The 57010-nt window shown below is 66.3% G+C and carries 55 protein-coding genes (2 of these 55 running past the window's edge); 21 read left to right on the plus strand and 34 right to left on the minus strand.

Annotation, left to right across the window (positions count from 1 at the left end):
* From D8676_RS01090 to sppA, 10 genes are all read right to left on the minus strand, one after another.
* Nucleotides 1-420 carry the 5' portion of an ATP-binding protein gene (locus D8676_RS01090; RefSeq protein WP_121578991.1) on the minus strand. Its footprint begins 1869 nt before the window's first position, so 420 of the gene's 2289 nt are visible here — the first part of the coding sequence; its start codon is at nt 418-420; its stop codon lies off the left edge, out of view.
* A gap of 102 nt (nt 421-522) precedes the next feature.
* Nucleotides 523-1512, minus strand: a complete 990-nt coding sequence (locus tag D8676_RS01095) for an MDR family oxidoreductase (protein WP_121578992.1) — start codon at nt 1510-1512, stop codon at nt 523-525.
* 34 nt (nt 1513-1546) lie between these two features.
* Nucleotides 1547-2035, minus strand: coding sequence for a signal peptidase II (lspA, locus tag D8676_RS01100; protein WP_121578993.1), 489 nt, complete (start codon nt 2033-2035; stop codon nt 1547-1549).
* Entirely contained in the window at nt 2032-2889 is an 858-nt protein-coding gene (locus D8676_RS01105) for an RNA methyltransferase (RefSeq protein WP_121579695.1), read from the minus strand. The genes lspA and D8676_RS01105 overlap by 4 nt, the downstream gene beginning before the upstream one ends.
* Nucleotides 2886-3911: a class I SAM-dependent rRNA methyltransferase gene (locus D8676_RS01110; protein WP_183096916.1), complete on the minus strand. Its 1026-nt coding sequence runs from the start codon at nt 3909-3911 to the stop codon at nt 2886-2888. The genes D8676_RS01105 and D8676_RS01110 overlap by 4 nt, the downstream gene beginning before the upstream one ends.
* A 67-nt stretch (nt 3912-3978) precedes the next feature.
* Nucleotides 3979-4494 carry a DUF1772 domain-containing protein gene (locus tag D8676_RS01115; RefSeq protein ID WP_348628988.1) on the minus strand — a complete coding sequence of 172 codons (516 nt, stop codon included), beginning with the start codon at nt 4492-4494 and terminating at the stop codon, nt 3979-3981.
* 20 nt (nt 4495-4514) lie between these two features.
* Nucleotides 4515-5480: an ornithine cyclodeaminase family protein gene (locus D8676_RS01120; RefSeq protein ID WP_121578995.1), complete on the minus strand. Its 966-nt coding sequence runs from the start codon at nt 5478-5480 to the stop codon at nt 4515-4517.
* Between the two features lie 28 nt (nt 5481-5508).
* Nucleotides 5509-5832 (minus strand): LapA family protein, encoded by a 324-nt coding sequence (locus D8676_RS01125; RefSeq protein WP_121578996.1) that lies wholly within the window; start codon nt 5830-5832, stop codon nt 5509-5511.
* A gap of 22 nt (nt 5833-5854) precedes the next feature.
* Nucleotides 5855-6139 (minus strand): integration host factor subunit beta, encoded by a 285-nt coding sequence (locus D8676_RS01130; RefSeq protein ID WP_121578997.1) that lies wholly within the window; start codon nt 6137-6139, stop codon nt 5855-5857.
* Nucleotides 6140-6198: 59 nt separating this feature from the next.
* Nucleotides 6199-7173, minus strand: a complete 975-nt coding sequence (gene sppA / locus D8676_RS01135) for a signal peptide peptidase SppA (RefSeq protein WP_121578998.1) — start codon at nt 7171-7173, stop codon at nt 6199-6201.
* Nucleotides 7174-7500: 327 nt separating this feature from the next.
* On the opposite strand from sppA, the gene lptC reads away from it, so the two are divergent.
* The 6 genes from lptC (at nt 7501) to ptsN (ending at nt 12674) form a co-directional block, all read left to right on the plus strand.
* A complete protein-coding gene (lptC, locus tag D8676_RS01140) occupies nt 7501-8220 on the plus strand; it encodes an LPS export ABC transporter periplasmic protein LptC (protein ID WP_121578999.1) in 720 nt (239 codons plus the stop codon).
* A complete protein-coding gene (locus tag D8676_RS01145) occupies nt 8207-8755 on the plus strand; it encodes an LptA/OstA family protein (protein WP_121579000.1) in 549 nt (182 codons plus the stop codon). The genes lptC and D8676_RS01145 overlap by 14 nt, the downstream gene beginning before the upstream one ends.
* Nucleotides 8755-9567 (plus strand): LPS export ABC transporter ATP-binding protein, encoded by an 813-nt coding sequence (gene lptB, locus D8676_RS01150; RefSeq protein WP_121579001.1) that lies wholly within the window; start codon nt 8755-8757, stop codon nt 9565-9567. The genes D8676_RS01145 and lptB overlap by 1 nt, the downstream gene beginning before the upstream one ends.
* A 221-nt stretch (nt 9568-9788) precedes the next feature.
* A complete protein-coding gene (rpoN, locus tag D8676_RS01155; RefSeq protein WP_121579002.1) occupies nt 9789-11315 on the plus strand; it encodes an RNA polymerase factor sigma-54 in 1527 nt (508 codons plus the stop codon).
* A 242-nt stretch (nt 11316-11557) separates the two neighbouring features.
* Nucleotides 11558-12133: a ribosome-associated translation inhibitor RaiA gene (gene raiA / locus D8676_RS01160; RefSeq protein WP_121579003.1), complete on the plus strand. Its 576-nt coding sequence runs from the start codon at nt 11558-11560 to the stop codon at nt 12131-12133.
* Between the two features lie 76 nt (nt 12134-12209).
* Nucleotides 12210-12674: a PTS IIA-like nitrogen regulatory protein PtsN gene (ptsN, locus tag D8676_RS01165; RefSeq protein WP_121579004.1), complete on the plus strand. Its 465-nt coding sequence runs from the start codon at nt 12210-12212 to the stop codon at nt 12672-12674.
* A gap of 58 nt (nt 12675-12732) precedes the next feature.
* Here ptsN and D8676_RS01170 read toward each other — a convergent pair whose 3' ends face one another.
* Nucleotides 12733-12987 (minus strand): DUF1150 family protein, encoded by a 255-nt coding sequence (locus tag D8676_RS01170; RefSeq protein ID WP_121579005.1) that lies wholly within the window; start codon nt 12985-12987, stop codon nt 12733-12735.
* Nucleotides 12988-13085: 98 nt separating this feature from the next.
* Nucleotides 13086-13511, minus strand: coding sequence for an Hsp20 family protein (locus D8676_RS01175; RefSeq protein WP_121579006.1), 426 nt, complete (start codon nt 13509-13511; stop codon nt 13086-13088).
* 129 nt (nt 13512-13640) lie between these two features.
* On the opposite strand from D8676_RS01175, the gene D8676_RS01180 reads away from it, so the two are divergent.
* From D8676_RS01180 to D8676_RS01195, 4 genes are all read left to right on the plus strand, one after another.
* A complete protein-coding gene (locus D8676_RS01180) occupies nt 13641-14582 on the plus strand; it encodes a nucleoside hydrolase (RefSeq protein ID WP_121579697.1) in 942 nt (313 codons plus the stop codon).
* Between the two features lie 55 nt (nt 14583-14637).
* On the plus strand, nt 14638-15669 hold the full coding sequence (locus tag D8676_RS01185) for a proline racemase family protein (protein ID WP_121579007.1): 1032 nt from the start codon (nt 14638-14640) through the stop codon (nt 15667-15669).
* 324 nt (nt 15670-15993) lie between these two features.
* Nucleotides 15994-17985 (plus strand): hypothetical protein, encoded by a 1992-nt coding sequence (locus D8676_RS01190; RefSeq protein ID WP_121579008.1) that lies wholly within the window; start codon nt 15994-15996, stop codon nt 17983-17985.
* 11 nt (nt 17986-17996) lie between these two features.
* Nucleotides 17997-21569, plus strand: a complete 3573-nt coding sequence (locus D8676_RS01195) for an EB domain-containing protein (RefSeq protein ID WP_121579009.1) — start codon at nt 17997-17999, stop codon at nt 21567-21569.
* A 103-nt stretch (nt 21570-21672) separates the two neighbouring features.
* Here D8676_RS01195 and nagA read toward each other — a convergent pair whose 3' ends face one another.
* The 4 genes from nagA to D8676_RS01215 are packed head-to-tail and all read right to left on the minus strand — an operon-like array spanning nt 21673 to nt 25511.
* Nucleotides 21673-22830, minus strand: a complete 1158-nt coding sequence (gene nagA, locus D8676_RS01200) for an N-acetylglucosamine-6-phosphate deacetylase (RefSeq protein WP_121579010.1) — start codon at nt 22828-22830, stop codon at nt 21673-21675.
* A complete protein-coding gene (locus D8676_RS01205) occupies nt 22827-23837 on the minus strand; it encodes an SIS domain-containing protein (protein WP_121579011.1) in 1011 nt (336 codons plus the stop codon). The genes nagA and D8676_RS01205 overlap by 4 nt, the downstream gene beginning before the upstream one ends.
* A gap of 11 nt (nt 23838-23848) precedes the next feature.
* Nucleotides 23849-24637, minus strand: a complete 789-nt coding sequence (locus D8676_RS01210) for a GntR family transcriptional regulator (protein ID WP_121579012.1) — start codon at nt 24635-24637, stop codon at nt 23849-23851.
* The gene (locus D8676_RS01215; RefSeq protein ID WP_121579013.1) at nt 24630-25511 is read right to left on the minus strand and encodes an N-acetylglucosamine kinase; all 882 of its coding nucleotides are present in this window, start codon (nt 25509-25511) and stop codon (nt 24630-24632) included. The genes D8676_RS01210 and D8676_RS01215 overlap by 8 nt, the downstream gene beginning before the upstream one ends.
* Before the next feature lie 194 nt (nt 25512-25705).
* On the opposite strand from D8676_RS01215, the gene D8676_RS01220 reads away from it, so the two are divergent.
* From D8676_RS01220 to D8676_RS01250, 7 genes are all read left to right on the plus strand, one after another.
* Nucleotides 25706-26620, plus strand: a complete 915-nt coding sequence (locus tag D8676_RS01220) for an N-acetylmuramic acid 6-phosphate etherase (RefSeq protein WP_121579014.1) — start codon at nt 25706-25708, stop codon at nt 26618-26620.
* 64 nt (nt 26621-26684) lie between these two features.
* A complete protein-coding gene (locus D8676_RS01225) occupies nt 26685-27944 on the plus strand; it encodes an ABC transporter substrate-binding protein (RefSeq protein WP_121579015.1) in 1260 nt (419 codons plus the stop codon).
* A gap of 100 nt (nt 27945-28044) precedes the next feature.
* Nucleotides 28045-28977: a sugar ABC transporter permease gene (locus D8676_RS01230; protein WP_121579016.1), complete on the plus strand. Its 933-nt coding sequence runs from the start codon at nt 28045-28047 to the stop codon at nt 28975-28977.
* Between the two features lie 10 nt (nt 28978-28987).
* On the plus strand, nt 28988-29827 hold the full coding sequence (locus tag D8676_RS01235; RefSeq protein ID WP_121579017.1) for a carbohydrate ABC transporter permease: 840 nt from the start codon (nt 28988-28990) through the stop codon (nt 29825-29827).
* Nucleotides 29828-29858: 31 nt separating this feature from the next.
* Entirely contained in the window at nt 29859-30860 is a 1002-nt protein-coding gene (locus tag D8676_RS01240) for an ATP-binding cassette domain-containing protein (RefSeq protein ID WP_121579018.1), read from the plus strand.
* A gap of 51 nt (nt 30861-30911) precedes the next feature.
* A complete protein-coding gene (locus D8676_RS01245) occupies nt 30912-32135 on the plus strand; it encodes an adenylate/guanylate cyclase domain-containing protein (protein ID WP_121579019.1) in 1224 nt (407 codons plus the stop codon).
* 155 nt (nt 32136-32290) lie between these two features.
* Nucleotides 32291-32545, plus strand: a complete 255-nt coding sequence (locus D8676_RS01250; RefSeq protein ID WP_121579020.1) for a hypothetical protein — start codon at nt 32291-32293, stop codon at nt 32543-32545.
* A 126-nt stretch (nt 32546-32671) separates the two neighbouring features.
* Here the strand turns inward: D8676_RS01250 and D8676_RS01255 are convergent, their stop codons facing one another.
* Nucleotides 32672-33517 carry a fumarylacetoacetate hydrolase family protein gene (locus tag D8676_RS01255; protein WP_121579021.1) on the minus strand — a complete coding sequence of 282 codons (846 nt, stop codon included), beginning with the start codon at nt 33515-33517 and terminating at the stop codon, nt 32672-32674.
* A 241-nt stretch (nt 33518-33758) separates the two neighbouring features.
* The gene (locus D8676_RS01260) at nt 33759-34589 is read right to left on the minus strand and encodes a ferredoxin--NADP reductase (protein WP_121579698.1); all 831 of its coding nucleotides are present in this window, start codon (nt 34587-34589) and stop codon (nt 33759-33761) included.
* A 197-nt stretch (nt 34590-34786) separates the two neighbouring features.
* Here D8676_RS01260 and D8676_RS01265 point away from each other — a divergent pair, with 197 nt between their 5' ends.
* The 3 genes from D8676_RS01265 to D8676_RS01275 all read left to right on the plus strand — a co-directional run bounded on the left by D8676_RS01265 (nt 34787) and on the right by D8676_RS01275 (nt 39645).
* The gene (locus D8676_RS01265) at nt 34787-36871 is read left to right on the plus strand and encodes a hydantoinase/oxoprolinase family protein (protein WP_121579022.1); all 2085 of its coding nucleotides are present in this window, start codon (nt 34787-34789) and stop codon (nt 36869-36871) included.
* The gene (locus D8676_RS01270) at nt 36868-38553 is read left to right on the plus strand and encodes a hydantoinase B/oxoprolinase family protein (protein WP_121579023.1); all 1686 of its coding nucleotides are present in this window, start codon (nt 36868-36870) and stop codon (nt 38551-38553) included. The genes D8676_RS01265 and D8676_RS01270 overlap by 4 nt, the downstream gene beginning before the upstream one ends.
* 111 nt (nt 38554-38664) lie before the next feature.
* A complete protein-coding gene (locus tag D8676_RS01275; protein ID WP_183096917.1) occupies nt 38665-39645 on the plus strand; it encodes a phosphatase PAP2 family protein in 981 nt (326 codons plus the stop codon).
* Here the strand turns inward: D8676_RS01275 and D8676_RS01280 are convergent.
* From D8676_RS01280 to D8676_RS01310, 7 genes are read right to left on the minus strand one after another with little or no spacing between them, the layout of a single operon-like run.
* On the minus strand, nt 39609-40166 hold the full coding sequence (locus D8676_RS01280) for a putative glycolipid-binding domain-containing protein (RefSeq protein ID WP_121579025.1): 558 nt from the start codon (nt 40164-40166) through the stop codon (nt 39609-39611). The two genes, D8676_RS01275 and D8676_RS01280, sit on opposite strands and share 37 nt — an antisense overlap.
* 56 nt (nt 40167-40222) lie before the next feature.
* Complete coding sequence (locus D8676_RS01285) at nt 40223-40678, minus strand: MarR family transcriptional regulator (protein WP_121579026.1); 456 nt, start codon at nt 40676-40678, stop codon at nt 40223-40225.
* A gap of 13 nt (nt 40679-40691) precedes the next feature.
* Nucleotides 40692-41276, minus strand: coding sequence for an amino acid synthesis family protein (locus D8676_RS01290; RefSeq protein WP_121579027.1), 585 nt, complete (start codon nt 41274-41276; stop codon nt 40692-40694).
* Nucleotides 41269-42228, minus strand: coding sequence for a UPF0280 family protein (locus tag D8676_RS01295; RefSeq protein WP_121579028.1), 960 nt, complete (start codon nt 42226-42228; stop codon nt 41269-41271). Before D8676_RS01295 ends, D8676_RS01290 begins: the two co-directional genes overlap by 8 nt.
* Nucleotides 42225-43763: a 6-hydroxynicotinate reductase gene (locus D8676_RS01300; protein WP_121579029.1), complete on the minus strand. Its 1539-nt coding sequence runs from the start codon at nt 43761-43763 to the stop codon at nt 42225-42227. Before D8676_RS01300 ends, D8676_RS01295 begins: the two co-directional genes overlap by 4 nt.
* On the minus strand, nt 43760-46516 hold the full coding sequence (locus tag D8676_RS01305; protein WP_121579030.1) for a molybdopterin-dependent oxidoreductase: 2757 nt from the start codon (nt 46514-46516) through the stop codon (nt 43760-43762). Before D8676_RS01305 ends, D8676_RS01300 begins: the two co-directional genes overlap by 4 nt.
* Nucleotides 46513-47373, minus strand: coding sequence for a xanthine dehydrogenase family protein subunit M (locus D8676_RS01310; RefSeq protein WP_121579031.1), 861 nt, complete (start codon nt 47371-47373; stop codon nt 46513-46515). The genes D8676_RS01305 and D8676_RS01310 overlap by 4 nt, the downstream gene beginning before the upstream one ends.
* A gap of 164 nt (nt 47374-47537) precedes the next feature.
* On the opposite strand from D8676_RS01310, the gene pncA reads away from it, so the two are divergent.
* Nucleotides 47538-48143, plus strand: coding sequence for a bifunctional nicotinamidase/pyrazinamidase (gene pncA / locus D8676_RS01315; protein ID WP_121579032.1), 606 nt, complete (start codon nt 47538-47540; stop codon nt 48141-48143).
* 451 nt (nt 48144-48594) lie between these two features.
* Here pncA and D8676_RS01320 read toward each other — a convergent pair whose 3' ends face one another.
* The 9 genes from D8676_RS01320 to D8676_RS01360 form a co-directional block, all read right to left on the minus strand.
* Entirely contained in the window at nt 48595-49302 is a 708-nt protein-coding gene (locus tag D8676_RS01320; RefSeq protein WP_183096918.1) for an ABC transporter ATP-binding protein, read from the minus strand.
* A complete protein-coding gene (locus tag D8676_RS01325) occupies nt 49295-50038 on the minus strand; it encodes an ABC transporter ATP-binding protein (RefSeq protein ID WP_121579034.1) in 744 nt (247 codons plus the stop codon). The genes D8676_RS01320 and D8676_RS01325 overlap by 8 nt, the downstream gene beginning before the upstream one ends.
* Nucleotides 50035-51024, minus strand: coding sequence for a branched-chain amino acid ABC transporter permease (locus tag D8676_RS01330; protein ID WP_121579035.1), 990 nt, complete (start codon nt 51022-51024; stop codon nt 50035-50037). Before D8676_RS01330 ends, D8676_RS01325 begins: the two co-directional genes overlap by 4 nt.
* Nucleotides 51021-51902, minus strand: coding sequence for a branched-chain amino acid ABC transporter permease (locus D8676_RS01335; protein ID WP_121579036.1), 882 nt, complete (start codon nt 51900-51902; stop codon nt 51021-51023). The genes D8676_RS01330 and D8676_RS01335 overlap by 4 nt, the downstream gene beginning before the upstream one ends.
* Before the next feature lie 57 nt (nt 51903-51959).
* Nucleotides 51960-53282 carry an ABC transporter substrate-binding protein gene (locus D8676_RS01340; RefSeq protein WP_121579037.1) on the minus strand — a complete coding sequence of 441 codons (1323 nt, stop codon included), beginning with the start codon at nt 53280-53282 and terminating at the stop codon, nt 51960-51962.
* A 140-nt stretch (nt 53283-53422) separates the two neighbouring features.
* Nucleotides 53423-54805 (minus strand): hypothetical protein, encoded by a 1383-nt coding sequence (locus D8676_RS01345; protein WP_245426511.1) that lies wholly within the window; start codon nt 54803-54805, stop codon nt 53423-53425.
* A gap of 111 nt (nt 54806-54916) precedes the next feature.
* Nucleotides 54917-56224: a nicotinate phosphoribosyltransferase gene (gene pncB, locus D8676_RS01350; protein ID WP_121579038.1), complete on the minus strand. Its 1308-nt coding sequence runs from the start codon at nt 56222-56224 to the stop codon at nt 54917-54919.
* Between the two features lie 159 nt (nt 56225-56383).
* Nucleotides 56384-56860 (minus strand): hypothetical protein, encoded by a 477-nt coding sequence (locus D8676_RS01355; RefSeq protein WP_121579039.1) that lies wholly within the window; start codon nt 56858-56860, stop codon nt 56384-56386.
* 107 nt (nt 56861-56967) lie between these two features.
* Nucleotides 56968-57010: the 3' end of an MATE family efflux transporter gene (locus D8676_RS01360; protein WP_121579040.1), read on the minus strand. 1355 nt of this gene lie beyond the right edge of the window; only the last 43 of its 1398 coding nucleotides appear in the window; its start codon lies off the right edge, out of view — the gene reads right to left on this strand; it ends in the stop codon at nt 56968-56970.

A 57010-nucleotide genomic window follows, 5' to 3' on the forward strand; every position in this document is an offset into this window, starting at 1 on the left:
GCGATGGACGACGAGATCGCCGAGCGCGTCGATCAGGCCGCGAAAGCGCTCCTCGCTTTCCTGCAGCTCCCACATGCGGTCGGCGAGCGTCTCGATCTCCGCCCGGTTGCGCGCCGTGCTCGCCGACATGATGGACCTGGCGCGGTTTTCGCCGCGGATCGCCCGCGCCAGGACGACGAGGCAGATGACGCCGATCGTCGCCAGTGCGATGACGAGGAAGTTCGGCGCGCCGGTCAGCCGCGCCACGCCGGCGAGCACGATGATGGCGACGGCGGTCGCATAGGACAGCGGGCGCGAGGTGCGCTTCGGCATGTCCGGCGCCAGCGGCGGCGCTGCCACGAGGCGGCGCGTCTCCGCCTCGGCGCTGGCGGCGGCCGTTTCCGCCGACAGTTTGTAGTCCTGCCCCAAACCTGTGGTCATGCCGCATTCTTGGCAGAGACAGATTAGGGAAGTTTTTGGCCGATCGTTCGAATTTTAGCGGTCGCCGGAATCGCCGCAAACCGGGCTTTCCGGGCGCGATTCTTACATTTCGACGACGATCCGGCCCCTGATCTTGCCTTCGACGATGTCCTTCGCCGCCTCGATGATGTCGTCGAAGCCGATCGCCCGGGTCAGCGCCTCGAGCTTGCCGCGGTCGAGATCGGTGGCGACGCGCCGCCAGGCCTCGAGCCGGAGCTCCTTCGGCGCCATCACCGAATCGATGCCGACGAGCGACACGCCGCGCAGGATGAAGGGCGCCACTGTCGTCGGCAGGTCCATGCCGCCGGCGAGGCCGCAGGCGGCGACCGCTCCGCCATAGGAGGTCATCGACAGCACATTGGCGAGCGTATGACTGCCGACCGTGTCGACGCCGCCCGCCCAGCGCTCCTTGCCGAGCGGCTTGCCCGGCGCGGCAAGCTCCTCGCGCGCGACGATTTCGGTAACGCCGAGGTCCTTGAGGTAGTCCGCCTCGGCCGGTCGGCCGGTCGAGGCGATGACCGTGTAGCCGAGCCTGGAAAGGATCGCGATCGCGACCGAGCCGACGCCGCCGGCCGCACCGGTCACGATTACCGGGCCGCGCGCCGGCGAGATGCCGTGCCGCTCGAGGGCCATGACGCAGAGCATCGCCGTATAGCCGGCCGTGCCGACGGCCATCGCATCCCTGGCGCTCAGCCCGGCAGGCAGCGGCACCAGCCAGTCGCCCTTGACCCGGGCCTTCCCGGCATAGGCGCCGTAATGCACCTCGCCGACGCCCCAGCCGTTGAGGATGACCTTGTCGCCGGCCTTCCAGTCGGGATGGCTGGAGACGGTGACCGTGCCGGCGAAATCGACGCCCGGCACCATCGGGAAGCGGCGGACGACCGGCGCCTTGCCGGTGATCGCCAGCCCGTCCTTGTAGTTCACCGTCGTCGCCTCGACCCGGACGGTGACGTCGCCCTCCATCAGCTCCGTCTCGGCGAGTTCGGCTATGGCGACCGACTGCCTCTTCTCTTCATCGCGGGTGATCAGGATCGCCTTGAATTTTTCCGACATGTTTTCTCCCGCAGGTTTGACGGTCGCGGCGGCTTCAGTCGGCCGGCCCGGCGTTCCCTTGCTGGCGGCGCCAGCCCAGGAACTCGTCCAGCAGAACGGTCACGGCGCCGACCGTGATGAAGACGTCGGCGAGGTTGAAGACGGCGAAGGACCAGACCGGCGTGTGGAACAGGATGTAGTCGATGACATGCCCGTAGACCGCGCGGTCGATGAGATTGCCGATGGCGCCGCCGATGATGAGGGCGAAGCCGAGTCGGGCGATCCACTGGTCGTCGGTGGAGCGGCTGGCAAGGTAGAGCACGAAGGCGACGACGGCGAGCGAGACGACGATCAGCCCGGTGTCGCCGAAGGAGGACAGCATCGAGAAGGCTATGCCGGTGTTGTAGGTGCGGTAGAGAGCCAGGAACGGCACGACCTCGACCATCTGATGCATGACGAGGCGCGTCTCGACCAGATATTTGATCCATTGGTCGAGCGCGACCGCCACGGCCGCCAGTCCGGCATAGGCTGCAAGCCGTTTCACGAAAGCACGTCTCCGTCGAGCTTCAGCGCCGAGCGCCGGATTTCAAAAAGCATGACACCGGTGGCGACCGCCAGGTTGAGCGAATCGGCGCGGCCGGCCTGAGGAATCCTGAGCAGCCGGTCGCAGCTCTGGGCGAGATCGTCGGTCAGGCCCTGCTGCTCGTTGCCCATGACGAGCAGCACCGGGCGGCCGCCGAAGTCGACCGAACGGTAGTCGACCGCGCCCTTGAGATGGGTGCCGGCGACCAGACCGGAAAAACCCTTCCGCCATGCCAGGAACGCGTCCTGCGAAGCCTTCGCCACCGGCACGGCGAAGATCGAGCCCATGGTGGCGCGCACGGTCTCCAGCGAGAAGGGATCGGTGGCATCGCCGATCAGGATGACGCCCTTGGCGCCGACGGCGTCGACCGTGCGGATGACCGTGCCGAGATTGCCGGGGTCGCGGACCCGGTCCAGCGCCACCCAGACGTCGCCCGCAGCCGGGCGGATATCTTTCAGCGGCAGCAACCGCTGCGAGAAGACGCCGACGACCGCCTGCGGATTGTCGCGCCGGGTGATGGCGGTGAGCACCTTCTCCGACACTTCGAGCACGGTGCCGCCGGCAGCGACGGTGCGGGCGGCCGCCTTCTCCGCCGCCTGGTTGCCGCGCGCCGACTTGGCGAAGACCAGCGTCCTGATCGACCAGCCGAGGTCGAGCGCGTCGATGATGAGCTTCAGCCCCTCGGCCATGAAGGCGTGCTGCTCGTCGCGGAATTTCTTCAGCGCCAGCGCCTTGATTTCCTTGACCAGGGGATTGGCGAGGCTGGTGACCTCCTTGACTTGGCCCGGGGCGCCGCCGGCGCGATGCGTATTCATGCCGCGACCCACCGCGAGAACAGCGAGGTCGACAGAGCGCGGCCCGCCGACTTCTCCCGGATGATCAGTTCGCCGGATTCCACCGTCCCGCCCATTCCGGCGAAGGTATCGCGCATCAGCGCATGGATGGCGAAGAAGGAGGCGCGGATGGAATACGCCGTCAGCACCACGGCGAGCGGCTTCGGCGTCAGGATCTGCCGGCAGAGGTCGGTGAGCATCGGCAGGTCCTCGAAGAGCTGCCAGACCTCGCCCTTCGGTCCGCGGCCATAGGCGGGCGGGTCGAACAGCACGATGTCGTAGAGGTTGCCGCGGCGCGCCTCGCGCTCGGCGAATTTCATGGCGTCCTCGCAGATCCAGCGGATCGGCTTCTGCGTCAGGCCGGCGACTTCCTGGTTCTCCCGCGCCCAGCCGATCGCCTTCTTCGAGGCGTCGACATGGGTGACTTCGGCGCCCGTCCGCGCTGCCACGAGCGACGCAAGCCCGGTGTAGCCGAAGAGGTTCAGCACCTTCACCGGCCGCCTGGCTTTCTCGATCAGCCCGGCCATGTGGTCCCAGTGCGACGCCTGTTCCGGAAACACGCCGACATGGCGGAAGGAGGTGAAGCGGCCGAGATAGTGCACGCCGTCATGCTTCATCGGCCAGGTCTCGCCGAGCGGCGTCTTCGGAAAACGCCAGCGACCCATGCCTTCCTCGTCCGTGTCGCCGGTGAAGATGGCGTCGGCGCGGTTCCATTCGCCTTCCGGCAGCGCGCGCCGCCAGATCGCCTGTCCTTCGGGCCGGACGATGCGGTAGGGGCCGTATTGCTCCAGCTTCTCGCCGTCGCCGCTGTCGAGCAGCGCATAGTCCGCGTTCGGCGAGACTTCGAGGATGAGCGGCAGCTTTTCGGCCGGCAGCGCTCCGGTACGGCGCGGCGGAAGCTGGCGTGGCGCGGGCTCGGGCGTTTTCCGGCGCGCATCCTCGCCGGCTTGCCGCTGTTGCGGCCGCCGCTGGTGTTCGCCGCGATTGTGCCGCGCTGGCTTCAAGGGAGGTCCTCGGGCTTCGACGTGCCGCTTTTGGCACAGGCGAGGGTGCGGCGCAACGAAGAGGCGATCAGGCGGGCCGGTGCATCGTCACGAGGGCACAGGCGAGCAGGACGAAGCCGACGAGCTTCAGCCCCGCCACCGCCATGTGGCCGACCTCCCATTGCCAGCGGATGGCGTCGAAACCGTCCGGAACCGGTCCTGGCGTCCAGGTCGCGAGAACGGCGTTGGCCGGCGAGACGATCAGGAACCAGGCGGCCAGCGCCAGGACGAAGAACGCGGTGGCGCCCAGGGCGAAGCCGAAGGCGGGAGCGTCGCCGCGCAGCATCAACGTCAGCACGGAAGGCACCAGGATGGCGGCGATATCAAGCGGCGCGCCGACGATCAGGAAGAATTTGAATTGCTGGTTGAAGACCGTCGCCTCGCGCCAGAGTTGCGGCGACCAGACCTGCAGGCGCGGCCCCGATTCCAGAAGATGGGCGAAGGACGGTCCGAGGCTCAGCGCCGCGACGGTCGCCGCGAGCACGGACGAGGACAGCATGAAGGCGCCGCTTTGCATGATCGGGCCCAACGCGGCATCCGGCATCGGGTTCCTCCGGGCTGGGTTCAGCGTCCGGAGGCGCCGAACACCGCGACGGCAGCGGCGAGATCCTCGAGCGCGGCGCCAACCGACTTGAACAGGGTGATCTCGTCGGCGCTTTCGCGGCCCTTCTTCTCGCCGCGCGCCAGTTCGTGCAGGTCGGCAACGATCGCTTCCGGCGTGAGCACGCCCGAGGCGAGGGCCTGCACGATGTCGCCGGCCTCCTTGGTCGCGCCGGCACGCGTGTCGACATAGACACGGGCGCGGCGGATCGCCTCGTCGTCGCTCTCGCGCATGGTCGGCGTGAAGGCGCCGACGAGGTCGACATGCGTGCCTGGCTTCAGCAGCGCGCCCTTGACGAGGGGGATTGTCGTGATGGTCGCGGCCGAGACGATGTCGGCCCAGCCGAGCGCCGCGTCGAGATCCTCGGCCACCGTCGCGGAAAGGCCGAGGCCCGCAAGTTTCGCGACGGCCTTCTCGGCGTTGGCGGCCGTCCGGTTCCAGATGCGGATCTCACGGATCGGCCGGACCGCCGAATGCGCGCGCGCCAGGAACGGCGACAATGCGCCGGCGCCGACGATCAGAAGCTTGGACGCATCCTTGCGCGCAAGATAGTCGGCGGCAAGCGCGGAAGCCGAGGCCGTCCGCCACAGGGTCAGCCGCTGTCCGTCGATCAAAGCCTTGGTTTCGCCGGTCCTGCCGTCGAGCAGCAGGTAGACGCCCATCACCGCCGGCTTGCCGACCGCATTGTTGTCGGGCGAGACGGTGACGACCTTGACCCCGATATAGCCACCGTCCGACGTGCCCGCCGCGTCGAGATCGGTCCAGGCCGGCATCAGGAGCAGCGTCGAGGCGGCGCCGTCCGGCCGCGCTATCGTGTGATGGTGGCGGACCGGCTGGATCGCGCCCGCCTTGAACGCTGCCCGCAGCGTCTCGACCAGGCTCGGAAAGGTCAGTGCGCGGTCGACGTCGTCGGCCGACAGAATCAGCATCGTCGGGCTCCCAGGCTCGGCGGAAGGGTCACGGCCGCGGCAGTTGCGGTGCGGATTGGGCCGGCGTGCGGGCGGCTGCCTGCCGCAGCGTCTCGGCCTCCTGGCCGCGCTGGCGCGCCAGCTTGCGGTAGCGGCCCTGCCTCACCCATGTCGCCAGGCTGCCGACGATCATGCCGACGGCGATTGCCGCGAAGAGGAGTACGAAGAGCGGCATCTGCCAGGTGAGGCCCGGATTGCCCGGGTTGAAGGGATCGAGCGTGAAGGGGGTTGCACCGCGATTGGCAACGGCGAGCGCCACCAGAACGATGGCGAGCGGCACGAAGACCGCGATGAGAAGCAAGCGATTGACCATCGGCGGTACCTTGCGCGGCGGCTTACTTGCCGCCGTTCAGCCTTTCACGCAACTCCTTGCCGGTCTTGAAGAACGGCACCCATTTCTCCTCGACTTCCACCGATTCGCCCGTCCTGGGGTTGCGGCCCGTTCTTGCCGGGCGATTCTTCACGGAGAACGCGCCGAACCCCCGAAGTTCGACCCGGTTCCCTTCGGCGAGCGCGTCGGTGATCTCCTCGAAAATGGCGCTGACGATGTTCTCGACGTCCCTGAGAAACAGATGCGGATTGCGTGACGCGATAAGCTGCACGAGTTCGGATTTGATCATGAGCGCGGTCCCCGCCAATATCGTTCTATCGGAATATGCGGATGATTTTATTGTCTTTTTCAGTCGCCCAAAATGGCCTTTTCAGGTTGCCAGACTGACAGGAGACCGTCAAGAAACAAGCGCTCGCCGCCGATTTCCTTAAGGAGAGCCATTCCCTGGTCGGGCAGTCCGACGAGCCTGGCCAGTGTCCCGGCCAGCGCTTCGGAGGACAGGAACCAGCCGCCGTTCTTGGACTTCCATTCGACGACTTCGAGGCTGCCGTCTACCCCCTTCGTGGCGAGCCAGCCGATCGCTTCGTCCTCGCCGCCGAGTTCGTCGACCAGTTTCTTCTGCAGCGCCTGGCGGCCGGTGAAGACGGATCCGTCGGCGACCGCGACGACCTCGCTCCTGGTCAGCGGCCGGCGCTCGTCGACGAGGCCGATGAACCAGTCGTAGCTGTCGAGGATCATCGAGCGGATCATCGCGCGTTCCTCGTCCGTGGTCGGATTGAACGGCGAGGGCTCCGCTTTCAGCGGCGATGATTTGACTTCCTCGAGCTTGATGCCGAGCTTGTCCATCAGCCCGGTGACATCGGGAAACTGCACCAGCACGCCGATCGAGCCGACGATGGAGGACTGGCGCGCGACGATGTGGTCGCTGGCGCTGGCGATCATGTAGCCCGCCGAAGCGGCAAGCGTGCCGACTTGGGCGACGACGGGTTTTTCGGCTGCGAGCTTCCTCACCCCGTTGAAGATCGCCTCGCCGCCCGCCGTGGTGCCGCCGGGCGAATCGATGGCGAGGATGACGCCCTTCACCGCGCTTGACTTGCGGATCTTCTCCAGCCGCTCGAGCAGTTCCTCGTCTTCGGTGATCGTTCCCTCGATGCGGACCTTGGCGATGTGGTTGGCGGCCGTCCCGCCGAAATCCCCCCGCAGCATCCAGCTGGCGGCGGAGACCAGCGCGACGGCTGCAATCACAAGTGCGGCGACCCGCCAGAAGGTGAGCTTTCGCCGCAGGCGGCGTCGGTCGATCAGGTCGTCGGCGCGCATGGCCATGGGATAATTCTCCTGTGCCGGCGGGGAAAAAGTGTTTTTAGAACAACGCGGCCCCTGCCGCTACCCGGTTTCTCCGTCCCTGCGACGTTCGGACCGCGCGCGGTTGGACTGGTCAAACTTCCCAAAATAACCATATTGGGGTGCAAATCGCGATCGTGTAAGATTTCGTGATGATATTGGGTTCGCGTCCGGCCCTCACCCTGCCGCGACGACCGGCTACGACGTGAAATCGGCCGACTGGGATCGGTCGGGCCGGAATGGTGGATTTATTCGGAGTAATCCGGCCCGGCCGGACATTCCAGGATTGATGAACGGAAGGCGGGCGCGTTGGCGCGATCGATCGGACCAACCGACACTTACGCGGATTTTGCGATCTCCCCCGCGGGAGATACCGCGAATGCGCGCGCCGAAGCCTTCAGCCGCGCGGAACGCCATTCGCGCCGGGTGCGCCGCCTGAAGGTGGTGCTGCCGCTGCTTGCCGTGGCGCTCGCTGCCGGCTTCGCCGGCTATTCCTTCATGTCGACGCCGGCGGCCGTTGCCATCCAGACGGAAGGCACGGCCTTTGCCGAAGGCAAGCTGGTGATGAACAGCCCCAAGCTCGAAGGCTTCACCAAGGACGGCAGGCCCTATTCGGTGAACGCCACCCGCGCCATCCAGGATTTCGACAAGCAGGACATCGTCAACCTGGACGGCATCGACGCCAAGATGCCGGTCGAGGCGGCGAACTGGGCGAGGGTCGAGGCCGTCAGCGGCGTCTACGACCGGAAGGCCAACACGCTGGACGTGCCGACCGACATCCTCGTCACCACCACCGACGGTCTGGTCGCCAAGCTGAAGTCCGCCTTTCTCGACATCAACAACGGCAGCTTGAAAAGCGCCGCACCGGTCGATATCCAGGCGCATGGGTCGCGGATAACCGCGGATTCCATGGCGGTGCTCGACAACGGCAAGCGGGTGGTTTTCGAGACGCGTGTGCGCGTGCATATTGACCCGGTTCAGATGAAGGCCGCCCAGGCGGCCAGGGGAGGCACTAATGCGTCGAACTAGGCCTTTCGCGGCGCTGGCGGCCCTCGCCGCGCTGTATCTCGGATGCGGCGCGGCCTTTGCGCAAACCGCGGTGGAGAACCGCCTGACCGGGCTGCGCCTCAACGGCAACGAGCCGATCGAGATCGAGAGCGACAAGCTCGAGGTCCGCGAAAGCGAGAACAAGGCGATCTTCACCGGCAATGTCAGCGTCACCCAGGGGCCGACGCTTCTGAAATCCGGCACGATGACCGTCTTTTACGCCAAGGATGGCGGCTCGGCGGCCACCGGCTCGTCGAACATCGAGCGGCTGGAGGTCGACGGCAAGGTCTACGTCAAGTCGGACCGCCAGGTCGCCACCGGCGACAGGGGCACGTTCGACATGAAGACCGAGGTGCTGGTGCTCTCCGGGAGCGAGGTCGTGCTGTCGGAAGGCAACAACGTGCTGCGCGGCTGTAAGCTGACCGTGCAGATGAAGTCGGGCCAGGCCCAGGTCGACGGTTGCTCGAAGGCCGGCGGTCGGGTGCAGATGAAGCTCGATCCTTCATCCAGGCAGTAATGACTGAGCAGCCTTCTTTTCTGTCGCGCCTGTTTGGCCGGCGCAAGCCTGCCGCGCCTGCCGTGAAGCGCAGCGAGATCGCTGCCTTCAAGGGGACCCTGATCGCCAAGGGCCTGACCAAGAGCTACAAGAGCCGGCGCGTGGTGAACGGCGTCTCGCTGGGCGTCAGGGCCGGCGAGGCGGTCGGGTTGCTCGGGCCGAACGGGGCCGGCAAGACCACTTGCTTCTACATGGTCACCGGGCTGGTGCCCGTCGACCACGGCACCATCGAGATCGACGGCTTCGACGTCACCTCGATGCCGATGTACCGCCGCGCCAGGCTCGGCATCGGCTATCTGCCGCAGGAATCCTCGATCTTCCGCGGCCTGACGGTCGAGCAGAACATCCGCGCGGTGCTGGAGGTTGTCGAGAAGAGCCGCAAGAAGCGCGAGCACGACCTCGACGCCCTGCTCGAGGAATTCCACATCTCGCATCTGAGGAAAGCCGCCTCGCTGTCGCTTTCGGGCGGCGAACGGCGGCGGCTCGAGATCGCCCGGGCGCTGGCCAGCCGGCCGAACTACATGCTGCTCGACGAACCCTTCGCCGGCATCGATCCGATCGCGGTCGCCGATATCCAGCAACTGGTCCGGCATCTGACCGCGCGCGGCATCGGCGTGCTCATCACCGACCACAATGTGCGTGAGACGCTCGGCCTCATCGACCGCGCCTACATCATCCACGCCGGCGAGGTGCTGACGCATGGCCAGGCGGACGAGATCGTCGCCAATCCCGACGTCAGGCGGCTCTATCTCGGCGAGAGCTTCACGCTCTGACGGATTACTCCGTCTCCTGTATTAGAGCGCCGCACCGCCTGGAAACCCGCTCCGGCGCCCTTTGACCCACGCTTTAAACGCTCCGGTAAGGCCGGCGTGTTACCCAGTCTCCCTTGACAAGCAAAAGCCGGGCCATTTCTTATGGCTGGCAGATCCGCCGATGAGGGCGAGCGGACGAGCAGGCGGGAGAACCGAGCAAGCGGGGACAGGGCGTTCGCATCATGGGACTGACGGCCAAACTTCAGTTGAGGCAGTCACAGTCGCTTGTGATGACCCCGCAGCTGATGCAGTCCATCAAGCTGCTGCAGCTCACCCATATGGAGCTCGACCGTTTCGTCGACGAGGAGATCGAGCGCAATCCCCTGCTCGACCGCGCCGAGCCGCGCGATGACGCCGTAAGCGACCAGTTGCAGAAGCATGAAGGGAGCGCGGAGACGGCATCGGAGGGCGACTGGACCGAAACCGAGCATGGCTGGACCGCAGAGGCGATGTCCGAAAAGCTCGACAGTTCGCTGGAAAACATCTTTCCCGACGATCCCGGCACCTCCGAGAGGCTTGGGCCGGATCTTGCAGCGCAATGGAAGTCGGCTGGCGGCGGCGCCGGCAGCCGCTCCGAGGCCGGTTTCGACATGGACGACATGGCGGCCGCTTCCGTCACGCTGCGCGACCATGTCGGCGAGCAGATCGCCTTCGCCTTCACCGATCCTGCGGCGCGGCTGATCGCCCGCGAACTGGCGGAGAACCTCGACGACGACGGCTACATGCGGGCCGACATCGCCGAGATCGCCGGACGGCTGGGCGCCAGCGTCGACGACATCGCCGCGGTGCTGTCCGTCTGCCAGACCTTCGAGCCGGCCGGGCTTTTCGCGCGCAACCTTGCCGAATGCCTGTCGCTGCAGCTTGCGCAGCGCGACCGGCTCGACCCGGCTATGCGGGCCATGCTCGGACATCTCGACCTTCTGGCGCGCCGCGACTTCGCTTCCCTGAAGCGCATCTGCGGCGTCGACGAGGACGACCTGCTCGACATGCTGGCGGAGATACGCGGGCTCGACCCGAACCCGGGCACGCGATTCGCCGGCGGCAACACGGATGCGATCGTGGCCGATGTCGAGGTGCGCGCGGCGGGCGACGGCAGTTGGACGGTCGAGCTCAACCCCGAGACGCTGCCGAGGGTGCTCGTCGACCACATCTATTTCGCCGAGGTCTCCCGCCGCGCCCGGAACCAGGCCGAGAAGGAATTCCTGTCCGAGTGCCTGCAGAACGCCAACTGGCTGACCAGGAGCCTGGACCAGCGGGCCAGGACCATCCTCAAGGTCGCCTCCGAGATCGTGCGCCAGCAGGACGCGTTCCTAGCGCACGGGGTGCGGCATCTCAGGCCCCTCAACCTGCGCACGGTCGCCGACGCCATCGGCATGCACGAATCGACGGTCAGCCGGGTGACCGCAAATAAATATATGCTGACCCCGCGCGGCGTGTTCGAGCTGCGCTATTTCTTCACCGCTTCGATCGCCGCCTCCGGCGGTGGCGAGGCGCATTCCTCCGAGGCGGTTCGCGACCGCATCCGGGAGATGATCGACGGCGAGAAGCCGGCCGACGTGCTGTCGGACGACGCCATTGTGGATATGTTGAGGAAAAGCGGCGTCGACATCGCCCGCCGGACCGTAGCCAAGTATCGGGAAAGCATGAGCATTCCGTCGTCGGTGCAGCGCCGGCGCGAGAAGCGGGCGAAGGCCACGGCCGGACGCTGAGAATTGCCCGAAAAGATCGCTTTCCGCAGCTTCATTGACATTCTCTAATGAAGTGACTAGAAGCCCGCCCGCATGGAACGAGCCATAGGCCCGGCCGTTTAAGTACCGTCTGGAGACGGCGTGTGATCAACCGGAAAAGTTCGGACTACAAATCGGCCTAGGCCGCTGCGAAGCTTGTGCCTGTCGGCAACGGGTATAAACTCCCGCCATCCAGAGTCTGAACAGGGAAGGTCCATAAAAAAATGAGCCTGCGGATATCGGGAAAGCATATGGAGATCGGCGACGCGTTCCGGTCTCGCATCGAAGACCGGATCGGGGAGACAATCGAAAAATATTTCGACGGCGGATTCTCCGGCCATGTGACGGTCGAGAAATCGGGCCCGCGTTTCTCGGCCGACTGCGTCATCTTCCTCGATACCGGCATGGGCCTGCAGGCGGCTGGCCAGGCCTACGACCCCCAGGCGGCCTTCGAGGCGGCTTCCGACCGCATCGAGACCAGGCTGCGCCGCTACAAGCGCAAGCTGCGCTCCTATGACGGCGCCGGCAACGGCCGCGACGAGGACATCGCCTACCGCGTGATGGCCCCCGCGGCGGAGGAGGACGAGGAGGTGCCGGAGGACTACGCCCCGGCGGTCGTCGCCGAATCCACCGTGTCGCTGAAGACCATGTCGGTCGCCCGCGCCATCATCGAGCTCGACACCAAGGACAGCCCGGTCTTCGTGTTCCGCAATGCCGGCAACGACCAGGTCAACATCGTCTACCGCCGGGCCGACGGCAATATCGGCTGGATCGACCCGTCCACCGCCATGACAGCCTAGAGACAAACAGCGTCGCCCGGCCCGCCCGCGAAAAGCAGCGGGGTGGAGCAAGGGCGGAGCACAAGGAATTATTGGAATGGATCTCAGCGATCTTATCGATGTGCCGGCAATCATGCCGGGGCTCAAGGCCAACTCGAAGAAACAGCTGCTGCAGCTGCTGGCGGAGCGGGCCGCATCGATCACCGGCATCCCCGAGCGCGAAATCTTCGACACCGTCCTGCAGCGCGAGCGGCTGGGCTCCACCGGGGTCGGCAACGGCATCGCCATCCCGCATGGCAAGCTGGCCGGGGTGAAGCACATCACCGGCGTTTTCGCGCGGCTGGAGACGCCGGTCGATTTCGAGGCGCTGGACGACGAGCCGGTGGACCTGGTCTTCCTGCTGCTCGCCCCGGAGGGGGCCGGCGCGGACCATCTCAAGGCGCTGTCCAAGATCGCTCGCGTGCTGCGCGACAGCGATACGGTCGCCAAGGTGCGCGGCACCAGCGACGCCGCCGCCATTCACACGCTTTTGTCCGACACGCAGGGCTCGAAGGCCGCCTGAGCGGCAATCAAATCCCCGTTAAGAAAAGGGCGGCTCAAGGCCGCCCTTTTCTTTGAATTCAGTGGATGCTGACGGGAACGAGCTCGTTCTCGAAGGCGCCCGCGATGGCGCGCTCGCGCGCGTCGGCAAGCAGGATCGGCTGGCCGTTGGCCGCGAACAGGGCCCATAGCTTGGTGTCACCGGGAATCTCGGGAAGGCCGGGGAATTTCCCCTTCAACTCCTCACCGTCCATCTCGCGCAGATAGGCGACATGACCCTCGCCGAGATGGGCGAGATCGGCCTGGGTGATGGTAGAGGTTTCGTTTCTAGTCATGCGAGCCTCCTGATTGCGGGGCGTCCCATCGGACCAACCCGCCTTAGAGCCAAAAGTTCCGGTTCATCGCCGGGGGCATTTCGGGGCGGGACAGGGAGTCAGTCTTTCACCGAAATGTTTATTTTCCGTACCAGCCTTTCGGGCTCGGGACGGTCGAGATCGATCGCGAGCAGACCGTTCTTGAGTTCGGCTGCCGTCACGCGCATGCCGTCGGCAAGCACGAAACAGCGCTGAAACTGCCTGGCGGCGATGCCGCGATGCAGATATTCCCGTTCCGTCTCGTCGGTCTGGCGACCGCGCACCAGGAGCTGGTTCTCTTCCGTGGTGACCTCGAGATCGTTCTCCGCGAAACCGGCGACGGCAAGCGTGATGCGCAGCCTTTCGGCGGCGCCGTCGGCGCCGCGAAGACGCTCGATATTGTAGGGCGGATAGGAATCGCCGGTCTTCGCCAGACGCTCCAGCGTCTTTTCCATGGCGTCGAACCCGAGCAGAAGCGGGCTCGAAAACGGCGTCATACGGCTCATGTAACAGCGTCCTCTACGAGCGACATATTGGGGAAAAACCCGAATGGCATTTCTCCCGCTGGTGCTGATATGGTCCGCGCCGCGTTCGAGTTCAAGAGTTGCAGCGTGCTGCACGTCCAAGGAAAAGAGATGCCCGAAACCAGGAAGATCATCATCGACACCGACCCCGGCCAGGACGACGCGGTCGCCATACTTCTGGCCCTCGCCAGCCCAGAACTCGATGTATTGGGAATTACGGCGGTCGCCGGCAACGTGCCGCTCGCCCTGACCGAGAAGAACGCGCGCAAGATCTGCGAACTGGCCGGAAAACCTGGGATAAAGGTGTTCGCCGGCGCCGTGCGGCCGATGGTGCGGCATCTGGTGACAGCCGAGAACGTGCACGGCAAGACCGGTCTCGACGGCCCGGAACTACCGGAGCCGGAAATGCCGCTGCAAAAGCAGCATGCGGTCGATTTCATCGTCGAGACGCTGATGCGCGAGGAGCCCGGCTCCGTCACGCTGTGCCCGCTCGGGCCGCTGACCAACATTGCGCTGGCCATGGTGCGCGAGCCGAGGATCGTGCCGCGCATCCGCGAGATCGTGCTGATGGGCGGCGGCTTCTTCGAGGGCGGCAACGTGACGCCGGCCGCCGAGTTCAACATCTATGTCGACCCGCATGCGGCCGATGTCGTGCTGAAGTCCGGCATCCCTGTCGTCATGGTGCCGCTCGACGTCACTCACAAGGCGCTGACGTCGGCGAAGCGCGTGGCCGCCTTCCGCGAACTCGGCACCAGGCCCGGCCTCGCGATCGCCGAGATGCTCGAGTTCTTCGAGCGCTTCGACGAGAGCAAGTACGGCACCGACGGCGGGCCGCTGCACGATCCCTGCGTCATCGCCTATCTGCTCCAGCCCGAGCTGTTTTCCGGCCGCTACATCAACGTGACGGTCGAGACCGCGTCCGAGCTGACGATGGGCATGACCGTCGCCGACTGGTGGGGCGTCACCGGGCGCGAGAAGAACGTCACCTACCTGCGCGATGTCGACCACGAACAGTTCTTCCGGCTGCTGGTCGAGCGGATCGGCAGGCTGTAGGCGTATTCTCAGCCCTTTCGGGGTTGGTTGCGGTTGTCGGAAACAGGGGAAGGCGATGCGCACGACGAAGACGATCCATGTGGTGAGCTGCCATGCCGGCGGCGAGGTCGGCGACGTCATCGTCGGAGGCTTGGCGCCGCCGCCCGGCGACACGCTCTGGGAGCAGAGCCGCTTCATCGCCAGCGACCAGTCGCTGCGCCGCTTCATGCTCAACGAGCCGCGCGGCGGCGTCTTCCGCCATGTGAATCTGCTCGTCCCGCCCAAGAATCCGAAAGCCGCGATGGGCTTCATCATCATGGAGCCGGAGGACACGCCGCCGATGTCGGGTTCGAACTCGATCTGCGTGTCGACCGTGCTCCTCGACAGCGGCATCGTGCCGATGACGGAGCCGGAGACCCGCCTGACGCTGGAGGCGCCGGGCGGGCTGGTCGAGGTGGTGGCCGAATGCCGGAACGGCAAGGCCGAGCGCATCACAGTCGCCAACGTCCCGTCCTTCGCCGACAGGCTGGACGCCAGGCTCGAAGTGGCGGGGCTGGGCACGCTAACCGTCGACACCGCCTATGGCGGCGACAGTTTTGTCATTGTCGATGCCGAGAAGCTCGGCTTCTCGCTGGTCGAGGGCGAGGCGCGCGAGCTTGCCGAAACCGGCATGAAGATCACCGCCGCCGCCAACGAGCAGCTCGGTTTCTCCCATCCCGAGAATGCCGGCTGGGATCACATCTCCTTCTGCGCCTTCGCCGGGCCGATCTTCGAGGAGAACGGCGAACGCCTGTCGCGCTCGGCGGTCGCCATCCGGCCGGGCAAGATCGACCGTTCGCCGACCGGCACGGCGGTTTCGGCGCGCATGGCGGTGATGGCCGCGCGTGGCCAGCTCAAGGTCGGCGAAGGCATCACGCTGGTCTCCATCATAGGTTCGCGTTTCGTCGGCAGGATCTTGCGCGACGCCACGGTCGCCGGCCGTCCGGCGATCGTCCCGTCCATTTCCGGCCAGGCATGGATCACCGGCACGCATCAGCACATGCTCGACCCCGACGACCCCTGGCCTGAGGGATACCGCCTCACCGACACCTGGCCGGCGCTGCGCTAGAATATCTCGTGAACCTTTCCTTTCGGCGCTGCGACTGACGCACAGGCCGCAATGGTGCGGCTCGTTGGAAAGGAAAGGTCCATGGCCAGACACACACCGTGCAGGCCAACGGAATCGACCGGACCCCGCCGCATCCAGGACGATAAGCCTGGTGCGCCGGATGCCGAAGCGATTCCGTTGACCCTGCGTAAGACCCGGCCTACTATTTTCGGCAGGAGGGACTCCGAACAGATTTTTGCGGGGGAAAGTGCCGGAATTGCGCGCTTTGCTTCTTGCGCGCGTCTCCGGGCGGCTTCTCCCAATGACAGCGGGAGGAGTAGCATCATGCCACGCAGACGCGGCGGACTGCGTTTTCTTGCTTGCGACCCGATATCCCCAGCCCGGCAGGCCGGCCTTCGCGAGAAGCTTGCGGCAGGCAGCGCGCTGATCGTGCTTGCGCTCGGCGCGAGCCTTGCCGCGTCGCCTGCGCGCGCGCAGGAAGGCCAGATCATCAATCCCGGCGCCATGGCCGTCACCGGTTTCTCCGGCACGGTCATCCCCGGCATCGAGGAAGGGCTGCCGCCCGGCGTCGACCCGGTCGACGAGACTTTCATCGATACGGAACGCGCGACCCTGCGCGTCTTCGACGTTTCGGCGCTCGGCGGTTCGCCGTCCGGCCAGCTCGTCTATACGCCGCAGCCATTCGAGGTGCTGGCCGGCCAGATCGGCCAGGTTTTCGCCCTCACCTATGACGACGGTGTCCGTGACGGCACGCCGTCGGGCGTCCCGAACCTCTATGCCGGCGCGACCTCGCTGCACGGCATCCGCATCGTGACCCCGGATGCCGACGCTGACGGGCGACCCGAGCGCGAGCGGCGCGGTAAGGCCGGCGCCACCTTCATGGAAGGCCAGTTCGCCGAGGAGAACGGCGGCTCGCCCGGCGCGATCTGGAAGATCGACGGCCTGACCGGCGCCGTCAGCCTGTTCACCACCATCGAGGGCAACAGCGGGCCGGGCATCGGCGACGTCAGCTTCGACAAGGCCCACCGCCAGTTCTTCGCCTCCGACCTCGACAGCGGGCTGATCCACCGCATCGACGCCAGCGGCGCGGTGATCGACAGCTTCGATCACGGCGTTGCCGGCCGTCCGGCGCGCGGTCTCGCCGCCGTCGCCGACGACGGCGCGGTGATGGATATCCAGGGCGCTGCCTTCGACAGCGAGGACCCCGGCACATGGGGCTTCACCCAGGACGAGCGCCGCGTCTGGGGCGTCGCCGTGCATGGCGGCCGCGTCTATTACGCGGTCGGCGACAAGGCCGAGATCTGGTCCGTGGGCATTTCGCAGGACGGCAACTTCGGCGGCGATCCGCGCTGGGAGCTGACGGTCGAGGCGGAGGAGGACCTTCCGGTCACCGACATCGCCTTCGACAACAGAGGCTTCCTGTATCTCGCCCAGCGCGGCGAGATCGAGAACCGCTATGACTATTCGCAGTTCGCCGATTCCGGCGACGGCGAGGTGCTGCGCTACTGGCGCGAGAGCCCGGACGATCCGGCGACGGAATCGATCTGGGTGCCGGCGCCACAGGAATACGCCATAGGATTCCCCGAGGGGCATCGCCAGTCGGCCGGCGGCATCGACCTGCAATATGGCTATGACAGCCAGGGCAACTTCAATCGCAACGCCTGTTCCGACACGCTGGTCGCGACCGGCGACAGGCTGCGCGACAATCCTGCGCTGGCCGAACAGCTTGGCGCCGGCGGCCCACTCGCGGTCCACGGCGTGCAGATCAATTCGACGGCGCTGGTGAGGCCCAAGAACGAGCCGCCCTTCGGCTCCTGGTTCGTCGACTTCGACGGCTTCTTCGAGGACCCCGAGGTCGAGGGCCATGTCGGCGACGTGGAGGTCTGGCGTCCCTGCGAGGGCCGCGCCGGCTACTATGAGCAGATCCCCTATCCCGGCGACTATCCGGACCCGTACTGGCCGCCGGAATTTCCGCCTCCGGGCACTTATCCACCCTGCATCGACGTCGATGCGGTCGAGTACTACTGCACCCCGGCCGGGCTCGAGGCCGATATCTATGTCCGTGACGTTGCGGGCATCGGCGGCGATTCAGTCAAGGCCGATTCCAGGACGCCGGGCGTATTCGTTTCCCCGCTTCAGCAGACCCAGGTTCCGGGCGCTCCATTCACCATCGGAATGAGCGGTTTCTTCCCGGGCGAGAGGGTCGATGTCGGCCTCTGCTTCTACAGGCAGTCCGACGCCGATGCGGGCGGCTACTATCCTTGCTGCAAGGTGGTGGTCCCGCTCGATACGCCCCCAGTCAGCTGCGAACCGTGAGGGAGGATGAGATGAACGCTCTTCACCATTCCCCGCTCGGCGTCAGCACCAACCCAACGTTCATGGAGACGATCATGCAACCCCTGTCATTCGCCAGGCGCTCGGCGCGCTGGCTGATGGCGGCCGGGCTCGCGCTCGCCGCCATGCAAGCGCCTGCCCTGGCGCAGCCGACGGACGAAGCCGGCGTCGGTGATCCCGGCCCGACCGTCCACCCAGAGCCCGGCGAGGCTCCGCCCTTCTTCGAGAAGATCGGCGAGCAGGTAAACTGCGACTATGTCCGCTACCGGCTGCGCTTCGGCGCCAAGGGCGATCCGGCGAAGTTCCTCGATCCGGAGTTCATCGCCGAGATGCAGGACGTCAGGATAGATATCCGCGACACCCTGCCGGCCGGCTTGGAGATCGTCGACGTCGGTATTTCCGGCGACGGCACCGACGCCACCGGCTTGCTGAAGCCCATCGCCACGGTCTCGACCACGACCAATCCCAACGACACGGTCAAGCTCGAGGACATCCGCCTGTCGACCAGCGACCTCGACGGCTCGGGCGAAATCGATCGCCGCTACATCGACGTCTTCATCACGGCAAAGATCGACCATGCGGCCTTCCCGGCGCCGGCGGTCGTCGCCAACCAGGCCTTCGCCACGATTACCCGCGTCGAAGGCATCGTCGTCGAGGTTCCCTCGCACGATCCCGCGCTGCCTGACGACGGCGACATCTCGACCGGCGAGCCGACCGAGATTTCGATCGACGTCACCCGCTGCGAGCCTCCGCCTCCGCCGCCCCCTCCGGGCGACGAGGCCTGCTTCGAGGTGGATCGCGGCGAGGTCGACTGCGTGCCCGGTGGCGGCGCCTTCATCTACCACATGCCGGTCGGCCCCGAGCTCGGCGGCAAGTGGGTGCAGCTCCGCACCACCACGCCCGGCGTGATCGTCGCGCCGCTGTCACAGCTCGCCCCGATAGGCGGCGGCGTCCTCAACTGGACCATCACCGGCGCTCTGCCCGGCGATGTCGTGCACCTCATCGTCTCCGGCATCGAGACCTATGCCGGGCCGGAAGAGGGCGTCGGCCTCTGCTGCTCGCAGGTGATCGACATCGTCATCCCGGAGGATATCGAATGCCCGCCCGACGAGGGCGAGCCGGACATCAAGGTCGAGAAGCGGGCCGACGACGCGCGCTGCACGCCGGAAGGTCCCTGCGACTTCACCATCCGCGTCACCAATGTCGGCGACGAGCCCTACAATGGCCCGATCGTGCTCGAGGAGGTGACCGGCCCCGGCGCCGCGCCCGTCGTCTCGGGACCGAACGCGCCCTGGGCCTGTCCGCCGATGGTCAGCCCGATGGTCTGCACGCATCCGGCGACCACGCTGGACCCCGGCGAATGGGTCGAGCTGAAGCTCGGCTTCGCGCCCGGCCCCGGCTGGAACTCAGACGCGATCCGCAACTGCGCCGAGTACGACTACACGGCGAGCGGCTTCCCGGATGTCTTCGGCTCGACCGCCGACGACAAGGCCTGCGCTTCGATCCCGATCTGCCGTCGCGGCGATCCGAGATGCGATCCGCCGGTCGAGAAGAAGGCTGACCTGCGCATCACCAAGGATCCGCGTTCGCTGGTCTGCAGTCCCGATGGCGTCTGCACCTTCAACATCCGGGTGTTCAACAACGGCACCGACAACTATGTCGGCCCGCTGACCGTCGTCGACGAGTATCCTACCGGCGTACCTGCCTCGTCGACCTTCGCGCCTATCCCGCCATGGGCCTGCGGGCCGATCGGCGGCGGCCAGTTCCAGTGCGACCATCCCGGCGTCGCCCTGGTGCCCGGCGCCTTCGTCTCGCTCAGCGTAAGGGCGGTCGTCGGCGAGGACTATGGCGATCTCATCCGCAACTGCGCGGAGGTGAAGGCCATAGCGGACGAGACCGACCTGACCAACAACCGGGACTGCGCCGAAATGCGCGTTCCCGGACGTGACCCCGGCCAGCCGGCGTTGCGCATCCTCAAGACCTGCGAGCAGGATACGGCTCCGGGGGCCGCGGTGTCGTGCCGCATCACCGTCGTCAATGCCGGCAATGCGGCGCCCAACGGCCCGGTTCGCGTCAACGACGCAGCCGAAGTCATCGGTTCCGGCGCGCCGGTCCAGATCCTCACCGTCACGCCGGACGGCGCGGAATGGGCCTGCGGTCCGGTGCCGGCAAATGCGCTGGCATGCCAGATCCCCGGCGCGCTCATGACATCAGGAACCAGCCGTCACTTCGACGTGACGGTCCAGGCTCCGACCCATGCCCGCTTCGAGAACTGCGCGCGCGGCAACTGGGGCCCGGCTCCCGGCAACGACATCGTCTATCCGTTCGGCGAAGCCTGTGCCGAGGGCGGCAACGTGCCGCCTCCGATCAACGTCGAGAAGACGGGCGACAAGGACTGCCGCGTCGGCGAGCCCTGCACCTTCGAGATCACGATCACCAATGGCGGCACGGCGCCCTTCTCCGGGCCGGTCCGCATCGGTGACGCGATCGGCGTCGATGGCACCAGGCTGGAAGGCGTGGAGATCACCGAGATCTCGCCGCCCTTCGGCTGCTCGCCCGAACCGGCCGCGCTTCCCATGTCCTGCGTCGCGACGCTGACGCTCGGACCCGGCGAATCGCGTGTCCACCAGGTGACCGTGGTCATCCCGGAGGGCGGGCCGCTCGCCAATATCCGCGAGCCGCTGTCGGCCGAGAACTGCGTCGGCGTGGTGCCGCCGGACACGCCGGTCGCCGCTGCCGAGCGGATGATGTCGACGGCGCCGCAAACCACCGGCCAACCCGGGACGCAGCCCTATGCCTGCCACGCCTTCACCATAGCCGACCAGGTGCGGGAGTGCTCGCCGGGCTTCGTCATGAACGATGCGGGCCGCTGCGTCTGCCCGGAGGGCACCACCTTCCGCAATGGGCAGTGCAGGCCGGTGGGCGGCGAGCCGCCTCCGTTGCCACCGCCTCCTCCGCCCCCGCCGGTGGAAGAGTGCCGACTGCTGCCGGGCCAGATCCGCACCGAAAGCGGACGCTGTGTCTGTCCGCGCGGAACGGAGCTCCGGAACGGCCGTTGCGTCAAGGACGAGCCTCCGGTGGTCGAGTGCCGGCTGCTGCCTGGCCAGATCAGGCTGAAGGACGGGCGTTGCGCCTGCCCGCGCGGTACCAGCTTGGTGCGCGGCGAGTGCCGCAAGGATCCGCCGCCGCAGTGCAAGCTGCTGCCGGGTCAGATCCGCACCCAGGACGGGCGTTGCGTCTGCCCGCGTGGCACCAGCCTTGTCAGGGGCCAGTGCCGCAAGGACGCACCGCCGCAGTGCAAGCTGCTGCCGGGCCAGATTCGCACCCAGGACGGTCGCTGCGTCTGTCCGCGCGGAACCAGCCTGGTGCGTGGCAAATGCGTCGAGCGGGTGCGCGAATGTCCGCGCGGCACGGTGCTGCGCAACGGCCGCTGCGTGGTCGTCGAGCCGGAGCGTTGCCCGCGCGGCACGGTCGGCACGCCGCCCAACTGCCGCAAGCTGCGCATCAGCCCGGACCTGCAGCGGCTGATCGATCCGACCCAGAAGCAGCGGCAGCAGGTCCAGTAGGACGGTCGCCCTGAACAAAAAAGCCCCGCCGGTTCGCCGGCGGGGCTTTTGCTTTCGAACAATGTTTGAGCGTCGGCGCCGTTCGCGGAAAACTTGCGATGGCTCAGGCCTGAAAGACCCGCTCGCCGCCGATCCAGACGCCTGATACGTCGAGCTTCTCCGACAGCGCGACGATGTCGGCCGCCGCGCCCCTGGTGAAGCTGCCCAGCCGATCCGTCTTGCCGATCGCCTGCGCGGGATAGAGCGAGGCCATGCGCAGCGCCTCGCCGAGGTCGAGGCCGATCGTGCGGTGCATGAAGCGAACCGCCGAGATCATGTCGAGATCTGCGCCGGCCAGCGTTCCGTCCTCCAGCGTCAGCCGGCCGTCCTTCCGATAGATGGTGCGGCCGTTCAGCTCGAATGTGGTCATGTCGGTGCCGATCGTCGCCATGGCGTCGGTGACCAGGCAGATGCGGCCGGGCCCCGCCTTGGCCCGCACGGCGTTTGCGATGTTCGCCGGATGCACATGGACGCCGTCGGCGATCAGCCCCGCATGGATGGTGCCGATGGCGAGTGCGGCGCCCACCATGCCCGGCTCGCGGTTGCCGATCTGGCTCATCGCGTTGAAAAGATGCGTCACCTTGGTGGCGCCGGCCTCGGCATAGGCGCGCGCCGTCGCATAGGTCGCATCGGTGTGGCCGAGACTGACGACGATGCCGGCCCCTGCCAGTGCGGCGACCTGCTGCGGCGTCACCGATTCCGGCGCGACGGTGGTCAGCAGTGTCGGCAGTTCCTTCTTCGCCGCCATCAGCAACGCAAGGTCCATGTCCGTCATCGGCCGGATCAGCCTGGGGTCATGCGCCCCCTTTCGCGCGATGGAGAGGTGCGGCCCTTCCAGATGCAGGCCGGCAAAGCCCGGCACTTTGCTGCGCGCAGCCGCGATTCCGGCCGCGACCACGGCAGCGGTCACATCTGGCATGTCGGTGATCAGCGTCGGCAGGAGCGCTGTGGTGCCGAAGGGCGCATGCGCCCGGCAGATCGTCTCGATGCCCTCTACATCATGATGGTCGTTGAGCATGACGCCGCCGCCGCCATTGACCTGCAGGTCGACGAAGCCGGGCGCCAGCATGTCGCCAGCTTCGACAATGTCCGCACCGGCGGGAATTTCGTGTCGGGCAACGATCCCTTCCACCGCGCCGCCGCGAACGACCAGCGCGGCGTCCTCGTGCCAGGACTCGCCATCGAAGATGCGTCTGGCGGAAAGGGCCAGCATATCGCTCATATCGTCTCCGTCACCTTGCGCAGGTTCGGCGGCTGGTCCGGGTTCAGCCCGCGATGCCGCGCGAAGGCCTCGACGAAGGCGTAGAACGACACGATCAGCGTCAGCGGGTCGGTGATCGGATGGCCGGTCGCTGCGTGCGGCAGCTTCGTCGCCTTTTCAGCCAGCGCCGATGTGACGAACACCGATGCGCCCTTGCCCGACATCAGGTCGGCGGTCTGCGCCATCGACGGCTCGGAGGCGTCGCGCGCGGCGAGCGCCACGACAGGGAAGCCCGGTCCGACCAATGCCAGCGGCCCGTGCATCACCTCGGCCGCGCTGTAGGCCTCGGCGTGCATGGCGCATGTCTCCTTGAATTTTAGCGCCGCCTCGTTGGCGATCGCCACCGAAGGCCCGCGGCCGAGGATGAACAGCGAGTTCTCACCGGTCAGGGCGGAGGCGATCGGCATCCAGTCGCAGTCGATCGCCTTGCTGAAATGCTCGGGCAGGCGGCGCAACGCCGCGAGCAGGTCGTCGTCGCCCGTCCAGTGCGCCATGAGCAGCAGCCCGGCCACCGCCGAGTTGACGAAGCTCTTCGTCGCCGCGACGCTTTTCTCGACGCCGGCCAATATGTCGATCGAATGGTCCGACGCCAGCGCCAGCGGCGAGCCGGCCGTGTTGTTGATGGCGATGGTGAGCGCGCCGCCGGCGCGCGCCGCCTCGGCCATGGCGACGATGTCTGGGCTCTTGCCCGACTGCGAAATGGTCAGGCAGGCCGCGTTGGCAAGTTTCAGCCTGGCGCCGTAGATCGATGCGATGGAAGGACCGAGCGACGCCACCGGCACGCCGGCGGTGATCTCGATGGCGTATTTCAGGAAGGAGGCGGCATGGTCCGATGAGCCGCGCGCGACCGTGGCGACGACCGGCGGCGAAAGCTCGCGCAACTGCCGTCCTGCGGCGGCCAGCGCCCCGTCCGATGCGTCGAGCAGCCTTGCTGCGGCTTCCGGTATCTCGGCGATTTCCCGCCGCATATGGGTTTCGGTCACGTCTTGCTCTGTCCTTCGTCGGTCTTGTCGCCGAGCCTCAGCTCGACGACGAAGTCATAGGCGTCGCCCCGATAGACGGAGCGGGTGAACTCGATGACCTTGCCGCTGGCAAGGTAGGAGATGCGTTCGATGTTGAGGCTGGCCGAGCCCGGCGCGGCGCCCAGCAGCGCGGCCTCCGCCTCGTTCAAATTCTTCGCCGAAAGGCGCTGTATCGCGCGCACCGGGCGATGACCGGTCTTGTCCAGCGCTGCATAGAGCGATTCGCCGATCATGCCCGGATCGGGCAGGATCGTCGCGGCGAGCGAAGCCCGCTCTATGGCGAGCGGGGTGTCGTCGGCGACGCGCAGGCGCGCCACCCGCGCCACCTGCTCGCTGGGCGACAGGCCGAGCGTCATCATCTCCTCGGGTGAGGGCGGATAGAGTCCGCGGTCGAGCCATTGCGAGCGCACCTTCATGCCGCGCCGCGCCATGTCCTCGGTGAAGGAGGTGAGCCTCGACAGCGGCTGCTCCACCCTGGAGACGCGCGGCGCCACGAAGGTGCCCGAGCCGTGCCGCTGTATCAGTATGCCGCCGCGCACCAGATCCTGCACCGCCTTGCGCACGGTGACCCGCGACACGTCGGCCTTGACCGCTATGTCGCGCTCGGAAGGCAGCGCGTCGCCCGGCCCGATGACGCCGGCGTTCACCGCTTCCTCGATGCTCCTCCTGAGCTGCAGGTAGAGCGGCGCGCCCTTCTGCGGCGCGTCGCGCACTGCCTGGAAGATCCGTTCGGCGGCGTCAGCCACGTGCCGCCTCCGTTTTGCCGAACATGCGAGCGGCCATCGCCACCGCGCCGCCCAGCGCGTCGCGCAGCGGCTCCTTCAGCATCGCCCTGTAGGGAGCGGAAAGCCGCGGCGCGTAGAGCGGCGCCAGCCCGCCGAGCAGGCAGAGCGGCGCCTTGCCGTCGAGGTCGAGCGCGGCGAGCGACGCCTCGATCGCCGCGACCGCGCGCGCAACGATCGCCTCCGCCGCGATGTCGCCCCTGGCGGCGAAGTCGAAGACTTTCGGCGCAAAACCGCCATAGTCGCCGGGTTTCGCGTTGATGGTGAACTCGACGACGTCCTCCGGATTGTTGCGGAAGACGGCGAGGATTTCCTTCGTCAGCGGCGAGGCGGGCCTGATCCCGTCATGCGCGAGCAGCGTCTCTTCGAGCAGCTCGCGGCCGATGCGGCTGCCGCCGCCCTGATCGCCGACCTGGAAGCCCCAGCCGCCGATCGCCCGCGCCGCGCCGCCCTTGCGCACCATATAGGCCGTGCCGGTGCCGAGGATCGCCATTGCGCCGTCGCCCTCGCCCACGGCGCCCTCAAGCGCGATCAGCGCATCGGTCTCGACGCGGCTTTCCGCGAAGGGCAGGATCGTCGCGAGCTGCTGGGCGTAGGTGCCGACATTGCTGCCGGCGAGGCCGAGCACGGCAAACGCCTCGGGGATCAGCGCCGGGTCCTTGCCGGCATCGGCGAAGGCCTGCCTGGCGGCGTCCACGATGTTTTCGCGCGCGCCGGTGAGATCCGTGCGGATGTTGGCCGGGCCGCTTTTGCCGCGCCCGATTATGTCGCCCGAGGCGGTCGCGAGCGCCGCCCTGCAACTGGTTCCGCCGCCGTCGATGCCAAGCATGAAAGCCACGTCGATCCTCCTTAAGTGGATGATACCAATAAAATACCAATAGCCAAGCATTAAATTACGTTGCAAAATGCTTAAGATGCATCTTATTGATTATGCTATCTTTTCACGAAGTCAGCAAAACGACGAGATTCAAATCGTTAACGGCGCTGGACAAGTGGTATTTTTTTGGTATTGTCGATGAAGGAGGTACCGCAATGGCGCAGAAGCGCACGGAGGCATTGCATGAACATGCCGTGGGGCTGGACGAGCAGCCCTCCGCGGCCATTCTCCGTTTTCTTGCCGACGCGCAGGTCGAGGCCGCCAAAGCCGTCGGCGACGCCATTTCCCAGATAGAGGACGCCGCCACGGTCGTCGCCGAAACGCTCGCCTCGGGCGGCTGTCTCGCCTATGCGGCGGCCGGCAGCTCCGGCCTGATGGCGCTGGCCGATGCGCTCGAACTTCCCGGCACCTACGGCATACCGCGCGAACGCATAGTCATCCTCTTCGCCGGCGGCGCGGCCGCCCTGCAGGACATGGCCGGCGCGCCCGAGGACGACGCGGCTGAGGCCGCGCGCGAGGTGGCCGACGCCGGCCTCGGCAAGGGCGACTGCCTGATCGCGGTCTCGGCCAGCGGCTCGACGCCTTATGCCGTCGGCGCGCTGGAGGCGGCGTCGGCGCGCGGCGCCAGAACCATCGCCATCGCCAACAATGCCGGCTCGCCGCTGCTTGGCCTTGCCGACACCTCCATCCTGCTTGCCACGCCGCCCGAGGTGATCGCCGGCTCGACCCGCATGGGCGCCGGCACCGCGCAGAAGATCGCGCTCAACATGCTCTCCACGCTGTCGGCGATCCATCTCGGCCATGTGCACGACGGCTACATGGTCAATCTCTTCGCCGACAACATCAAGCTGCGCGGCCGCGCCGCGCGCATCGTCGCCGCGGTCGCCGGCTGCGACGAACGGGCGGCGCTTCAAGCGCTTGAGAAGACGGGCGGCCAGGTCAAGCCGGCCATCCTTTTGGCCGCCGGCGCGGCCGACGTGAAAGCTGCCGAAGAACTGCTCGACACGAACGGACGCAGGCTGCGCCCGGCGCTGTCGAAGCTCGGAGCTCTAGAGGGGAGCGGGCGCTAGGATCAGCCGATCGCCCGCAACCATCAGAAGGAACCTGGAACGGGTCAAACAGGGAGACTGTGAAATGACACGCACGACGCTTACCGCTCTGCTCCTCGGCACGAGCATTCTGGGAACGGCCGGTTCGGCTTTCGCCCAGGACAAGACGATCACCATCGAGAGCTGGCGCAACGACGACCTGCCGATCTGGCAGGAGAAGCTGATCCCGGCCTTTGAGGCGAAGAACCCCGGCATTAAGGTCGTGTTCGCGCCTTCCGCGCCGACCGAATACAACGCAGCGCTCAACGCCAAGCTCGACGCCGGTTCGGCGGGCGACCTCATCACCTGCCGTCCGTTCGACGCCTCGCTCGAGCTCTTCAACAAGGGCCAGCTCGCCAGCCTGAACGACCTGCCCGGCATGGAGAACTTCTCCGACGTCGCCAAGTCGGCGTGGCAGACCGACGACGGCGCGACGACCTTCTGCGTGCCGATGGCCTCAGTCATCCACGGCTTCATCTACAACAAGGACGCCTTCGACCAGCTCGGCATCGCCGTGCCGGCCACCGAGGCCGAGTTCTTCGCCGCCCTCGACAAGATCAAGGAAGACGGCACCTACATCCCGATGGCGATGGGCACCAAAGACCTCTGGGAAGCCGCGACCATGGGCTACCAGAACATCGGCCCGAACTACTGGAAGGGCGAGGAAGGCCGCCTGGCGCTGCTCAAGGGCGAGCAGAAGCTGACCGACCCGCAGTGGGTCGAGCCCTTCGCCGCGCTCGCCAAGTGGAAGCCCTATCTCGGCGACGGCTTCGAGGCGCAGTCCTATCCGGACAGCCAGAACCTCTTCACGCTCGGCCGCGCCGCCATCTTCCCGGCCGGCTCGTGGGAGATCTCGGTGTTCAACCCGCAGGCGCAGTTCAAGATGGGCGCCTTCCCGCCGCCGGTGAAGAATGCCGGCGACACCTGCTACATCTCCGACCACAACGACATCGGCATCGGCCTGAACGCCAAGAGCGCCAATGCGGATGCGGCCAAGACCTTCCTGACCTGGGTCGCCTCGCCGGAGTTCGCCACCATCTACGCCAACGCGCTGCCGGGCTTCTTCAGCCTGTCCAACACGCCGGTGCAGATGGAGGACCCGCTGGCGCAGGAGTTCGTGTCCTGGCGCGAGAAGTGCAAGTCGACGATCCGCTCGACCTACCAGATCCTGTCGCGCGGCACCCCGAACCTCGAGAACGAGACCTGGGTCAAGTCGGCCAACGTGATCAATGGCACCGAGACGCCGGAAGCCGCCGCGGCCGAGCTGCAGAAGGGCCTCGACAGCTGGTTCAAGCCGGCTAAGTAAGCTCGAGCAGGAATCCGGGCCGCGCGGCGATGCGCGGCCCGGATTTTCATATAGACTGGAGCCTGTCCTGCAGGGGCCGCACAGACCGGACGGGGAGATCATGGCCGGCGAATTTGCGCAGCAGAAAAAGCCGATCCGCTGGCATATCGCGGTTTTCCTCGCGCCGGCGGTGCTCGTCTACACGGCGGTGATGATCATCCCGCTGTTCGGCACGCTGCAGCTCTCGCTCTTCAACGCGGAGAACCAGCAGCGCTTCTTCGTCGGCCTCGACAATTTCCGAAAACTGTTCGGCGACCCGCGCTGGTCGGCCTCGTTCTGGAACGCGCTCTGGAACAACACCTGGTTCTTTATCATCCACATGCTGGTGCAGAACCCGATCGGCATCGGCCTCGCCGCGCTGCTGTCCAGCCCGAAGCTGCGCTTCTCGGCCTTCTACCGCACCGCGATCTTCATCCCGACGATCCTCTCCTTCGTCATCGTCGGCTTCGCCTGGAAGCTCATCCTGTCGCCGCTGTGGGGCGTCGCGCCCAACCTGCTCGACCTCGTCGGCCTGAAGAGCCTGTTCACGCCCTGGCTCGGCAAGGAGGAATACGCACTCACCACGCTCGGCCTGATCTCGGTGTGGCAGTTCGTCGGCATCCCGATGATGCTGATCTATGCTGCGCTGCTCTCCATCCCCGACGAGGTGATCGAGGCCGCCGAGATGGACGGCATCACCGGCATGGCGCAGTTCTGGAAGATCAAGCTGCCGCTGATCCTGCCTTCGATCGGCATCATCTCGATCCTCACCTTCGTCGGCAACTTCAACGCCTTCGACCTGATCTATTCGGCGCAAGGGGCGCTCGCCGGGCCGAACTACTCGACCGACATCCTCGGCACCTTCCTCTACCGCACCTTCTTCGGTTTCCAGCTGCAGACCGGCGACCCGTATATGGGCTCGGCCATCGCCTCGATGATGTTCCTCATCATCCTGACCGGCGTCTGCATCTATCTCTTCACCATCCAGACTCGCCTGCGTCGGTATCAGTTCTGAGGGGGATGGTATGAGCCGCGCAACCGCCTCGCTTCCCCGCACCGTCGGCGCGCATGCCGCGCTGCTCGCCTACACGGCGATCGCGCTGTTTCCGGTCGTCGTCATCGTCATCAACTCGTTCAAGTCGCGAAACGCCATCTTCCGCACGCCGCTCTCGCCGCCGACATCAGAGACCTTCGACCTGATCGGCTACACGATGGTGCTCAACCAGGGCGACTTCTTCCTCTATTTCCAGAACAGCCTGATCGTCACCGTCGCCTCGCTCTTCCTTGTGCTGCTGTTCGGCGCGATGGCGGCCTTCGCGCTTTCGGAATACCGCTTCCGCGGCAACACGCTGATGGGTCTCTACCTGGCGCTCGGCATCATGATCCCGATCAGGCTCGGCACCGTCGCCATCCTGCAATTGATGGTGGCGAGCGGTCTGGTCAACACGCTGACCGCGCTCGTGCTCGTCTACACCGCGCAGGGATTGCCGCTCGCGGTCTTCATCCTTTCGGAATTCATGAAGCAGGTGTCGGACGATCTGAAGAATGCCGGCCGCATCGACGGCCTCTCGGAATACCGCATCTTCTTCCGCCTCGTCCTGCCGCTGGTCCGGCCCTCGATGGCCACCGTCGCGGTCTTCACCATGATCCCGATCTGGAACGACCTCTGGTTCCCGCTGATCCTGGCGCCGTCGGAGGCGACGAAGACGATCACGCTCGGGGCGCAGCTCTTCATCGGGCAGTATGTCACCAACTGGAACGCGGTGCTGGCGGCGCTGTCGCTCGCCATTCTGCCGGTGCTCGTCCTCTATCTCATCTTCTCGCGGCAGCTGATCCGCGGCATCACCTCGGGAGCGGTGAAGTGATCGCCATTTCCTACAACGAGCGGAGGCCGGTTTGGGCTCGCTGACCATCGACAAAGTGAAAAAAAGCTTCGGCAGGGTCGACGTGCTGAAGGGCATCGACCTCGCGGTGAACGACGGCGAGTTCGTTGTCTTCGTCGGCCCGTCGGGCTGCGGCAAGTCCACGCTGCTCAGGATCATCGCCGGGCTGGAGGATTCGACGTCCGGCCGCGTGCTGATCGACGGTGCCGACGTCACCGTGACCCCGCCGGCCAATCGCGGCATCGCCATGGTGTTCCAGACCTATGCGCTCTATCCGCACCTCACCGTCCGCAGCAATATGAGCCTCGGACTGAAGCAGATCGGCACGCCGGCGGCCGAGATCGACCGCCGCGTGACGGCAGCTTCGACGATGCTGTCGCTCGAACCCTATCTCGAGCGCCGGCCGGCGGAATTGTCGGGCGGCCAGCGCCAGCGCGTCGCCATCGGCCGCGCCGTGGTGCGCGAGCCGAAACTCTTCCTGTTCGACGAGCCGCTCTCCAATCTCGACGCCGCGCTGCGCGTGAACACGCGGCTCGAGATCGCGCAGCTCCACCGCCGCCTGAAGGCGACCATGATCTACGTCACCCACGACCAGGTCGAGGCGATGACGCTGGCCGACAAGATCGTGGTTCTGAACGCCGGCCGCATCGAGCAGGTCGGCGCGCCGATGGATCTCTACAACAAGCCGGCCAACGAATTCGTCGCCGGCTTCATCGGCTCGCCCCGGATGAACTTCATCGATGCCGCGAAGCTCGGCGAGGGGCAGGCGAAGACGATAGGCGTGCGGCCTGAGCATCTGACCGTCGACACCGGTTCCGGCGCCTGGAAGGGTACCGTCGTCCATGCGGAGCATCTCGGCGCCGACACCAACCTCTATGTCGAGACGGAGAAGGCCGGGCTTCTCACTGTCAGGATATTCGGCGTCTACGGTGCCGAGGCCGGTTCGACGCTCTACGTCACCCCGGATCCGCAGCGAACCTACCGCTTCGATGCGGATGGCAAGGCACTGGCTTGAACGCAGGCCTCGTTCGTCGCATCGTTCCGGTTGCATGACGCGAGGACGAGCATGGACGAGGCTGAGATCGCCGGCATAGCGGACTGGGTCGTCCGGCGTGGACTGTCCGGCGACGACGAGGTCGCGTTGCTGCACGGCTTCTGCGAGCGCTGTGTCGGCGCCGGCCTGGCGATTTCACGCGGCATAGCAATCATCGACACCCTGCACCCGGTCTATGAGGGCCGCGTCTTCTACTGGAGCGGCGACAAGCCGCTGGAGACGGTGATGTCGCAATACGAGCCGACGACCGGCGGCCAGGAAACGGCGACCTGGCTGAGCAGCCCGTTCTATCACTTGCTGCAGAGCCGCGAGGGCGAGATGCGCCGGCGGCTCCATCTCGGCGAAACGGCGGTCTTTCCTGTGCTGGAGGAATTGCGGCAGGAAGGCCAGACCGACTGGCTCGCCTTGGTGCAGCATTTCGACAAGGAAGCGGCGATCGGCGAGATGGACTGCTTCATGTCGCGCTGGACGACGACGCGGGAAGGCGGCTTTTCGGATGCCGAGATAGCGGCCCTGAGGCGTCTCGTTCCGATGCTCGGGCTCGCCATCAAGTCGGTGTCGCTCACCCGTGTCGCGCAGTCGCTGGTGGAGGCCTATCTCGGCCGCGATGCGGGCCGGCGCGTGCTGAAAGGACTGGTCACGCGCGGTGCTGTCGAAAGGCTGAACGCCGTCGTCTGGTTCTCCGACATGCAGGGCTATACGTCGCTGTCGGAACGCATTTCCTCCGACGAACTCATCCCGCTGCTGAACGATTATGCCGAGGTCGCGATCATGGCCGTCCACGGCGCCGGCGGCGACGTGCTGAAGCTGATGGCCGACGGCGTGCTGGCGATCTTCACCGCCGACGATCCGGCCGAGGCCTGCGCGGCGGCGCTCGCCGCCGAAGCCGGCCTGCGGCTCAAGCTCGCCTCGCTCAACGAGCGCCGCACGGCCGCCGGCCAGCCGGTGTCGTCCATCTATCTCGGGCTACACATCGGCGACGTCTTCTACGGCAACATCGGCAGCAAGGAGCGGCTCGACTTCACCGTCGTCGGCCAGGCCGTCAACGAGGCGAGCCGCATCGCCTCGATGTGCCGCTCGGCCGATCGCGATGTGCTTTTCTCTTCGGACTTCAGGGCCTCGTTGCCCGAGGCGGAGCGGGATAGGCTGGTGTCGGTGGGACGTTACGCGCTTCGCGGCGTCAGCCGCCCGCAGGAATTGTTCACGCTCGATCCGGAGGCGGCGGAAATCCTGTAGAGCAGGGTGCGGGCTCCATGGCCTTGTCATGCCGCCAGCAAAAAAAGTCTGTTCCATGCCTTCAAAACAAAGGAGCGCCTGCCGTGGACACCTGTCCCGTTCCAACTCCGGAAGAAGCCAGATATGCCGCAATCCTGTCGCGCGCCGAAGATGTGATGCACGACGAGATCGCAAAAGCCATTGCCAGGGCTTTCGAGACGGCGGCGTCCGAACTTGGCGCCATAGGTTTGGCACAAGACATGCCCGCGCCACCTGAAGACTACTTCGTCGCGGTCGCGCACCAGGGCCTGTTCTGCGATCTATGCGGCGCGGAAAGAGCCACCCTTGAAGGCGGTGACGTGTCCGTCGCCACAGCCATCATCAACAACTATCAGGGCCTGAAGGATTCCTGGGCGCAGGCCGGGCAGTGACACTCCGGCGGTCGGAGAATGGCCTGGCGCCGCCATCTTGGCCTGGAGCAGCCCGCAAGGTGAGGGTGTCGGCGCTGCCCTGAAACATGAAGCCGCCGGTCATGACCGGCGGCTTCGTTTGATGGATCACTTTTCCTGGACGAAGGTCTGCTTCTGCGTGCCGAGGCCTTCGATGCCGAGCTCGACCACGTCGCCATTCTTCAGGAACTTCGGCGGCTTCATGCCGAGACCGACGCCGGGCGGCGTGCCGGTCGAGATGATGTCGCCGGGCAGCAGCGACATGAACTGGCTGAGATAGGAAACCAGGTAGGCGACGCCGTAGACCATGGTCTTGGTCGAGCCGTTCTGCCTCTTCTTGCCGTTCACCGTCAGCCACATCTTGAGGTTCTGCGGGTCGGCAACCTCGTCCTTGGTCACCAGCCACGGACCGGTCGGGCCGAACGTGTCGCAGCTCTTGCCCTTGGTCCATTGGCCCTGGCGCTCCGCCTGGAAAGCGCGCTCCGACACGTCGTTGATGGTGCAGTAGCCGGCGACATAGTCCAGCGCCTCGGCCTCGGTGACATACTTGGCCTTCTTGCCGATGATGACGCCGAGCTCGACTTCCCAGTCGGTCTTCTTGGAGCCGCGCGGGATCAGCACGTCGTCGTCGGGACCGACGATCGCCGAGTTGGCCTTCATGAAGATGATCGGCTCCGGCGGAACGGTGGCGCCGGTCTCGGCGGCGTGGTCGGAATAGTTGAGGCCGATGCAGATGAACTTGCTGGTGCCGGCGACGCACGGGCCGAGGCGCGGCTTGCCGCGCACCAGGGGCAGGCTGGCCGGGTCGATCTTCGCGAGCTTCTTCAGGGCATTGGGAGCCAGCGCGGCGCCGGCTATGTCGGACACATGTTCCGACAGGTCGCGGATCTTGCCGTCCGCATCGAGTACGCCCGGACGCTCTTTGCCCGGCTTTCCATAACGCAGCAGTTTCAAGGAAATTCCCTCCTAAGCGCCGCCGGCGCGGCATGCTCCGGCCGGCATGAAACAAGATCGGCGGGGATGAAGTCGGAAAAGTCCGACAAATGGTCACGGCCGCCGGCGGTCACCGTACCGGCGGGTACGGCGATCCGCTCGTCTTGTTGCAGGTGTGGGCTTCGCCGACAAGTCCTAATCGCCTGTCGGCTGGCGTCGGCGGGCCGAAATCGGCCCTGCTGTGTCGGAAAGGCCGAAAAATTCAGCCGACGAAGGCGCGTTCGACGACGAAATCGGCAGGGGCGCTGAGCGAGCCTTCCTTGAAGCCGAGGCCTTCGACCAGTTCCTTGACGTCCTTCAGCATGTGCATCGAGCCGCAAATCATGACCCGGTCGGTCTCGGGCGACAGCGGCGCGATGCCGAGGTCGGCGTAGAAACGGCCGTTCTCGATCAGCCGCGTGATGCGGCCCATGCGCGGCGTGATCTCGCGCGTCGTCGTCGAATAGAGCGTGACGCGGCCCTCGGTCAGCTCGCCGATCAGCGGGTCGGCCGAGAGCTGCTCGAACAGCTCGACGCCGTAGGCGAGTTCGGCATGGTCGCGGCAGGTGTGGGTGAGGATGATCTCGTCGAATTTCTCGTAAGTGTCGGGGTCGCGCACCAGGCTCGCGAAAGGCGCGATGCCGGTGCCGGTCGAGATCATAAACAGGCGTTTCGCCGGCGTCAGCGCGTCGACCACCAGCGTGCCGGTCGCCTTCTGGCGCAAGAGCACCGTGTCGCCCGGCTGGATCTTCTGCAGATGCTGGGTCAGCGGACCGTCCGGCACCTTGATCGAGAAGAATTCGAGCTCGTCGTCCCAGGCCGGGCTGGCGATCGAATAGGCGCGGAAGACGGGCTTCTCGGCATTCGGCAGGCCGATCATGACGAACTCGCCCGAGCGGAAGCGGAACGCCTGCGGCCGCGTCACGCGGAACGAGAACAGCCTGTCGGTATAGTGCCTGACCGATACCACCGTCTCGGCGTAGACATTGGCGGGGATCGGGTAGGTGACGCGCTCGGCGACGTCGTCCTTCCGGACTGCTGAAACCTGCTGCATGCCTGGCCTTTCGAACGACACTTGACCTTCCCGCGCTGGATGCGAGCATCCGGCGCGTCTGGCAAAGCGGCTGGAAACGGTGATGCCTTGTCTGGCAAAATTATTAGTATACAAACGATTATCGGGTCAAGATAACGGCGTGGAACAGGCTTCCAACTTGCCGCCCGTCCTTAAGTCCGGCGTTTCGGATTTCATGCATGGCTGAGAAAAATCAGGCAGGGCTGCAGGCATCCGTCCACGGTGGGGTGGTCGCCGGCATCGACGTCGGCGGCACGTTCACCGACCTCATCCTGATCGATGCCAGGGAAGGCGGCGGCGTACGCGTCGCCAAGGTGCCGACAACGCCTGACAACCAAGCTTTCGGCGTGGTTGACGCGCTTGGCGAGGCCAGGATCGACCCGTCCGAGGTCGACCTCATCGTCCACGGCACCACCACCACCACCAATGCGGTGCTGGAGCGCCGGCTGGCGAAGACCGGCATGATCACCACGCGCGGTTTTCGCGACATCATCGAGCTTGGCCGCCGCACCCGTCCGCAGGCCTATGGGATGACCGGCGCCTTCGTGCCGGTCATCCCGCGCAACCTGCGTCTCGAAGTCGCAGAGCGCGTCGAGGCGTCGGGAAAGGTGCGCGAGCCGCTCGACGAGGCGGAGGTGACGGCGGCGGTAGAGCAGCTTCTCGCGGCAGGCTGCGAGTCGCTGGTCATCCACTTCCTGCATGCCTACGCCAATCCCTCGCATGAGCGCCGCGCTGCCGAGATCGCGCAGACACTCTGGCCGAACGAATACATCACCACCGGCCACTCCCTGCTGTCGGAGGCACGCGAGTTCGAGCGCGGCGTGACGGCATCTGTGAACGCGTCCGTGCAGCCGATCCTGGAGCGCTATGTCCACCGCCTGCGCGGCGAGCTGGAGCGCCTCGGCTACAGCCGGGACTTCCTGATCATGAACGGCAATGGCGGCATGATCTCGGCGCGCTTCGTCGCGCAGGACGCGGCCAAGACCGTGATGTCCGGCCCCGCCTCCGGCGTCATCGCCGCCGCCTACACGGGCCGGCGCGCCGGCCACCGGAATCTCGTCACCTACGACATGGGCGGCACCTCGACGGACGTGGCGCTGATCCTCGACGCCGAGCCCGCCGTCTCCAACGAGACCGAGATCGAATATGCGATGCCGATCCATGTGCCGATGGTCGCGGTGCATACCGTCGGCGCCGGCGGCGGCTCGATCGCGCGCGTCGATGCGTCGGGCCTGATCCAGGTCGGGCCGGAAAGCGCCGGCGCCAATCCCGGTCCCATCTGCTACGGCCGCGGCGGCACGGAGCCGACCATCACCGACGCGAACCTCTTGCTCGGCCGGCTCGATCCGAAGCGCCTGCTCGCCGTCGACGCGCCGGTGACGGTCGAGCAGGTGAAGGAAATCTTCGAGGAGAAGATCGGCCGCGCCTCGGGCCTCGACGCCATCGCCGCAGCGGGCGCGGTGCTCAGGCTCGGTAACCTCAAGATGGCCGGCGCGATCCGCATGGTCTCGGTGTCGCGCGGCTACGACCCCAGGGATTTTGCGCTTTTCGCCTTCGGCGGCGCCGGCCCTCTGCACGCCACCGCGCTCGCGCGTGAGCTCGGCCTGCCCAGCGTTCTGGTGCCCGCGCGTCCGGGCATCACCAATGCGCTCGGCTGCGTGGTCGCCGATCTCAGGCACGATTTCGTCAACACGATCAACCAGCCGGTGCCGCTGCTCGACGAGGCCCGCGTCAAGGCGGTGCTCGAACGCCACCGCGAGGAGGGCAGGGCATTGATCGCCAAGGAGGCGGTCGAACCCGAGACGATCCGCACCATCCATTCGGCCGACATGCAGTTCGTCGGGCAGACGCATATCCTCAACGTGCCGCTGCCGTCGGCCGCCGTTTCCCGCGCCATGCTGCAGGAGCTGTTCGAGAAGGCCTATTTCGCGCGTTTCAAGGTCGAGCTTCCGGAAATCCGCGCCAACCTCGTCAATCTGAACACCTCGGTCATCGGGGTCAGGCCAACAGTCGATCTCAGCCGCCTGATCGACCCGGCCGGGCGGGCGGCGACGCTCGGAGAGGCGCGCCGCGAGACGCGCCCCGTCTGGTATGACGGTGAATGGCTGGAAACGCCTGTTTATGTCAGGGAAAGACTGCCGCTCGACGTCACCATTGCCGGCCCGGCGATCATCGAGCAGATGGACGCGACGACCGTGCTGGAACCTGGCGACGTGGCGCGCAGCGACGCCGACGGGAACATCCTGATCGAGGTGGGAAGATGACCCTCGACGCCATCACCCTCTCCGTCATCCAGGCCGCTCTGCAGCAGACCTGCGACGAGATGGACCTCGCCTTCAGCCGAGCCGCTTTCTCGCCGGTCATCGCGGAAGCCAACGACCGCTCCGACGGCATCTATTCGGCCGTCGACGGCTCGCTGATTGCGCAAGGGTCCCAGGGCCTGCCGGTCTTCGTCGGCGTCATGCAATATTCGACGAAGACGATCATCGGGATGATCGCCGACGGAAGCTGCCTGTCGCCGGAAGAGGGCGACATCTACATCGTCAACGATCCCTATCTCGGCGGCACCCATCTGATGGATGTGCGCTTCGCCATGCCGGTCTGGCGCAACGGCAAGATATTCTGCTGGCTCTCCAACACGGGACACTGGCCCGACATCGGCGGTGCGGTGCCCGGTGGTTTTTCCGCATCGGCGACGGCGGTCGAGCAGGAAGGTCTCAGGCTGCCGCCAGTGAAGCTCTTCAAGCGCGGCAAGCTCGATCCCGAGATCTACGCCATCATCACCTCGAACATCCGTGTCGCCGACCAGCGCATCGGCGACATCCGCGCCCAGGCTGCCGCGCTCAGGGTCGGCCAGGAGCGGCTTTTCGCCATCCTCGACCGCTACGGCGACGACACGGTGACGGAAGCGATTGCGGAGTTGCGCAGCAGGGCCGCGGAGCAGATGCGCGCCAACATCGCCGCCATCCCCGACGGCGTGTACCGCTCGAAAGCTTTCGTCGATTCTGACGGCGTGGTGGACGAGCCGCTGACCATCGCGCTGGCGATCGAGAAGAAGGGCGACGGCCTCACCTTCGATTTCGCCGGCTCGTCGAAACCCTGTGCTGGGCCGATGAACAGCGTGCTCGCAACCACGCTGTCGTCTGTCTATCTCGCCATGCGCCACATCTTTCCCGATGTGCCGATCAGCGCCGGCGCCTTCGAGCCGCTGACCGTGCTCAAGCCCGAGGGCACCTTCCTCGACGCGAAATATCCGCGGCCTGTCTCGGGCTGCGCGGCCGAGGTGTCGCAGCGCATCGCCGAAGCCGTCTTCGCCGCAATGGTGCAGGCGCTGCCCGACAAGGTGACGGCCGCGCCGGCGGGCTCCAGCGGCAATTTCGCGCTCGGCGGCCACGACCCGGTACGCGGGCGCGACTTCGTCATGTACCAGATCTCCGGCGGCGGTTATGGCGGCAACGCCGGGCAGGATGGCCTCTCCAATGGCTGCTCCACCATCGGCATCTCGAAATCGCCGCCGGTCGAGATCATGGAGCAGGCCTATCCGGTGCTCTATCGCCACTATGCGCTGCGCGAGGGCTCGGGCGGCGCCGGAAAGCATCGTGGCGGTTTCGGGCTTGCCTATGAGGTCGAGCTTCTACGCGGCGATGCCCGCGCTTCCTTCGTCATGGACCACGGACGCGTCGGGCCGCAGGGCGTGCTCGGCGGCAAGGACGGCGCGGTCAACAAAGTCACCGTTTTCCGCAACGGCGAGGCGCATGTCCCGAAACATCTCTCCAAGGAGCAGGACATTCCGCTGCAGGCCGGTGACCGCGTCCGCGTCGAAACCCCCGGCGGCGGCGGCTATGGCGATCCCGGCGAACGCGCCCCGGCGCTCGTCGGGCAGGATATCGCGATGGGCTATTACACGCTCGAACAGGCGGAGCATCTCTTTGGCAGGACCCGCTGACCTAAGCCGCAATTAACAATTATCCCGTAACACTTTCGCCAACGGAATTGGGCGAAAGGGCTCATGGAAAGGACAGGAGCAGGTGTCCGGTCAGCCGTGGCGGAGTTCGACTTGCGTCGTCTGGGCGCTGGCCGCACGCTTGTTTTCTGCGCGCTGATCTATTCCGCGGCGGCCTTCGCGGTCGCACCTTGGGACTATCTCGCCCTTGCGAAGGTCTATCTGCATCATTTCGGCTTCTTCGTGCCGGCGCTGGCCCTCCCCCTTCTTGTAGCCGCGCCCTTCCTGGATCGTCGCCGCCCCTTTTCCGGCATGGTCGAGCTCATGCGACGAAGCGCCGGCCCGCTGGCGACTTTCATAGTGCTGTCGATCCTCTTCCTGGCAGGTTTCACGACCTTCAAGCTCAACATTCCCCATCTCGTGCCATTCTATGCCGACCCGATGTTGGCAACCCTCGACGAATGGATCCACGCCGGGCCGCCTTGGGCGCGCTTGCATGCGATCGATCCGGGTTGGTTCACGACCCTGACGGAGCTGGTCTATATGACGCTCTGGTTCTTCCAATGGTTCGCCGTCGCCCTGTTCGCGGCTTTCAACTGGCACGACCGGCGACACCAGCGTTATTTGTGGGCGCTGGCCCTCACCATCATCATTGTCGGTACGGTGTTGGCTACCGCCTTTTCGTCGGTGGGGCCCGTCTTCTACGGTGATTTCTTTGACGATGGTCGGTTCGCCGGGCTGACGAGCCTGCTCGACCAGAAGAACAGCCTCGTCCCATATTATTCCGGCTATCTGCTGGAGAACTTCCGGAACGGCACGCCGGCGCTAGGCACCGGAATCTCGGCCATGCCCAGCGTGCATGTCGCCGTCGCCACCCTGAACGCGCTCTACCTGTCGAGCTTCGGCCGGTGGCAGGGTGTCGTCGGCTGGACCTTCGCCCTGCTGATCCTGCTCTGCTCCGTCTATACGGGCTGGCACTATGCGCTGGACGGTTATCTGTCGATGCTGGTGGTTGGCGTGATCTGGCGGCGGACGCGCTTCCTGGCCGGTAGGCCAGTTCAGGCTCTTTCCTCCATCTCCCAGAGTTCGGGATAGACCCGGGCAAAGCCGCTGGCGTCGATTTCCAGCATGGCTGCGTAGCTCGCGGTCGGCGACTCGTACCAGTAATGCGTTTGGTCGCGGCGTTCGTAGATCTGCGGCAGGTCGACGAGCTTCTTCTTGCCGATGTCGAACCAGGCGACGGAGAACTCGGCCTTCTCGCCGACCTGAAGCGCCGCTCGCCGCAACTGCTGCAGGTTGGTCGCCGGCGTGAAGCCGAAATCGAGGTCGGTAAGGGTGGCGAGCCCGTTGGGTTTTCCGTCGAGCGTCCAGCCGTCCTCCTTGCGCTCGATGGAGTGGAAGAAGCGCCGGCCGCCCGCAAAGCCGCGCACGCTGCCGCGCCGCGTAAGCCATGCATCGTCGATCTCGACCGTATAGGTGACGGCTATCGGACCGTCGTCGCTCCGGAAGACGGCCATGCCGTTCAGGTGCCAGCCGGTCAGCGCCGGCGCCAGCACGGCGCAATCGTGGCCTTCGGTGTAAAGGCATCGCCAGAAGGCGGTTTGGGGTCCGTTCATCGGACTCTAGTTAGCGCGCGAAATGTCCGGAGCAATCCCCGGCAGGCAGAAGCCGCCTAGGCGATCCGCGCAAGCAGCCGGAGCAGCGTGGCGGCTTCCTTCGACGACAGCGGCTGCAGCGTCTCCACGGTGATCTGTTCGGCGAGAGGGACCAGCCGATCGACCGTTTCGCGGCCTTCAGCCGTCAGGCTGACCAGCAGCCGGCGCTTGTCGGCGTCATGCCTGGTGAGCTCCACCAGCCCGCGCGCCTTCAGCCGGTCGATGACGCCCTTCACGGTCGCCGCGTCCATGGCGATCAGCGTGCCGAGCTGGTTCTGCGAGGTTTCGCCGACATCGGCGAGCTTTGCCAGCGCGGCGAATTGCGGCGGGGTGAGGTCGCCGATCCGCGCGGCGAAGATCGCGACGTGGCGCTGATGCGCCTTGCGCAGCACGAAGCCGACCTGGTCCTGCAGCCGGTAGCCGTCCTCCGGCTCGGCCTCGACCAGCTTCAGCAGGTTGCTTTCCCCCGTCATCTTCCTGAACCCGTCATCGCAGCCCGTCCCATGCCTTGATCTCGTCGGCCGCCAGCCCGCCCATGCGGTTGTGCACGCGCGGGCCGATCGACATGGCGAGGATGAAGAGGATTTCGTCCGGACGCGGACCGTCGGCGATGCCCACCTCCATCGCATCGAAATGGCTGCGCACATAGGCGGCGTTGGTGTGGCCGAGCGGCACGTCGAGCCGCGAGCCGAAGGCGCCGACCTTGGTGGCGGACGGCACGATCGCCTTGGCGCCGCCCAGCCGGTCGCGCATCGCATAGCCGCCCGGCACATGCCACAGCGCGCAATGTTCGAGCTCGCCGGCGGTGCCTGCTATCGCACCCTTGCCGTAGCCGTCGATCCGCGACGGGACGCCGCCGAGTGCATCGATGAGCTTGTCGGAAAGCAGCAGGCCGAGCGGCTTCAGATCCTCCATCGCCGATTGCAGCCGCTCGACATAGCGTCCGGCGAAGGGGTTCTTCACCAGCGCCATCGCCGCGGCGCGCAGGCGCGGCTCTTCGGGCGCAGGTCCGCCCTCGTGAAAGATCTCCTCGGTGATCACCTGAATCTTGCGCACCGGAAATTCAGCCATGTCTTGCCTCTTGAACTGTTTTCGAAAATTCGCGCTCGCCCGGCCTCCGCTTTGAGGGATCGGCCTGAGCTTGTCGAAGGGGTGGCCTGACGAAGGAGCCGAATTCCTGAGCCGCCGACAATGCCCCGCAAATCCTCGCCTTGCCGTTCAGGAACAGCGCCGCCGCCTCGATCAGCCCGCGTCGCTGCAATGTCTGCGCGGCTGCTAGCCCGGCGTCCAGCGCCGTCGCCACGTCAAGCTCGGAAAGAGCGCCGACGTTTGTCGTCACCAGCCTCTCGCCGAGGTCGCTGTCGGGCACCAGCGCGCGGGCAGGCTCGCGCCTCACCGCCGGATGGCCGGGCAGGTCGACGGCATTGGCGATGATGGTCGCCGCTGCGTCCGCCGCAGCACCCGTCCGCGCCAGCACGGTCACCGCATCGGCGATCCCCAGCGAAAAGCTGCGCCCGCGCCAGCCGCTGGTCGCCACGCCGCGCACCGGGTCTTCGGCGCGGATCAGGATGCGGTCGGCAAAACCCTTGCCGGTGCCGGCGATCGCCAGCCGCATCGACTCGCCGGGCGCAAGGTGCAGCGCGCTGTCGCCGCCATTGTTGACATAGGCTTTGTCCAGCCTTCGCCCGGCCAGCATCGCGGCAAGCATTTCGTCGGCTACCGAACCGGCGACCGCCGCCATCGGCGTGATGAAATTGTTGCCGGCAAGCGGCGCGACCGCCGCCTCCATGCGCCGCGCCGTCATGCCCTGGAACACACGCGGCCTCATCGTCGCCGCACTCCGCAACGCCGGCAATTCCTCGACCAGTTCGGCAAGGATCGTTCGGAAACGCACCGTCGCCTGTCCGTACGCCGCGCGCACCTCCGCGGCCTCGCCGAACGCCTCGATGATCAGGTCGATCGGTCCGTGGTTGAGGTGCAGCCGCCGCCCGTCCGGAAGCATCTTCGCCTGCGGCCCGGTCATGTGGAGCGGCCTCCGGCGTCCCGATGCAATTGCGCCAGCGGCGGCCACGGATTTGCCCCGGACGCCGCCGTCTCCCGGCGCGGGTTGAAATATTCGCCGCCCTTCTCGATGACGTCCTCGACGCTGCGGATTGCATCGGCGTGGCCGCCGAGCGCCACATAGTCGTCGCGACTCAGCGTGAATTCGATCGGCGCCACCAGCGCCGGCGTCGGCACGTAGCCGAAGGCGTTGTCGGGTACGCGCGACACGTCGACCATCAGCGTGATGCCGCCGCCCGGCCAGACATAGACGGGCGCGCCGCCGACCGTCACATAGGTCCTCAGGCCCTGCACCGAGCGCGTCAGCCGCACCGGATTCTCGACCACGCCGGCCCTGAGCGAGCCGCCGGCGCCGCCGACGAAAAGCACGGTGCAGAGCGCCGGCTCGCAATTCTCCTCGATCAGCTCGACCGATTTCCTGAGCCGCTCCGGGAACGGTCTTTCGACCGGCTTCAGCGCCTCGTCGAGCTCGTAATAAGCGAACTGTTCGCCAGTGGTGGACACCATCAGCAGCGACATGCCCGGACGTGCGCCCTTCTTCGGGTTCCACTCGCCGAGGATCGACAGCGGGTCGGAGATCGTCGTGCCGCCCCAGCCGAGCCCCGGTTCCGACACCTTGAAATAGCGGCCGGGCGTCGAGCGCCTGCCGATGATTTTTATCCCGGTGTCCTCCCATCCCAGCACCTTGCCGGCCTGGTGCTCGGACACCACGCCGGTGATGTGGTCGTCCACCACCACCACCTCGTCGACCAAGCCGCGCCACTGCGCCGCGAACATGCCGATCGTCGCCGAGCCGCAGCCGACGCGCATGCGGTTTTCCAGCTTGCCGTCGATGACCGGCGGCTTGCCCGCCTGCACCACCACGCTGGCGCCGCCGTCGATGGAGAGCTCCACCGCCTGCTTGTTGCAGAGGTTGAGCAGCGCGTCGCAGGTGGCGCGCCCCTCCTGTTTCGAGCCGCCGGTCAGATGATGCACGCCGCCGAGCGACAGCATCTGCGAGCCGTATTCGCCCGTCGTCACATGGCCGACCGCCTCGCCTTGCGCCCGCACCGTCGCCGCCTCCGGACCGAGATGGCGGTCGGTGTCGATCTTCACCTTGACGCCGCAATAGGAGAAGATGCCCTCCGTCACCACCGTCACCAGATCGACGCCCTCGACCTCCTGGGAAACGATGAAGGGCGCCGGCTTGTAGTCGGGATAGGTGGTGCCGGCGCCGATCGCCGTGACGAAGCGTTGTCCCGTGTTGACCAGTTCGCCGCCGCCCGCCTCTCCGGCGTCGAAAGCCACCGCCTCGCCGCCGGTTCCGGCGCGCTGTTCGAGGATGGTCAGCGGATCGAGCCTGACGATCCTGCCGCCGACATTGCCGTAGCGGTCGCAGGCGCCGGAGCGGCCGTCTGCGATGTAGCACATGACAGGACAGGCATCGCAGCGGATCTTCTCCGCCACCTGCTTCTCGCCAGCCTCATGCGTCTCGAAACGTTCGGAGAGCTCGCTCACGGCCGCGCCTCCCTGATCGCCGCCAGCACCCGCGTCGGCGTCGCCGGCACTTTGGTCACCAGCACGCCGGTCGCATGGCGGATGGCGTTGAGGATCGCCGGCGCGGTGGGGATCAGCACATGTTCGCCGAGCCCCTTCGCCCCATACGGCCCTTCGGGATCGGGCACCTCGACGAGGATCGACTCGATCGGCGGCACGTCGCCGATCGTCGGGATCAGATAGTCGTGCAGGTTCTCGGTGCGGCCGGGGATGTATTCCTCCATCAGCGCCATGCCGATGCCCTGCGCGATGCCGCCCTCGATCTGTCCCTCGACCAGCAGCGGGTTGATCGCCCGGCCGACATCATGCGCCGCCGTGATCTTGATCAGCTTCACCGTGCCGAGCTTCATGTCGACCTCGAGTTCGGCGACCTGCGCGCCCCAGCCATAGACCGCATAGGGTTTTCCCTGCCCCTTCTCGTCGAGCGGCAGGGTCGGCGGGTCGTAGGTCTCCACCGCCGAGAACACATAACCCTCGCCGTCCGCAGGCAGGCTGGCGAGATCGATCCGCCTGACGGCCTCATCCTCGCGGACCACCACCACGCCCGGCTCGAAGGCGAGCGCCGCCTCGGGCGAGACATTGGCGAAGCGCAGGATCTTTTCGCGCAGCGCCTTAGCCGCCTTCTCGGCCGCCTTGCCTGAGATGAAGGTCTGGCGCGAGGCCGAGGTCTTGCCGGCGTCTGGCGTGATTGCCGTATCTGCGCCGACCAGCTTTATCTCCGCCAGAGGCACGCCGAGCGCGTCGGCGAAGATCTGCGCGATGACCGTGTTGGAACCCTGGCCGATGTCGACCGCGCCCTGGTGCAGCATCGCGCCGCCGTCGCGCGAGATGCCAGCCTTGATGGTCGAGGGGTTGGCGATCGAGGTGTTGCCGCAGCCATACCAGCATGACGCCACGCCGACGCCGCGCTTCCTACTTTCATGCGCGGCGTTGAAGGCCTCCGCCTCGGCCAGCGCGCGCGTCCAGTGTGGTTGCAGCGCTTCAAGGCAGGCGAGGATTCCGACGCTCTCCAGTCTCTGTCCGGTCACCGTCTCGTCGCCGTCGGTGAGCGCATTCTTCAGCCGGAAGGCCAGCCGGTCCATGCCGAGCTTTCCGGCGAGCTCGTCATAGAGCGTTTCCTGGATGATCGTCGCCTGCGGCACGCCAAAACCGCGGAAGGCGCCCGACACCGGCCCGTTGGTATGGATGGCGCGGCCCTCGGCGCGATAGTTCGGCGTCAGGTATGGGCCCGACGCATGCACGGGGACGCGGTTCGCCACCGTCGGCCCGAAACTCGCATAGGCTCCCGTGTTGAAGTCGCCCGAAAAGACCATGCCCAGGACCTTGCCGTCCGTGTCCGCGCCGATCGCCGCCGTCATCGAGGCCGGATGCCGCTTGGTGGTCGACATCATCGATTCCTGCCGCGTATAGGCGAGCGCGGCCGGCCGCCCGGTCTTCAGCGCCACCAGGCCGATCAGCGGCTGCAGCGAGACGTCGATCTTGGAGCCGAAGCCGCCGCCGGTCGCCGCCGGCACGATGCGCACCTTCTCGACCGGCAGTCCGAGCACCAGCGCGGTGTCGTCGCGGTCCATATGCGGCGCCTGCGTGCAGGCCGACACCACCAGCGTGTCGCCGTCCATATGCGCGAAGCCGGCCTCGGGCTCGATATAGGCATGCTCGACATAGGCGGTCTCGATCGCGCCGGAGACGACATGCGCCGCGCCTTTCAGCGCCGCGTCGGGGTCGCCGCGCTCGACCATTCCCTTGGTCAGCACATTGCCCGGCCGGCCGTCATGCAGCAGGGCCGCATCTTCCTTCGCCGCCTCGCACGGGTCGAGCGTGTGCGGCTCCTCGCTCCATTCGATGGGGAATTTTGCCAGGTCGAGGCTTGCGATAGCCGTCCGCTCGCCGGCGATCAGCGCCACCGCCTCGCCGCGGAAGCGCACGGAATTTTCCGCCAGCGCCGGCTGGTCGGCAAAGGACGGGATTGCGCCGAAACAGTTCTTCCCCGGAATGTCCGCCGCCGTGAACACCGCGACGATGCCGGGCCGCTTCTGCACGAAACCATCGAGATCGCCCAAGCGGAAGCGGGCCTTGTAGTGCGGCGAGCGCACCACCAGCACCGACAGCGCATTTTCCGGAAAACCGTCGGCGCCGAATTTTTCGGCGCCGGTCACTTTCGGCACGCCGTCCAATCGCACGGCCGCCGCGCCGACCGCCTTGCCGGACTCCGGCAGGCGTCGGTCGAGGGCGCCGTCATGCCGCCACGCTTCCATCACCGCGGCGATGATCTTGCGATAGCCGGTGCAGCGGCAGAGCACGCCGCCGAGCGCATCCTTGACCGCGTCCTCCGACGGCCGCGCATTCTTCTCCAGCAGCGCCGTCGCCGTCACCAGCAGGCCGGGCGTGCAGATGCCGCATTGCGCCGCGCCATGCTCGAGGAACGAAGCCTGCAGCGCCGACAGCCGGCCGTTGGCGAGGCCCTCGACGGTACGCACCGACCGTCCCTCGGCCGAGGCGGCGGGCACCAGGCAGGCGCAGGCCGGCTCGCCGTCCAGCAGCACGGTGCAGGCCCCGCAGTCGCCCGCGTCGCATCCGACCTTTGTGCCGGTGAGCCCGAGCTCGTCGCGCAACAGGGACGACAGCCGGGTGACGGGATGCGCCCGCACCGAGACGGGCTCGCCGTTCACCTCGAATGTGATGGCCTGTCCGACGATAGGATCGTGCGCGTTCATGCGGCGATCTCCGCATCGGCTTCGCCAAGCGCGCCTCTCAATGCGCGCAGCACGATCTCCCGCGCCGCCCCGCGGCGATAGTCGGCGCTGCCGCGCACATCGTCTATGGGCGAAAGTTCGGCGAACAAGACCGCCGCGACCGCTTGCTCGGCTTCGCGGCCGGGCCGCGACCCGACCAGTGCCGCCTCCAGCTCTGGCAGTCTCTGCGCCACCGCCGAGCAGGCGCCGACTGCGATTACTGCGCGCTCGATCCGTCCATCTGTGCCAATGACCATCCGTGCCGCCGCCATGGCGATCGAGATGACGAGATAGCGCCGGGCTCCGAGCTTCTGGAATGATGAGGAGCCGGCGATGGATGCCTTCGGAATCCGGATCGCCGTGACGATCTCGCCGGGCTCGATCGCCGTGCGGCGATTGCCAAGGATGAAGTCTTGCAGCGGCAGCATGCGCGAGCCGGCGCGCGAGCGCAGTTCCACCTCGGCGTCGAGTACCAGCAGCGCCGGCGCTCCGTCGGCGGCGGGCGACGCGTTGCAGAGATTGCCGGCGACTGAAGCGACGTTCTGGATCTGCACCGAGCCGACTTCGCGCGCCGCCTGCTTCAGCGCGTCGAAGGCCGCCGGCAGCGGATGGCGGATGAGATCTGTCCAGGTCGTCCGCGCGCCGATGACGACATGCGATGCGGTTTCCGAGACGCCGCGCAGCTCGTCGAGACCGTTGATGTCGAGCACATTGTCCGAAAGCGGGCGATTGCCGAGCGCCGGATAGAAATCGGTGCCGCCGGCGAGGATTTTCCAGCGCGCTTCGCCCAGCAGCGCCAGTGCTTCATCGAGTGTGCTTGGTTTCGCGTAACGGATCACGCAATGCCTCGCGGCGCTGGATCGGTAAACCTTGGGCCTGCAAAATCGTTCGTATGCAAATGATATCAGCGCCCCTTCGAAAGTCAAAGCACGACCTTGACGCCAGCGCTCTTACAGCCGAACTTCGCGCCGCGGACTTTCCGCTGTGGGGCAAGGAGAAACTGATGGCTTCCGAGGCATTGATCGTTGTCGACCTGCAGAATGATTTCTGCCCGGGCGGTGCGCTCGGGGTGGCGGGCGGCGACGAGATCGTGCCCATCATCAACAGGCTCGTGCACGACTTCGAGCATGTCATCCTGACCCAGGACTGGCATCCCGCGCATCATTCGAGCTTTGCGTCGAGCCATCCCGGCAAGAACCCTTTCGAGACGGTCCAGATGGCCTACGGCCCGCAGACGCTCTGGCCGGATCACTGCGTGCAGGGCACGCGCGGCGCCGAGTTCCATCCGGGCTTCGTGCACGACAAGGCCGAGCTCATCATCCGCAAGGGTTTTCGTCCGGCGATCGACAGCTACTCTGCCTTCTTCGAAAACGATCACAAGACGCAAACCGGCCTTGCCGGCTATCTGCGCGAGCGCGGCATCCGCACCGTCACCATCGCCGGCCTGGCAACCGACTACTGCGTCGCCTATTCGGCGCTGGATTCGGTGGGACGCGGCTTCACCACCAACATCAGGCTCGATGCCTGCCGCGGCATCGACCTCGGCGGATCGGTCGCCACGATGGTGTCGGAAATGAAGGCCGCGGGCGTGAAGCTGCTCGACGGCTGACCCCGGCCACCGCGACGTGAACAGATTTCCGGCGCCGGAAGAATTTTAAAGGCGTGAAATCAATCGCTTGTCCGATTTCTGCCCGCTCGCGCCGGGCCAGTTCATTCACAATCCTTTCGCCTCCCCCATACTTCGCCTCAGCAGCTTGCTTGTGGGAACGGGTGTGCACGACCTCCATCCAGGCAAGTGTGGCGCTGGATCGCGTCCCGTGTTGGTCGCACGGGCGGCTCCGGTCCCGATGCTGGCCTGCGCGCCCGCTCCTCCAGCCTATCGGAAGGGGATGGGCCGGGCACGGCAGCGGGAAAAACGCCGGCGGCGCATGGCTGCGCGTCGAATAACAAAAATAGAAGACGTCGCAGCCATGCGCCGCCTCCCACAATGGCCAGACTGCGAAAGCAGGGCGTGGCAACGACGAAACGCGCGGTTGAGAAAGAAATCGGTGAGGAAACAGTCAGCTCACGCCGACATAGCGTTTCACCAGCTCCGGCTCGTCGCGCAGCCGGTCGACTTCGACCGTTTCGCGGACGCGCCCGTTCTCGATGAAGGAGACGCGGTCGGCGACCGGCAGCACGGCGTCGACGCGCTGCTCGACCAGGATGGTCGAGACGCCGCGCGCGCGGAGCCGAGTCACCGTCTCGCGGATTTTCGCGATCATCGAGGGCATCAGCCCCTCGGTCGGCTCGTCGAGCAGAAGCACCTGCGGCTCCAGGCAGAGCGCGCGCGCCATGGCGAGCATCTGCTGCTCGCCGCCCGACAGCGTACCCGACCGCTGTTTCAGCCGCTCGCGCAGGATGGGGAACAGGTCGAGCACCGCGTCGCGAACGGCAGCGCCCTTGTTCCTCGCCATCAGGCCGATCTCGATGTTCTCCGCCACCGTCATCTCGGCGAAGAGCCGCCTGCCCTGCGGCACATAGGCGACGCCGGCCTTGGGCACCTCGTGCGGCGGCAGTTCCGTCAGTTCCACCCCGTCCAGCCGGATCGAGCCTGCGCGCGCCGGCACCAGCCCCATGATCGCCTTCAGCGCCGTCGTCTTGCCGGCGCCGTTGCGCCCGAGCAGGCAATGCACCTCGCCCTGCCGGAGCGAGAAACCGAGCCCGTAGAGGATCTGCGTATCCTCGTAGAAGCAGTCGAGACCCGTGATGACCAGCGCGTCAGCCATCGGCATCGGCCTCCTCGGGCGTGCCCAGATAGGCATGCTGCACGTCGGCATTGGCGCGGATCTGCTCCGGCGTTCCTTCGGCGAGGATCTTGCCGGCGTTCATCACCGTGATGCGGTCGGCAAGCTCCATCACGACAGGCATGTTGTGCTCGATGAGCAGCACGGTGGCGTCGCGCGCGATCTCGCGCACCAGCGAGATGAAGTTCTCGATCTCGCCGTCCGAAAGCCCTTGCGTCGGTTCGTCGAGGATGAGCAGGCGCGGCTTCAGCGCCAGGCCCATCGCGACCTCCAGCAGCCGCTGGTGCCCGTATGAGAGCGTCCCGGCAATGCTGTGTTCGCGCCCGGCGAGCCCGACACGCGACAGCGCCGACATCACGCCGGCATGCACCGCGCCGTGCCGCCTGCCGTCGGCAAGCGTGCGCTGCACCGGCAGCGCGACATTGTCATAGGCGGTGAGATGGGCGAACACGCTGGTGATCTGGAACGTATAGGCGATGCCCTGCCTCACCCGCCGGTGCGGCGGCATGTTGGTGATGTCCTGGCCGTCGAAGACGATGATGCCGGAGGTCGGCTCGACCCTGCCGCAGATCAGGCTGACGAAGGTCGTCTTGCCGGCGCCGTTCGGTCCGATGATCGCGCGGATCTCGCCAGGCACCACGGCGAAGTCGACGCCGTCCACCGCCTTCAGTCCGCCAAAATGGCGGCTGAGGCCTCTGGTCGTCAGCAGCGGCGTCATGGCAGCCACCTCGCGAAGCGGTCGCGGACCGTGCCGAGAAGACCTTTCGGGAAAAACAGGACGAGGAGGATCAGCGCCACGCCGACGATGCCGAGATAGCTGACGTTCCATCCGGGCAGGTAGGCCTTGAGCAGGTCGCTCGAGCCGTCGATGAGATAGTACATCAGCACCGTGCCGACGAGCGGCCCGAGTGTGGTCGCAGCGCCGCCGAGCAGCACCCAGAGCAATGGCAGGATCGAATATTGCACCGAGGCGAGCGTCGAGCCGACATAGCCGAACAGGATGACATAGGCTGCGCCCGCCGCCGCGCAGATGGCGCCCGAGGCGACCATCGCGGCGAGCTTGTTGGCGAAGGTGTCGTAGCCCAGCATCTTCGTCCGCTCCTCGTTCTCGCGGATGGCGACGAGTACGCGTCCGAAGGAGGAGCGGACGACGATCAGCGTGATGACGAGCACGACCGAGAAGAGGAGAAGCGCCGCCATGTAGCGCGTCGTCGGATCGGTGAGGTCGAGCCGCGTCGCGCCAAACTCGATCGCCCGCGCCTGCTGCTGGATGACCAGCCCTTCGTCGCCGCGCGTCCACGTGCCGAAATAGTAGACGAGCAGATAGGCAACCTGCGCGAACATCATCGTCACGATCATGAAGGCGACGCCTTTCGTGCGCAGCGCCAGGACGCCGATGACGAGCGACAGGAGCACGCCGGCGACGAGGCCCGCGATGAAGGCCGAGGGTACGCCCCAGTTCAAATGGTACATGGTCAGTCCCGCGCCATAGAGGCCGGCGGCGAAGAACATGGCGTGGCCGAGGCTGAGCAGGCCGGCATAGCCGAACAGCAAATTGTAGCCCATCGCGTAGACCGCGAGCACCAGCACGCGCGCCATCACGCCGTGATGATAGTCCGGCAGCACGAAGTTCAGCGCGACGAGCACCGCGATGACGCCGGCATGCAGCGTGATCGCCTTGCCGGCTCCGTCGTCATTCTTCATCGCGCAGCCGTTCCGAACAGGCCCTGCGGGCGGAAGACGAGCACCATGGCGACCGCGAGCGTGGCGATGATCTTGGCGAGCGTCGGCGAGAAGAACACCGAGATGATGCCGTCCGAAACGCCGATCAGCAGCGCCGCCACCACCGTGCCGCGCAGACTGCCGAGCCCGCCGATGATGACGACGATGAAGGAGAGGAGCAGCGGGTCGCGCCCCATCAGGTAGTGCGCCTGGCTGGTCGGCACGATGAGCACGGCGGCGACGGCCGCGAGCATCGCGCCGACGGCGAAGACGCCCGCATAGACCCGGTCGACCGGGATGCCGAAGGCCTGCGCCGTCTCGCTGTCATATTGGGTGGCGCGCATCACCATGCCGATCCTGGTGCGCGCCAGCACGAACCAGGTGGCCAGCAGAAGCAGGATCGAGGCTCCGATCACGGCCAGCTTGTAGCCGGAGTAGCCGAACCAGGGCAGCAGCACGCGGTAGCTGAACGGCGCCTCGACCGGCCGCGCCTCGGGTCCGTAGAAGCTGAGCGCGGCCTGCTGGATGATGTAGAGCAGGCCGATCGTGGCGACGATGGTGGCTTCCGGATTGTAGTTCAGGCGTTTCAGCACCAGGAGGTCGGCCACGAGCGCCAGCGCGCCGACGATCAGCGGCGCGACGACGAGCGCGGCGACGAAACCGACCGCGGGATGGCCGCCGAAAGCCGAGGCGACCGCCCAGGCGAGCACCGCGCCCAGCATGAAGAACTCGCCATGCGCCACGTTGACGACGCGCATCACGCCGAACACCAGCGACAGCCCCAGCGCCGTCAGCGCCAGCACTGCCGCGGTAACCAGGCCCTCCAGAGTGGCGAGCAGAAGATGCGGTCCGAAGGCCATTCAGTCAGTTGTGGTCGCTTGTGTGCTCTCGTGCAAACAATCCTTCACGACTGGATATCACAGCGCCTGGGTCGTGTAGTCGCCTTCGGGCTCGTAGAGTCCGTCCTCGATCGAGGTCTTGTGCACGACCTTGAGCTTGCCGTCCTCGACCTTGGAGATGTTCTGGATGCCGAAGCACTGGTGGATCTTGCCGTTGAAGGTCTTCTTGCCTTGCGGGTGCTCCGGCCCCTCGGCGAATTCGGTCAGCGCCTCGGTCGCCTCGACGAGCTTGGCGCGGTCCTCCGGACCCTTGTAGCCGGCATCCTCCATCGCCTTCTTGATGACGTAGAGCGTCTCCCAGCAGCCGAACATGTGCGCGGCGGTCGAGACGTCCTTCGGATCGTCCACGGACGCGCCGTTGTCGTCGATGCCGACCGCTGCGCGATAGGCCTTCATGGCATCGCTGTCGTCGGCCTGCGCATAGCGCGGCGCGCCTTCCCAGAAATGGCTGCCGTCCAGGAATTCGAGGCCGGGGCTGTTGATGTCCACCGCCTCCAGGCTGTCGATGAAGCCGAAGAGTTGCGGCCGGTTGGAGCCGTAGAACTCGCCGAGTTCCTTGACGAAGGTCAGCACTGCCGGCCCGACCATCACGTGATAGATGACGTCGGTGTCGGAGGGAATCTGCGGGAAGTATTTGGTGAAACTGCTTTCCGTCGGCGGAATGGCGATCTGTGCCACCACGTCCGCCCCTTGCGCCTTGAGCGCCGGCGGCAGGTAGTCGCGGTGGTCATAGCCGAAGGCGAAGTCGGGGAAGATCTGGCAGACCTTCTTGCCGGCATTGGCGGCGATCCACGGCGCCATCGCCTGGATCTGGCTCTTCACGTCGGTGATGCCGGGCTGGAAGACGTAGCGATTGAGCTTGGTCGACGCGACGTGGTGGCCTTCCGACACGACGAAGTAGGGCAGCTTGAATTCGCCGGCCACCGGGGCGGAGCCGATGACGACGTGGGAGAACAGAGTGCCGTAGGCGACGTCCACCTTGTGCTGGGTCGCGAACTTGCCGACCACTTCCGCGCCGCGGCCGGGATCGGTGCCGTCGTCCTCGACGATTATCTCGACCGGCCGTCCAGTAATGCCGCCGGCGTCGTTGATCGCCTTGATCGCGGCGTTGGTGGTCTTCTCGTACCAGCGGCCGTAGGCGGCGCCGATGCCGGTGCGGTGCGCCTGGAAGCCGATCTTGATCGGCGCCGAGGACTGGGCCTGCGCGTAGCGCACGAAGCCGGGCCCGGCGACAATCGGGCCGGCGACCAGTCCCGCGGCTGTCGCGCCGAGCCCCTTCAGCGTGCTGCGGCGGGAAATCTTCTTGCGGAAAATGGAGCTCGAATCGCGATTGTCGGTCATGCGGGGTCCCCTGGTTTCGCGTTGTCCTGAACTGTGGAAGACAGCCGTCCGTCTGCCCTTGGCGGCGGCGAGGAAATCGTGTGTCGCTGAAAACTATCCATCAATCCGGATGCTGGCAACATCGTTGCCGCAAGGGCATGTCAGGCAGCCGTCGGGGTGGAAAGCAGCCACAGTCCGAGCACCGTATAGGCGATCATCAGCACGGTCAGCGGCAACTGGCTGAGAAAAGCGGCGCGGGCCGTTCCGTGCAGACGGAAAGCCAGGCGGTGCGCGGCGAGAACCGCGATTATGTGGCCGAGGACGATCGCCGCGGCTTGCGCGTTCCAGATCGTCCAGGCCGCGTCGGAGCCGGCCGCGATCGCCGCCATCACCGGCATATGCGCTGTGCCGAACAGGTTCCAGCCGAGCGAAAAGGGATCGGACAGCGCCACCAGCGCGTACTGGCCGTTGACCAGCAGAGCTGCGAGATAGTGCGAGAAGTGATAGGCAAGCGCGATCGGCACGATCGACCACACGAAGGTGCCGGCAACTCCGGCCAGAGCATGCCGGCTCCCGACCAGCCGTTCGCCGGCGAGGACGCAGAGAAGGAAAACGGCGGCGAGCGCCGCGCATGCGGCGATCAGTCCGACCGAGTTGGTTCCGATCAACGCGGTGCGGCCGGGATATTCGAGCGGGTTGAGGCCGTTCAGGCCGAACCAGAAGAAGGTTCTCGACAGCCCGTCGAAGGAAACCGAAGCGAGAGCGAAAAGCAGGAAGAGCGTGCCGCTCAACGGCAGCGCCCGCGTGCCGGCGAGTTTCGCCCCCGGCAGGCAGAGGAACAGTTCGCCGTTTCCGTCCTTGGATCGGGTTCTCACCAAAATCCCGAACCGTGCAACCATGCCGAAGAACACAGAGAGGAATTCGCCGCGCCGGCTCCATCCTTCGAAGCCGAAGATGAGCATCATGACGAAGCTGAACGTCCAGTAGATCGTCACCGCCCAGGCGAGCCGCCCGGGATCGTCGGGCGCCGGATAGATGAGCTCGAACCATGCGAAGTCGAGGAAAAGCGCCATTGCAGGCCACATGCCGATCAGCGCAGGGAGCCGCAGAAGCGACGCTCTGCCGAGCACCGCCGACACGATCCTCCACGGGCCGTACCAGGGGTTGATCCATGCCCAGAAGTTTCCGAACAGGCCTTGGATCAACGTCAGCCCGACCCACAGGAGCGTCCAAATGGTCAGGGGCAAGGGGTTTGAGAGCGGGTCGCGACTGCCGAACAGCCCGGCGGCGACCAGCACGGCGAGGACGACGAAGGAGATCAGGCTGAGCGGAAGCCGCAGCGCCTCTCCCGAGATGCCGCCAAGCCTCAGCCTTGCAGCCCAGACCTTTTCCAGCGCCTCCGCCCAAACGAAGAACAGCACGAAAAAGCTCGCCGCCACCGCCAGCGCCCCGCCGACGATATAGTGTCCGGTCGGCAGCAGCAGCACGTGACCCCGGTCGGAGGCATGGGCAAAGGCATGGCCGGGGAGGAGAGGTGCGAGCAAGCACGACAAGGCGAAACCTTGCCGGAGCAGGCGCCCGATGTTGCCGGAGGGGAGTTTGATGGGCGGCGCGCCGCGCGAGGCTTTCGCTTCAGACGGGCCCACGCCAGACCCTCACACCTTCACGAGCTGCTCGACGCGGTCTTCCTCGCCGAAGACACGCAGATAACGCTTGATCTCCCGCAGGTCGCCGGTCGCCTTTGCGGGGTTGTCGGAAAGCTTGACCGCGGGCCGCCCGTTCGCCTCGGTCACCTTGCAGACCAGCGAGATGGCGTTCAGCCCGTCGGTCTCCTGCGGTGCGCAATCCTCGAAATCATTGGTCAGGTTGGTGCCCCAGCCGAACGACATGCGCACCTTGCCGCGGAAATGCTTGTAGGTTTCGACGATCGTGTCGACGTCCAGCCCGTCGGAGAAGATGAGCAGCTTCTTCCTGGGGTCGACGCCCTTCTCGCGCCACCACGAAATGATCTTCTCGCCGCCCTCGATCGGCGGCGCGCTGTCGGGGCGGAAGCCGGTCCAGCCGGCGACCCAGTCCGGCGCGTCGCGCAGGAACGCAGTTGTGCCGAAGGCGTCCGGCAGCACGATCAGCAGATTGCCGCCATAGTAGCGCTGCCAGTCCTGCAGAACCTTGTAGGGGGAGGCGCGCAGCTCATCCTCGTTGTCCGCGAGCGCGGCGAGCACCATCGGCAACTCATGCGCGTTGGTGCCGAGCGCCTCGAGGTCGGTGTCCATGGCGAGCTTCACATTGGAGGTGCCGGTGAAGGCTTCGCCGATGCCTTCCTTCAGCGCCTCGACGCACCAGCGCTGCCAGAGGAAGGAGTGCCGCCGCCGCGTACCGAAATCCGATATCGTGATACCCGGCAGCGCGCGCAGCCGCTCGGTCTTGTCCCACATCTTGGCCTTGGCGCGCGCATAGAGCACGTCGAGCGCGAAGGGTCCGAAATCCTTCATCGCCGTGCGCGAACGCAACTCGTTGATGATGGCGAGCGCCGGGATCTCCCACATCGTGGTGTACATCCAAGGGCCCGGGAATTCGAGTTCGTATTGCCCGTCGCGCTTCCGGAGCTCGTACTCCGGCAGCCGGAAGTCCTCCAGCCACGCCAGGAATTCGGGCTCGAATATCTGCTTGCGGCCGTAGAAAGTATTGCCGCCCAGCCAGATCATCTCCTTCTTGGTGAAACGCAGCGTACGCGCATGGTCGAGCTGCTCGCGCAGCTCCTGCTCGTCGATCTCGTCGGCGAGCCGGACGGAGGTCTTGCGGTTGATCAGCGAGAAGGTGGCGTCGACCTTGGGATACATGCCCCAGATCATCTGCAGCATCAGCAGCTTGTAGAAGTCCGTGTCGAGCAGGCTGCGCGCGATCGGATCCAGCTTCCAGGTGTGGTTGTACACACGTGTCGCGATATCGGTTCTTGTCGCCATGCGCAGTTCCTCTTCCGCCGGCGCTTCTTCCGGCAGCGAACGCCTATAGCATCGATTTTTCAGCCGCGCGCCCTTCTTGCGGCGCTGGCACGATGGAAAGGACCGCTGGCGCGACTCGTTGCTAGGGGGGGCGGAAAGGACGCGTTGCCAGGACTAGCTTCAGTCCGGAACGGCCGTCAGGATGCCTCTCAGTCCCGGCGAGGGCTCCTGATGGTTCAGGCTGTTCATCCTGTAGATTTGCGGCCGTTTACGCATTTTCTTGTGCCAGTCCCGGCCATCCCAATCGTCCCAGCGATCGCGATTCCAGCGGCGGTTGCTGTCATGGACACGGAGGCTGCCATCCGCGTCGTAGGCGAATTTCGGCGTCGCCTTCGGCCGGTAGAGGTTGGCGCGGCTGTCGCGGTCGCGTGCTTCCCGCCCCTCGCGATGATGGTGCCGCTTCTTCCAGGCGCCGCCGTCGCGGTGAAACCTGTCGCGTCGGACTACCTTTGCGTCGACCTGTGCCCGCACGACATCCGACAGGACGCTCGCCGGTGCCGGCACGAAACCGGGCGCTGCTTGCGTCGAAGCGACGCCGGCAACCGCGAGACCCGCCGCCAGAGTGATGGCCGACAAGTTGAAGAAAGGATTCGCCATGGTCCCGCTCCCGCAAGGTCGGCTGCAAACATAGAGCGGACCGCGTCCCGAAGCCATATGGCGGCCAATGTTAGGGTTACCGCGTGGCTCGGGCGGGGGCGGAAGGGTCAGCCCTGGCGGGTGAGCCCCAGCCGGTCGCGGCGCAGCCAG

It is taken from the genome of Mesorhizobium sp. YM1C-6-2, from assembly GCF_003666685.1.
Lineage (GTDB): Bacteria > Pseudomonadota > Alphaproteobacteria > Rhizobiales > Rhizobiaceae > Mesorhizobium_K.

Bases quoted from the DNA above. Each gene is read 5' to 3' on its own strand.
- D8676_RS01095 (WP_121578992.1), bottom strand. From the start codon at position 1,512: ATGTCGGAAAAATTCAAGGCGATCCTGATCACCCGCGATGAAGAGAAG.
- D8676_RS01105 (WP_121579695.1), bottom strand. From the start codon at position 2,889: ATGAATACGCATCGCGCCGGCGGCGCCCCGGGCCAAGTCAAGGAGGTC.
- D8676_RS01115 (WP_348628988.1), bottom strand. From the start codon at position 4,494: ATGCCGGATGCCGCGTTGGGCCCGATCATGCAAAGCGGCGCCTTCATG.
- D8676_RS01120 (WP_121578995.1), bottom strand. From the start codon at position 5,480: ATGCTGATTCTGTCGGCCGACGACGTCGACCGCGCACTGACCTTTCCG.
- D8676_RS01125 (WP_121578996.1), bottom strand. From the start codon at position 5,832: ATGGTCAATCGCTTGCTTCTCATCGCGGTCTTCGTGCCGCTCGCCATC.
- D8676_RS01130 (WP_121578997.1), bottom strand. From the start codon at position 6,139: ATGATCAAATCCGAACTCGTGCAGCTTATCGCGTCACGCAATCCGCAT.
- sppA (WP_121578998.1), bottom strand. From the start codon at position 7,173: ATGGCCATGCGCGCCGACGACCTGATCGACCGACGCCGCCTGCGGCGA.
- D8676_RS01145 (WP_121579000.1), top strand. From the start codon at position 8,207: ATGCGTCGAACTAGGCCTTTCGCGGCGCTGGCGGCCCTCGCCGCGCTG.
- lptB (WP_121579001.1), top strand. From the start codon at position 8,755: ATGACTGAGCAGCCTTCTTTTCTGTCGCGCCTGTTTGGCCGGCGCAAG.
- rpoN (WP_121579002.1), top strand. From the start codon at position 9,789: ATGGGACTGACGGCCAAACTTCAGTTGAGGCAGTCACAGTCGCTTGTG.
- raiA (WP_121579003.1), top strand. From the start codon at position 11,558: ATGAGCCTGCGGATATCGGGAAAGCATATGGAGATCGGCGACGCGTTC.
- ptsN (WP_121579004.1), top strand. From the start codon at position 12,210: ATGGATCTCAGCGATCTTATCGATGTGCCGGCAATCATGCCGGGGCTC.
- D8676_RS01170 (WP_121579005.1), bottom strand. From the start codon at position 12,987: ATGACTAGAAACGAAACCTCTACCATCACCCAGGCCGATCTCGCCCAT.
- D8676_RS01175 (WP_121579006.1), bottom strand. From the start codon at position 13,511: ATGAGCCGTATGACGCCGTTTTCGAGCCCGCTTCTGCTCGGGTTCGAC.
- D8676_RS01180 (WP_121579697.1), top strand. From the start codon at position 13,641: ATGCCCGAAACCAGGAAGATCATCATCGACACCGACCCCGGCCAGGAC.
- D8676_RS01185 (WP_121579007.1), top strand. From the start codon at position 14,638: ATGCGCACGACGAAGACGATCCATGTGGTGAGCTGCCATGCCGGCGGC.
- D8676_RS01190 (WP_121579008.1), top strand. From the start codon at position 15,994: ATGCCACGCAGACGCGGCGGACTGCGTTTTCTTGCTTGCGACCCGATA.
- D8676_RS01195 (WP_121579009.1), top strand. From the start codon at position 17,997: ATGAACGCTCTTCACCATTCCCCGCTCGGCGTCAGCACCAACCCAACG.
- nagA (WP_121579010.1), bottom strand. From the start codon at position 22,830: ATGAGCGATATGCTGGCCCTTTCCGCCAGACGCATCTTCGATGGCGAG.
- D8676_RS01205 (WP_121579011.1), bottom strand. From the start codon at position 23,837: ATGCGGCGGGAAATCGCCGAGATACCGGAAGCCGCAGCAAGGCTGCTC.
- D8676_RS01220 (WP_121579014.1), top strand. From the start codon at position 25,706: ATGGCGCAGAAGCGCACGGAGGCATTGCATGAACATGCCGTGGGGCTG.
- D8676_RS01225 (WP_121579015.1), top strand. From the start codon at position 26,685: ATGACACGCACGACGCTTACCGCTCTGCTCCTCGGCACGAGCATTCTG.
- D8676_RS01230 (WP_121579016.1), top strand. From the start codon at position 28,045: ATGGCCGGCGAATTTGCGCAGCAGAAAAAGCCGATCCGCTGGCATATC.
- D8676_RS01235 (WP_121579017.1), top strand. From the start codon at position 28,988: ATGAGCCGCGCAACCGCCTCGCTTCCCCGCACCGTCGGCGCGCATGCC.
- D8676_RS01245 (WP_121579019.1), top strand. From the start codon at position 30,912: ATGGACGAGGCTGAGATCGCCGGCATAGCGGACTGGGTCGTCCGGCGT.
- D8676_RS01250 (WP_121579020.1), top strand. From the start codon at position 32,291: ATGCACGACGAGATCGCAAAAGCCATTGCCAGGGCTTTCGAGACGGCG.
- D8676_RS01260 (WP_121579698.1), bottom strand. From the start codon at position 34,589: ATGCAGCAGGTTTCAGCAGTCCGGAAGGACGACGTCGCCGAGCGCGTC.
- D8676_RS01265 (WP_121579022.1), top strand. From the start codon at position 34,787: ATGGCTGAGAAAAATCAGGCAGGGCTGCAGGCATCCGTCCACGGTGGG.
- D8676_RS01270 (WP_121579023.1), top strand. From the start codon at position 36,868: ATGACCCTCGACGCCATCACCCTCTCCGTCATCCAGGCCGCTCTGCAG.
- D8676_RS01280 (WP_121579025.1), bottom strand. From the start codon at position 40,166: ATGAACGGACCCCAAACCGCCTTCTGGCGATGCCTTTACACCGAAGGC.
- D8676_RS01285 (WP_121579026.1), bottom strand. From the start codon at position 40,678: ATGACGGGGGAAAGCAACCTGCTGAAGCTGGTCGAGGCCGAGCCGGAG.
- D8676_RS01290 (WP_121579027.1), bottom strand. From the start codon at position 41,276: ATGGCTGAATTTCCGGTGCGCAAGATTCAGGTGATCACCGAGGAGATC.
- D8676_RS01295 (WP_121579028.1), bottom strand. From the start codon at position 42,228: ATGACCGGGCCGCAGGCGAAGATGCTTCCGGACGGGCGGCGGCTGCAC.
- D8676_RS01305 (WP_121579030.1), bottom strand. From the start codon at position 46,516: ATGAACGCGCACGATCCTATCGTCGGACAGGCCATCACATTCGAGGTG.
- pncA (WP_121579032.1), top strand. From the start codon at position 47,538: ATGGCTTCCGAGGCATTGATCGTTGTCGACCTGCAGAATGATTTCTGC.
- D8676_RS01320 (WP_183096918.1), bottom strand. From the start codon at position 49,302: ATGGCTGACGCGCTGGTCATCACGGGTCTCGACTGCTTCTACGAGGAT.
- D8676_RS01325 (WP_121579034.1), bottom strand. From the start codon at position 50,038: ATGACGCCGCTGCTGACGACCAGAGGCCTCAGCCGCCATTTTGGCGGA.
- D8676_RS01330 (WP_121579035.1), bottom strand. From the start codon at position 51,024: ATGAAGAATGACGACGGAGCCGGCAAGGCGATCACGCTGCATGCCGGC.
- D8676_RS01335 (WP_121579036.1), bottom strand. From the start codon at position 51,902: ATGGCCTTCGGACCGCATCTTCTGCTCGCCACTCTGGAGGGCCTGGTT.
- D8676_RS01340 (WP_121579037.1), bottom strand. From the start codon at position 53,282: ATGACCGACAATCGCGATTCGAGCTCCATTTTCCGCAAGAAGATTTCC.
- pncB (WP_121579038.1), bottom strand. From the start codon at position 56,224: ATGGCGACAAGAACCGATATCGCGACACGTGTGTACAACCACACCTGG.
- D8676_RS01355 (WP_121579039.1), bottom strand. From the start codon at position 56,860: ATGGCGAATCCTTTCTTCAACTTGTCGGCCATCACTCTGGCGGCGGGT.